Genomic DNA, 45,789 nt, shown 5'->3' on the forward strand with positions numbered 1-45,789 from the left:
ATCGCGTCTCCCGCACCGGGATTCAGAATCACCAGGGCGGGGTCGGCAATCGCGGCGATCTCGATCTCGGACTGTCCGACGCCGACGGTTTCGAGCAGGATCAGCTCGTGGCCGAGCGCGCCGAGCAATCGGATGGCGGCGGGCACCGCGGCCGCGAGACCACCCAGATGACCGCGCGTGGCCACCGACCGGATCAGCACATCGGGATCAGTGATGTGCTGCGCCATCCGAATTCGATCACCCAGCAGCGCGCCACCGCTGTACGGCGAGGACGGATCGACCGCCAGCACCGCCACCCGCAGGCCCTGCTCGCGGTAGGCGGCGACCAGTGCCGCGATCGTGGTCGACTTACCCGCGCCCGGCGGGCCGGTGACTCCGATGACCCGAACCGGGACCACGTCGAGCAGCGCGAGCACCTCGTCGCGCTGCGGCCCCTCGACTGCGCTCAGCAACCGCCCCGCGGCCCGCACCGATCCGGCCCGCGCGGCGGCGATGAGCTCCGCGATGGTACCCACGCGCTACGGAGCCGGGACCTCGATGACGGTGGCCGAACCCATCCCGCCACCCGCGCACAGCGCCGCGATTCCGAAACCGCCACCGCGACGCCGCAATTCGTGCACCAGCGTGACGATCATCCTGGCTCCGGTGGCGGCGACCGGATGGCCCAGCGAGCAACCGCTGCCGCTGAAATTGACCCGATCGGGATCGATATCGAGTGCCTCGGTCGCCGCGATCGGCACCGAGGCGAATGCCTCGTTGATCTCGAACAGACTCACCTCCGACAGCGAAATACCAGCCCTGGCAACGGCCTTGGTGATCGCGTCGATCGGCGCCAGCCCGGTGTCGTGCGGATCGACGCCGACCGAGGCCCACCCGCGGATGATGCCGAGGGCGGGCAATCCGAGCCGGTCGCTCGCGATGGCCAAGGCCGCGGCGCCGTCGTTGGAGCCCGAGGCATTGCCCGCGGTGATGCTGAAGCCCTCGATCTCCGGGTGCAGCACCTTCAATCCGGCCAGCTTTTCCAGACTGGTGTCCCGGCGCGGATGCTCGTCGACCGCGAACAGTCCGTGCGGAGTCTCGATCGGCACGATCTCCTCCTTGAACCGGCCCTCGTCGATGGCGGCAATGGCATTGCGGTGCGAACGCAACGCCCACGCATCCATCTCCGCGCGCGAGATGCCGGACGCCACCGCGGTGTTCCAGCCGACCGTTATCGACATGTCCAGGCAGGGCGCGTCCGGCCGGTCCGGATGGCTCGGCGCGACCCACGGGTCGATCCATTCGTCCGCGCCGACCCGGAAACGCACACGCGGCGCGGTGGATTCGGAATTCACGCCACCGGCGATGACGAGTTCGTCCATTCCCGCCCGGATGCCGGCGGCCGCGGTCTGCACGGCGGCCATGCCCGCGGCACAGTGCCGGTTGTGCGCCACACCGGCGACATTGGTCAGTCCGGCGGTGATCGCCGCATGCCGGGCCAGCACGCCGCCGCCGTAGCGGCCCTCGCCGAGGACGACATCGTCGATACGGGCCGGGTCGAGCCCCTCGGCGGCCGCGGCCACCACATGCTTGGCCAGGTCGAAAGCATTGGTATCGCGCAGCGTGCCCTTGCGGGCGGTTCCGATCGGAGCGCGCAGGGCGGACACGATGACAGCTTCAGGCATTGGTGTTCTCCATTTCGGTGACAAGGTTGCGGCGCAGCAGTTTTCCGGTTTCGGTCTTGGGCAGTTCGCGGCGGAACACGATGGTGTCGGGCGTCTTCGACGACCGCAGCCGCGTGCGGACCCACTGTTTGATCTCGTCCGGCGCGCCTGCGCCGACGAGCACCGCGACCAGTCGCTGCCCCCACTCCGGATCCGGTACCCCGATCACCGCGGCCTCGGTGATGCCCGGATATTCCAGCAGCACGTCCTCGATCTCGGCGGGCGCGATGTTCTCGCCGCCGCGGATGATGGTGTCGTCGGCGCGCCCCTCGACGAACAGATAGCCGTCGGCGTCCAGCCGCCCCAGATCCCGGGTGGGGAACCAGCCTTCGGCATCCAGGGCGCTACGGCCGCCGTATTCACCGGAGATCTGCTCGCCGCGCACGAATACCAGCCCGACCTCCCCCACCCCGGTGGGCTCGCCGGACTCGGCACGGATCTGGATCTCGATCCCGGGCAGTGGCTGCCCCACGGAGCCGAGTCGATCGCGGACGGCCGGATCGCCGGAGGCGAATGCGGCACGGTGATCCTCGGGTCCGAGTACCGCGATCGAGGACGCGGTCTCGGTGAGTCCGTACGCATTGACGAAGCCGGTGTCCGGGAACACCCGCAGCGCGTGCTCCAGCACCGGGCGCGGCGTGCGGGAGCCGCCATAGGCGAGACTGGCGAGCGTCGGCACTCCTGCGTCGAAGCCGTCGACGGCCGCGACGATGCGCGCCAACATGGTCGGCACCAGCATGGCGTGGGTGATCCGTTCGCGCCGAACGGTTTCCAGCCAGCCGGACGCGTCGAACGCCGCCAGGTAAACCACCCGGCGGCCGGAGTAGAGATTCGACAGCAGATTCGTCAGACCCGCGATGTGATAGGGCGGCACCGACACCAGCGCCGCGTCGGCCTCGGCCGCACCGCCGAACTCCACGGTGTTCAGCAAGTAGGCCATCAGATGCCGATGCCGCAGCAACGCCGCCTTGGGTTCGGAGGTGGTGCCGCTGGTGTAGATGATCGCGGCGACCGCATCGCCATCCCACGGCACCTCGAGTTCGGGCGCATCGGCGCCCGCTTCGACCAGGGCGTCGAGATCCTCGGGCCGCAGCACCAGCGCCCCTGGATGGCGATCCAGGAGCGTGGCCAACTGCTGTTCGCCGAGCCGATAGTTCAGCGGCACGAATGGCGCCCCCGCCAGCGCCGCCCCGAAGAGCGCGACCGGATACGCCAGGTGATTCGCGCCCAGATACAGCACGGCGGGATGCCGCTGGAAGCGGACGGCCGCGCGACGCGCATTGCCGAGCAGGGCGGCGGCGGTCAGCGAGCGATCGCCGACCGTGATCACGGTCCGATCGCCCGCCGATGCGGCCATGTCTAGGATCATGCTGATATTCATGAGAACATTATTCTCTCCATAGGAGAGTGTTAGTTGCAAGAGAGGATTGCGATATGCAGATCAGTGGGAGCGCTGCCATCGTCGTCGGCGGCACCGGCGGACTCGGCGAGGCCACCGTGCGTCGCCTGCACGCCGCCGGGGCAAAGGTGGTGGTCGCCGATGTCGCCGACGACAAGGGCAAGGAACTCGAGAAGGAACTCGGCATCCGCTACGTGCACACCGACGCGACCAGTGAGGAGTCGGTGCTCGCGGCCATTGCCGAGGCGGAATCCCTTGGACCGCTGCGCATTTCGGTCGACACCCATGGCGGCCCGGCCACCGGCGGCCGCCTCGTCGGCAAGGACGGCTCGCCACTGACACTCGACGGTTTCCGCACCACCATCGAGTTCTATCTGACCGCCGTATTCAATGTGCTGCGCCTGTCGGCCGCGGCCATCGCCAAGACCGAGGCATTGGATGAGGGCGCCCGCGGTGTGATCGTCAACACCGCCTCGATCGCGGGATACGAGGGCCAGATCGGCCAACTCCCCTATTCGGCGGCCAAGGGCGGCGTCATCGGCATGACCCTGGTGGCGGCCCGCGACCTGTCCCCGCTCGGCATCCGGGTGGTCACCATCGCGCCGGGCACGGTCAACACGCCCGCTTACGGCAAGGCCGCCGACCAGCTGGAGGGCTACTGGGGACCGCAGGTGCCCTTCCCCAAGCGGATGGGCCGCTCGATCGAATACGCGCAGTTGGCCCAGTCCATCATCGAGAACGACTACCTCAACGGCGAGATCATCCGGCTCGACGGCGCGCTGCGCTTCCCACCGAAATGAACGGGCAACCATACCCCGGGTCGGTCGAAACACTCGGCGGCAAGGTCGCATTCGTCGCCGGCGCCAGTCGCGGCATCGGTGCGGCGATAGCCGCCGGGTTGGCCGGAGCGGGTGCGGCAGTGGCCGTCGCCGCGCGCTCGGAAACCGAGGGCAAGCTGCCGGGCACCATCGGTTCGGTCGCCGACCGGATCACCGCCGCGGGCGGAAGGGCATTGCCGGTGGCGTGCGATGTCACCAGCGAGGAGTCGGTCGAAAATGCCGTGGCCACAACGGTTTCGGAATTCGGCGGTATCGATATCCTGGTCGCCAATGCGGGCGTGATGTGGTTGGGCCCGATCGAGACCACACCACTCAAGCGCTGGCAGCTGTGCATGAACGTCAACCTGACCGGCGTCTTCCTCGCGACCAAGGCCGTCATCCCGCATCTGAAAGCCCGCGGCGGCGGCTCGCTCATCGCGATCACCACCACCGGTGTGGATATGATCCGCGGCGCCAACGCGTACTGGGTGTCCAAGGCCGCCGTCGAACGCCTCTACCTCGGTCTGGCCGCGGAACTGAAGGACGACAACATCGCGGTCAACTGCCTGAGCCCGACCCGGGTCGTATTGACCGAAGGCTGGCAGGCCGGTGGCGGTGGCCAGGAAATTCCGCCGAATATGGTCGAGCCGCCGGAAACGATCGCCCGCGCCGCGGTGCTGTTGGCGGGCCAGGATGCCACCGGTATCACCGGCACGGTCCAGCGTTCGGAAGTGTTGATTCCGAGGGGATGATCGCTCGGAACGGATCGGCCTGAGCGCCCATCGAGGAATGGGCGCTCAGGCCACTCCCCCTGTCGCATACGCGCAACTACCTGTGACCGATTCGACCGGAAACGATTGTTCGTCACCAGGATGACGGTCTTCACCGCTAGCACAGATTGGCGACTGACCGCCTGGGCTTGGGGGCCAAAGGGACTCAGCCGGGCGGCTCAACTCGTCGACCGGCTACACCACCAGCGGTGCTGGAGATCTGATCGACGGCGCGGCGGGCACGCATCGCTCGGACGCGCCCGCGGCTTGCACACGATGGGGAGGGGCACCAGCGGCGCCGGCCGACAGGATCGATGAACACACCCCGGCAATCGTGTTCCGGGCAGGCCTTCAGCGCGGCGCGTTGGGCGCCGGTCAGGTAATCGACTGCCTCCCTGGCGATGCGGATGAGCGCATCGGCGGCGGTAGCCGGGGGTTCGCGGCGCAATCGATCAGTAGCGATCAGGTGCACTGGGTCATCGTGTGCGGCGAGGAGTGCGCTCAGTTCGGTGGCCGCATCAGCCGGCGGTGGATTGCCGTCGATGGTGGCCAGTACCAGGACGCGCAGTGTCTCGCGCAGCTGGATCGCCTGGGCTAGCTCCAGGACAGTGGGCTGTCGAGCAGGCAGCAACTCACTGCGGTCGAGCCATTCGGCGAACCGCGTGGGCGTGTCGAGCCGCTCTACCGGGTGTGCGCTGAAACTGCGGCCCTTGGTGGCCAGCAGATTCAGCCAGGTGGCGCCGCAGTCGAACCGGAACGCGTATTTGTCCTCTGTCACCACGAGAAGATTGTAACGCCCTACTCGTTACGCATGCTACGGTCGTAACGCTTCGCCCGTTACAACTATTCGAGGTGTCCGATCGTGACAAACCCCCTTTCGCTATCCCAACAGCTGACTCCAGCCCGGTTCGACCGCGCGGAGGGATACCGGATGCTCGACCTGCTCCAGGACGACGCCACTCAGCAAGCTGCGCTGCCCGGTCTGGAACAGCTGGTGCCCGGCTTCGCCGACTGGGTGGTCACCGCGTTGTTCGGCGGAACCTACCTGCGCGGACAACTGTCGCTACGGGATCGGCAATTGGTGAACCTGGCTGCGCTGACCGCGATCGGCGGCGTCGATCCACAATTGACCGGACATGTGAAAACGTCGCTGCGGGTGGGACTGTCTCGGGCGGAGATCCTCGAGGCCTTCGTACACCTGGCGCCCTACATCGGAGTACCCAAGGCGCTAGCCGGCCTGCGGGTGGCCGCCGCCGCGCTCGCCGAGGCCGTGGAGGACTCCCAGTGACCGGCACGATACGCACCGTGCTCGGCGATATCGAGCCCGAGAGCCTGGGGGTCTGCAATGCGCATGACCATCTGTTCATCAGCTCTCCGCAGCTGCCTGGTCAAGAACTCGACGACGCCGAGGCCGCCCTGCTCGAGTTGAATTCCTTTGCGGCGCTGGGTGGGCAGGCGGTGGTGCAGTGGACGCCGTACGGAATGGGGCAGCGGCTCCTGGACCTGCCCGAGCTGTCGCGGCGATCCGGTGTGCATCTTGTCGCTGCGACCGGCCTACATCAGGCCAAGCACTACGCGGCGGCCGAATTCGCCGGCATCCGCGACGATCTTGCCGAGCTGTTCGTTCACCAGCTGACCGCGGCGCCGGTGCGGGCGGGACTTATCAAGGTAGCCAGTGCTTTTCACCACATCGACGAGCACACCCGACACGTACTGGCCGCCGCGGCCGCCGCTCACCACGCCACCGGCGCACCGATCGGGGTGCACCTCGAGGGCGGTACGGCGGCCTCGGCGGTGCTCGACGAGCTCGCCGGAACCCACGGCGTGCCGCCCCAGCGCGTGATCCTCGGCCATCTGCACCGGTTCCCGGACAGTTCCATTCACCGGCAGGTCGCCGCCGCCGGCGCGTTCGTCGGGTTCGAAGGGCCGTCGCGAGCACACCACACTGTCGACTGGCGCCTGTTCGACAACATCGCGGCCTTGGTCGAAAGCGGGCACACCGATCGGATCCTGCTCGGCGGCGACACCGTCACCGCCTCGGCGCGCTCGACCGCCGACGGGCCCGGGATGGCCTACCTGCTGCACACACTGCGCCCCCGCATCGAACGCGAACTCGGCCTCGAGATCGCCACAGCTGTTTTCACCACGAACCCGGCCCGTGCGTTCAGCACACACTGGCGCAGGTGATACGTACGGGTCGCCCAATTGGCACCATGGATTCCGTTCGAGCGTTGCGACGATCCCGCAAGCCCGGCGACATCGCCTGGTAGGGGTTCTTCGGCCGGCAGACGTCGCGGCACGGCGCGCGGTATCGCTCACTCGTAGTCGACGGTGATGGAATCCGTATCCGGTACCGCCTGGCAGGTGAGGACGTAGCCTTCGGCGAGTTCGTCGTCGGTCAGTGCGTCGTTGCGGCGCAGGGTGGCGTGCCCCTTCGTCACCCTGGCCATGCAGGTGGCGCAATTGCCTGCCTCGCAGGAGAACGGGGGTGTGAGGCCGGCGCGGCGGGCGCTGTCGAGCAGTGTTTCGCCATCCTTGCGCGGGACCGACTTCTTCTTGCCGTTCAGGATGATCGTGACGGTGTTGTCGGTGATCGCGACCGGGGGTGTGGCCGTGGGGGTTTCGACGATCGCGACCGAACTGGTGTCCGTAGCGGTTACGACGGCCGCGGGGGTAGTGGGCAGCGACGGGGCCGGCGCGCCGAATCGTTCGCTGAACACCAGCCCCGGTCCGGGCAGGGCGTTCTCGACCATCTCCATGAAGGCCTCGGGTCCGCAGATATAACTGTCGGCGCCGCCGTCCGCTCCGACGAAATCGCGGATCGCGCCGGGTGTCAGGAAGCCGCCGTCGGCATCGAGGTGGCGGATCACCTGGAGCCGCCCCGGGTAGCGGCCGACCAGTTCCGCGAGTACCGCCTCGAAGATCACCGACTCCCGATCGCGGTCCGCGCACAGCAGCCGCACTTGCCGGGCGGTGCTCGCCAGCGCGCTCTTGGCCAGCGACAGGATCGGCGTGATGCCGCTGCCGCCGCTGAAACCGAGCAGCGGTGCCTCGGTCGGGCGCAGACAGAATCGGCCCGCAGCCCTGGTCAGCTCCAGTTCGTCGCCCTCGACCACGTTGTCGTGCAGCCAGTTCGAGACCTGTCCGCCGGGCACACGCTTGACCGTGGTCATCAGTTCGCGGTCGGTTTCCGGCGCACTCGACATCGAGTAGGAGCGGAACAGGTCCTTGCCGTCGACGTGGACTCGGAACGTGCAGAACTGCCCGGATCGATATGCGATCGGCCCGTCGTGCGGGGCGAGCACATAGGTGCGCGCGTCGGCGCTCTCTTTAACGATCCGCGTTACGGTCGCGCGCTGGAATAACGGGGGTCTCGCCATGAACTGCCTCCTCCTGGTATTAAGATTCTAGTACAAGGAGAATTGTATTCTCTCCGACGAGACGGGATCTTCTCATATGGGGTCTAACGACAGCCGCCGCGGTGCCGCCCCTGCCGCGACCGTGCGCGCCGAACCGGTTGGTGAGGAAGACCACGTGTGCGTGCACGATGAAAACGCGGTGTCTGCCGGTGCGAATGTTCCCATGGTCGTCTATGAACCGTTGGTAGGGTCGGGGTGTGCAGCTTCGGTACAACTTCCGCCTGTATCCCACTGTGGGGCAACAGCGGTCGTTGGCGAAGGCGTTCGGGTGTGCCCGCGTGGTGTTCAACGACGCGTTACGCGCGCGGCGCGAAGCGTTCGAAGCCGGGCAGCGGATCAGCGACGGCCAATTATCGAGGCGACTCACCGAGGCCAAACGCACGCCGGAACGGGAGTGGCTGACCGAAGTGTCGTCGGTCGTTCTGCAACAGGCGCTCGCCGATCTGAACACCGCCTACCGCAACTTCTTCACCTCGGTAACGGGCAAGCGCACAGGTGCCGAGGTCGCTGCGCCGAGGTACCGGTCTCGCAGAGACAGCAGACAGTCGATTCGGTTCACAAAGAACTCCCGGTTCGCGCTCACCCCCGGCTGGAAGCTGCGGTTGCCGAAGATCGGGGACGTATCGGTTCGCTGGTCACGAGAGCTGCCCTCGGCACCGTCGAGCGTGACGGTCGTGAAAGATGCTGCGGGCAGGTATTTCGCGTCGTTCGTGGTGGAAGTCGAGTCCGGGCCGCTGCCGCTGTCGGATTCCGAGGTCGGTATCGACTTGGGGTTGACGTCGTTCGCGGTGTTGTCCAACGGCATCGTGATCGAGAACCCGAGATTCCTGCGCCGTGCCGAACGCAAGCTCCGCAAAGCGCAACAGTCATTGTCACGCAAGCAGAAGGGCTCCAACAACCGAGCCAAGGCGCGACTGAAGGTCGCGAAGGCGCACGCCAAGGTCTCCGACACGCGTCGGGACTGGGCGCACAAACAGTCCACGACGATCATCCGCGACAACCAAGCGGTGTACGTCGAGGACCTGTGCGTCAAAGGTTTGGCGCGCACGAGGTTGGCGAAGTCGGTTCACGATGCCGGGTGGGGCATGTTCACCCGCGTGCTCGAAGCCAAGGCCGCGCGGTATGGGCGACGCTTCGGCAAGGTGGACCGCTGGTTCGCATCCACGCAGCTGTGCTCATCCTGCGGTGCACTGACCGGCCGCAAACCGCTGCATGTCCGCCAGTGGACGTGCACGTGCGGCACCATCCACGATCGGGATGCGAACGCCGCGAAGAACATTCTGGCCGCAGGACGTGCGGACAGCCCAACGCCTGTGGAGCTGGTGTCAGACTTGGCCTCGGCCGAGCGACCGGCATTGAAGCAGGAACCCACCGGAAGCGCGGCATAGCCCGCACAGACCGGAATCCCCCGCCGTCAGACGGGAGAGGATGTCAAAAGCGGCCGCGCCGCGTGGTGTTCGTCCCCGAAATCCCGCGCCTGCCCTCCGGCAAGGTGTTGCGCCGAATTCTCAAGGAGCAGTATGGACGTTCGTCTCACCGGTGAACAGCGACAATTGCGGGACGCCGCCGCGAAACTGGCCGACGACCTCGGCCCCGGCTCGGTGCTCGACCTCGACGACACGGCCCGGGTGACCCGGCTGGCGAAGGCGGTCGACCAGACCGGCTGGCGGGCACTGCGTTCGGACGGCGCTACCGGAGTCGAGGTGGCGATCGTGGCCGAGGAGTTCGGGCGCGGACTGGTCGATGTGCCGTTCCTGGGACCGGTGCTGGCCGACGATCTGCGCGGTCCGGCCGATGATGACCAGCGCTGGACCGTCGCTGTGGCGGCCCGGGCGATCGACGCGCAGGGCGCCGATCGAGCGCTGGTGATCGACGATGGCCGGCTGCTCGTCGGCGGGGTCGGAGCCGAACTCCCCGGTGCGGATCTCACCAGGGTCGATGCGGAGCTCACCGGTCGACCCGACTTCCTCGGCGAACTGTCCGCCGATCAGGTGGCCCAATGGCAGGCCTTGGCGCTGGTGGCCACCACCGCCGATCTGGTCGGTGTCGCCCGCGGCGCGCAGTCCCTCGCCGTCGAATACGCGAAAGTCCGTGCGCAGTACGGCAATACGATCGGCTCGTATCAAGCGGTCGCGCACCTGCTCGCCGAGAGCCAGGCCCTGATCGAGGGATCGATCAGCGTCGCGCGCCACGCGGCCTGGTCGGTCGACGAATTGCCGCATGCCGAGTCGATGCGGGCGGCGCGGATCGCGAAGCTGTACTGCGCGCGGGCCGCGCGGACGGTATGCGAGACCGCGATTCAAGTGCACGGCGGCATCGGCAATACCTGGGAGTGCCTCGCGCACGTGTACCTGCGCCGTGCCCTGACCTCGACCGAATTGTTCCCCGTCAGCCTGGAGGAGATCGACCTTGGACTTTCGTGATGCACCGCAGGAGGCCGAATTCCGGGACCGGCTGCGCGCCTGGCTGGCCGAGGTGGCCGCTACATTTCCGACCTCGGGCGACGAATACTGGGCGCGGCAGGGCGAATGGCATCAGGCGCTCTACGCGGCGGGATTCTTCGGTCTGTCGTGGCCACGAGAATTCGGTGGCCACGACCTTTCACCGGTCTACGACGTCATCCTGGACGAGGAGTTGGCGATCGCAGGTGCGCCGCCACGCCCCAGTCTCGGCTACCTGGTCGCAGGTCTGGGGCGGCACGCGAGCAAGGAACTGCAGCAGCGGTTCCTGCCCGGCATGATCAACGGCACCGAGCGCTGGTGTCAGGGTTTCAGCGAGCCGGGGGCCGGTTCGGATCTGGCCGCGCTGACGACCACCGCGACGCGCGAGGGCGACCACTACGTCATCAATGGCCACAAGATCTGGACCAGCTATTCCGATGTCGCCGACTGGTGCCTGCTCTTGGCGCGCACCGATCCGGATGCGCCACGGCACAAAGGTATTTCGGCATTCATCATCTCGATGAAGCAGCCGGGTGTGCAGCAGCGGCCACTGCGAATGATCAGCGGAGTGACCCGGGAATTCGGTCAGGTGGAATTCGACGGTGCGATCGTGCCCGCGGATCAGCTGGTCGGTGTACCCGGGGAGGGCTGGAAGCTGGCGATGACCGTCGTCGGACACGAACGCGAGCCGTCCACCCTGGGATTCGCGGCTCGATACGGAAAACTGGTGCGCCAGTTGGCCGCTCGCGTCGAGGGCAAGGCGCCCGAGGAACTCGCCTGGGCGGCGGTGCAGACCGAGATGCTGCGCCTGCACGTGCGGCGACGGCTCTCCGAACAGCTCGACGGCGTCACCCACGGGCCCGACGGGTCGCTGGACAAGCTGCTCATGACCTGGGTCGACCAGGCGGTCGGCCATGCGGCGCTGGCTGTCGGCGGCACCCGCGATCCGGAACTGCTCGGGTCCTACTTCTACAGCCGTGCACAGAGCGTCATGGGCGGTACCTCGCAGATACAGAAGAACATCATCGCCGCCCGCATTCTGGGATTGGGAGTTTGAAATGTATGACATGCCAGCCGAAATCGACGTCCGCGCCGAGGGACCGGTCCGGATCATCACGCTGAACCGACCCGATGCTCTCAACGCCGTCAACGATCCGCTGCATGCCGGGCTCGCCCGGCTGTGGCCCCGGCTCAGTGCGGACAGTGGGGCACGGGTAGCTGTGCTGACCGGCGCGGGCCGGGCCTTCTCCGCGGGCGGCGATTTCACCTACCTCGAAGAACTCAGCCGCGATAGCGATCTGCGCGCCAAGACAATTGCTGACGGCCGTGACATCGTGCTCGGCATGGCCCGCTGCCGGATCCCGGTGATAGCCGCGGTCAACGGTCCGGCAGTCGGTCTCGGCTGCAGCCTGGTCGCGTTGAGCGACATGGTCTACATCGCCGAAACCGCGTATCTGGCCGATCCGCACGTGCAGGTCGGTTTGGTCGCCGCCGACGGCGGGCCGCTCACCTGGCCCCTGCACACCAGCATGCTGCTGGCCAAGGAATACGCGATCACCGGCGCGCGGATCCCCGCCGCCAGGGCACGCGAGATGGGTCTGGCCAACCACGTCGTCGAAGATCCGGTCGCCGAGGCGCTGGCCTGTGCCCAACGGATGCTCGAACTTCCACAGCAGGCGGTGGAGAGCACCAAGCGCGTGCTCAACCTGCAACTCGAGCATGCCGTCCTGGCCACACTCGACTACGCCCTGGCAGCCGAGGATCTGACATTCCAGAGCGCGGACTTCCGAGCCAACATCGCCAGGCTCACCGCAAAGCGCTGAGGTTCGCGCAAAGGCCTCGTGTTCAAGCGGTCATCTCCTGGGCGATGGCGGCTGCGAAGGCGTCCACGTCGGCCTCGGTGGTATCGAACGAGCACATCCAACGGACCTCGCCGGTGCGTTCGTCCCAGGTGTGGAAGCGGAACAGTTTCTGCAGCCGCTCGGTGACCTCCCGAGGCAGTACGGCGAAGACAGCGTTGGCCTGGACCGGCCGTACGATCTCGATGCCGGGCACTCGGGCGACGGCCGTGGCCAGCCGGGCCGCCATCGCATTGGCGTGCCGGGCGTTGCGCAGCCACAGGTCGCCCTCCAGCAGTGCGACGAACTGCGCTGACACGTACCGCATCTTGGAAGCCAGCTGCAGCCCGGCCTTACGCAGGTACGTCACGCCGCGCACCGCGTCCGGGTTGAGCACCACGATCGCCTCGCCGAGCATCAGGCCGTTCTTGGTACCGCCGAACGACAGCACATCCACCCCGACGTCAGCGGTGAACGCGCGCAGCGGCAGATCGAGCGCGGCGGCCGCGTTGGCCAGCCGGGCGCCGTCCACATGCAGCAGCATGTGGCGCTCGCGCGCCAGCGCGCCGATGGCCGCGATCTCGTCGGGTGTGTAGAGCGTGCCGAGCTCGGTGCTCTGGGTGATGGAGACAACCTTGGGCTGGGCGTGGTGCTGATCGCCGAAGCCCCACGCGTACCGGTCGAGCAGTTCCGGTGTCAGCTTGCCATCCGGGGTGGGCACCGGGATCAGCTTGAGCCCGGCCACCTTCTCGGGTGCGCCGCACTCGTCCAGATTGATGTGCGCGGACTCCGGGCAGACCACTGCGCTCCACCGGTCGCACATCGCCTGCAGCCCAACCACATTGGCACCGCTGCCGTTGAAGACCGGATAGACATCGGCACGGTCGCCGAAATGGTCCTTGATCAGCTCGCGCAGCCGGGCGGTATGGACGTCCTCGCCATAGGCCGGTTGGTGGCCCTCGTTGGCGGCGGCCAGCGCCCCCATGACGTCCGGGTGCACGGAAGCGTTGTTGTCACTGGCGAAACCGCGTAGCGGCTCGCCCTCGTGGTCAGAGGTGTCGCTCACTGATCCTCTTCTGTCAGCAGTGGGAAGGCGCCGTTCTCGTCGTGGACCTCGCGGCCGGTGAGGGGCGGGTTGAACACGCAGACCGCGCGGAACTCGGTGTGTGCGCGCAGGGTGTGATGCTGGTGTGCGTCGACCAGGTACATCATGCCGGGCTCGAGGCGGCGCTTTTCACCGGTCTCGTCGTCGACCAGTTCGCCCCGGCCCTCGATGACGTAGACGGCCTCGACGTGGTTGGCGTACCACATCTTGATCTCGGTGCGCGCGCCCACCACGGTGTCGTTCAAGGAGAAGCCGACCTTCTCCTTGGCGAGCACCAGGCGACGGCTGGTCCACGTGGGGCCCTTCACTTCGCGCTCGGTGCCGATGATCTCTCTCAGTGAACGGACGATCATGGAGTACGTTCCTTTTGCTTTGTACGTTTCCTGCGAACACTAAGAGCATGGCTGCTGGCGCAGATCACCGAAAGTGGCAGGAATGCCCCCTATCTCTAAGATCCCGCCATGCCTCCCTTGGTATGACCTGCGGGTCTGCTCGTTGGAGCCGCCGCCGAGCCCACAGACTCACCGGACCGCCGAATGCCTTTGCGGCACTAGGCCGGGCAGTTGTGGTAGGCGGTGAGCAGCCAGCGGTTGTTTCGGCGGATCAGGGTCCAGGTGGCGATGACCCAGCGGTCGGCGGGCGGTTCGGTTTCGCCTGCCATGAGGACGGCACCGCGGCTGACCACAATGGCGGTGTCGGGGGCGGGGAAACGGACGAGTTGGGGTTCGTCCAGAGTTTTCGAGCCGCGCAGCGGGCCTTCGAAGCCGGCTGCCATCCGGTCTCGGACGGCGTCGCGACCGGAGTTGAAGACGCCGCGCAGGATGGAGGTGGCGTCGGGATCGTAGTCGGCGACGAAGGCGTCGGCGTCGTTGGCGGCCCAGGCGCGGTAGAGGTTGTTCAGGACGTCGAGGACGGCCTCGCGGTCGGTGTGCACTGCGGTGTCGGTCATGGTTTCCTCCTCAGATCATGGCCGCGGTAGGCGGCTCGCAAGTACCTACCGGCGGGCCGTGCCCAATTCATCGCTCGCGGAGTAGAAAAGTTCGGCAGCGCGGGCGCAGGCCGAGGTATTCCGACCGTCCGACCTGCCACCGCGATTGCCCTGAGCCGCAGTCGGTTTCACCGCGCACCGGCCAGCAGCCGTGCCATGCGAAGAGGCCCCTTATCTATCTCGCATCGAAAATTGCGCTGCGCCCGCTGAACTCGCCGTGCTCGCGGGAAATCATGCGGTGCAGGTCCACCCGTAGCCTGGTCGGCGGGAATGTCGTGGCCAGGTGCGACAGCGCACTACGCGGCTACGAGCGGACGTAGTCCGGCGGTGGCCTACCGAAGCGTCGTCCCTCTCGACACGCTATGTGACACCTATGGCTTGGCCGAGGAGGTGATCGGCGGTCCGGCCGGGGCCCCGGAGTCCGGCACCCCTGCGTAGTCGGGCAGCTCGACGCCGTTGATCGCACGCTCGATCAGCTCGAGGTCCCACTCGACGTCGGGCTCGGTGCCCGGCTCGGCCTCCGGCGCGGGGACGGTGAGGCTATGCGCGTGCAACCGGCCGATCTCCTGGTTGGCCTCGACGAACGAGCGCATCCGCCGCTCGTAGCCGGCGAATCCCGCCTCCGGGTCCCATCCGGCGGCGGCCAGCTCTCCGGCCAGCAGGTAGGCGCCGACCAGGGCCAGCCCGGTGCCCTGCCCGGACATCGGTGACGAGCTGAACGCCGCGTCCCCGAGCAGCCCCACCCGTCCGCTCGACCAGCGGTCCATCACCACCTGGGCGACCTGGTCGAGGTAGAAGTCAGGGGTGTCGTCCAGGTGCGCGAGGATGCTCGGGGTCAACCAACCCATCCCGGCCATCCGCTCGCGCAGCAGGCGCTTCTGGGCCGCGACGTCGCGGTAGTCGACGTCGAAGTCCCCCGAGGCGAAGGAGAACATGGCCATCGCCCGGGTGGCATCCTGGATGGGCCGCAGCCCGGCCGAGCGCCCGGACTCCTGGTAATCGATCAGCCAGCGGTCCAGCCCGAACTCGTTGGGCACACTGTAGAAGGCGAGCACGAGCCCGAGATGGCGGACGAACCGCTCGCGCGGCCCGAAGACCATCGCTCGCAGCGCCGAGTGCAGCCCGTCCGCCCCGATCACCAGGTCGAAGCGCCGCCGGTCGCCGCCTTCGAAGGCCACGTCGACCCCGTCCGCGTCCTGGGTGAGCGCGGCGATCCGATCGCCGAAGATGTACTCGACACCGTCGCGGGTGTCGTCGTAGAGCACCTGGGACAGGTCCCCGCGCAGGATCTCGATATCCGCGATGTACCCGTCGCCGCCGTCGTCGTCCACGCGGAAGGTCTCCAGCACGTTCCCGTCCACGTCCACGGTGTGTGCGCCGGCGGTCTCGGTGCGGGCCGCGCGCACCGCCGCGTCCAGCCCCATCCGCCGGATGACCTCCTTGGTCACCCCGCGCGCGTCCACCGCCTGCCCACCGGGACGCAGCTCGGGGGCCCGCTCCACCACGGTCACCTCGGCCCCTCGCCGGTGCAGCCAGTGGGCCAGTGCGGGCCCCGCGATGCTCGCTCCCGACACCAACACCCTGGGACCGCGCACTGCGCCCACTTGCTCACCTGTCCGGACCGTTTGCTCGTGCGCGGGGTTGTCGACGCTCATCGTTGCCTCCATGTGTTTCTTCCCGCGCTGGAACGGTCCCAGCACAGGCCCACCGCTGTCGGTGTATTCAGCGGTATCGACGACGGATCCACCCAGAATTCATCGGTGCAGCCGAGATCGTGTCCACGCTCCTGCGAACACCCTGAACTCGGCAATATAGTTTCGTTCCCGAACGCGCACAGTTGCATTTCAGCGCGTTGTGGAGGCCGAAGTGTTCTCGGCGCGTTGAACTTCGGGTGTTCCGGGTGCCGCTTCGGACAGCACCATATGCGACAGACTCGGACCTCCTGTGCCGCAGCGGATCTCGTCGGGATCGACCGCCCCATAGGCGGCAACAGCGGTGGCCGGTCAGGCAGGGGTCCGGCGGCGTGGTCCGCTTGCGGAGCGACGCCCGCGAACTGCTCGCCTTGATCGAGCGGCTCGAACACAGGCGATGCCCAGACCCGCGTCGAGTGCTGCTACCAGTACTGATGCCGTTTACCGTCGGTGGCGGTGATGAAGATGACCGCGTCGGCGCCGTCTATATCTGCGGGGGCGAGCGGGATGTGGCCGGGCAGGATCGGTTCGCCGGTGCGGATCGCTGGGGGGAGCGCGGCACGCAGGGCCGGTGCCGGGAACAGGGTGCGGCCGGTGGTCGCCTCGGCCAACATGCCCTGGAGGGTGCCGGGATCGCTGTCGGGGTTGGCGTCGGTTGCCAGGAACGCGTAGCGCTCGCCGAGGGTGAGCGCTACGAGCGCTCCAGCGTTTCCCCAGCTCACCTTGTCCTCGCCAACCGACTGCGTGGGTTGCAGGAGGGCATTGTGCGCGAACACCAGGCTCGGCCCGCGTCGCTGCTCCTGGGCAACGATCGCGAGCAGGTTCTCGGCCATCATCTCGGCGCGCACGCTGAGCAGGGTCGCGATGCGATCGGGTGCGGGGTCGGCCATGGCCGCGTGATAGCGCAGCAAGCCCTTGGCGGTGCGCGCGTGCGCGACGACGTGGGCGTAGCCACTCGGGTCGGCACGGTGCAGGCCGGGTGCCGCGCGGCGGAGTGCGCTGGCGAGGTCATCGGCGACGATGCGCAGGGCACGGGCGCGGTCGGAGTCGCCGATGGAGGCTGCCGGGTCGAACATGGCCGCCGGGTTCGTCCAGTCCGTGTCCTCGCCGAGCAGCGTGTCGAGGTCGCGTACTGATTCGGGCCGCTGTACCGCGGGGAGGTAGTCGTTGACCGAGGACAACGCAAGTCGCGGGCTCGGCGCACCGGAGTACTCCGTCGGCGCATCGAAGCCGTGGAAGCGAACCCGATCCTGCGGCGCGCGGCCGGCATTGTGCGCGCGGAGCCATTCGACGAGTTCGCGGTTGCCCGGCACGGCACCGAACCCGTGGCTGAACCCGGTCGCGAGCACCGTGTCGATCTCCGCCGCGGCTCCGGCCACGTAGTCATCGACCACGGACGCGGCAAAGACATCGGTCTCCAACACGATCGACCGGTACCCCCGTTCGACGAGGTGGCCGAGGATTTCGTTGCGCAGCAACGGGAACGCCTCGATCCCGTGTGTCGGCTCGCCGAGGGCGAGCAGGGTCGGCGGCTCGGTCCGCGCGGCGATCAACTCGTCGAGGGCACGGCCCAGGCCGGCCGGGTCGTCGAGTTGGCGGCCGATCCCACGCAGTGATGCGGCAGTAGACATGAACACCCCTTCCTGAAGGAACTACCCTCGACGGTATCGTTGAAGATTCGGGTGAAACTTCCGAAACTTCTACCTGGAGTCCATAGATAAAAGCCTCAATCGGAGGTACAAGCTGCGCCCGATCGACCTCGCCCGGGAACACGGGTTGTCCGCACAGGCGATCCGCAACTACGACGACGCCGGCATCCTCCCGCCGACCGAGCGCAGCGAGACCGGCTACCGGCGCTACACGCCCCTGCACGCGCAAGCCCTGCGCGCCTTCCTCGCGTTACGCGGCGGCCACGGACACCAACAGGCAATGGAGATCATGCGCGCGACCAACCGGGGCGACACCCAGTCCGCCTACCGGCTCATCGATGCCACGCACGTCGGGCTGCTCGCCGAACGCAACACCCGCACCGAGGTCGCGACGGCACTCGACAGCCTGTCCACTATGACACCGCCGCCTGTCAACGGCCGACCGCTGACCGTGGGCGAACTCGCGCGCCGGCTCGGCGTGCACCCTGCGACGCTGCGCACCTGGGAGACCGAGGGCATCCTGCGCCCCGAACGCGACCGGGCAACGGGCTACCGCGAATACGGACCGGGTTGCGTGCGCGACGCCGAGATCGCACGACAACTGCGCCGAGGCGGGTACCTGCTGCACCAGGTCGCGCAGTTCATCGAGTCGCTGCGCGAGGCGGGCGGGGCGGACGCGCTGAGCGCCTTCCTCGACTCCTGGCAGGACCGGCTCACCACGCGCAGCCGCAACCTTCTCGCCGGCGCGGCCCAGCTCGACGCGTACCTCGCCCTGCTCGATCAGACGTAGTGAGGGCGACCGCCCGCAGTCGGGCCATCGGCTTTGCTCGCTCGAATTACTGGATCGCGGCGTTACGGAATATCCAGGCTTACAGTGCGTCCCGGCTGCCTCGGCGTAAATAGAGTCGTCTCATGATCGAGATCCCGGAGGCCTTCGCTCGGATCAAGTCCGCCGGCGAAGGGGAACGCGGGCGCGCTTGGATCGCCGCCCTGCCCGGCCTGGTGGACGAGCTGCTGCAACGCTGGTCGTGTACACCGACGGGACCGGTGATGCATGGCCAAGTCGGGATCGTTGTGCCGGTGCGGTGCCGTGAACTGCCGCCCGCGGTCATCAAGGTGTCGTTCCCGCACCCCGGCAATGTCCACGAACCGGATGCGTACGCGACCTGGAACGGTCAAGGCGCAGCACATCTATTCGCGCGTGACGACGACAACTTCGCGATGCTGCTGGAAAGGGCGTCGCACTGCACACTTGCCACCGTCACCGACCACGAGCAAGCCCTCACCATCCAGGGCGGACTGTCCCACCGGCTGGCTATCGCCGCACCACCCGGACTACCGAAACTGTCCGACCAGGTCGATCGCTGGGAACACGAGATCCTTTCCACCGCAACGACCTTCGGTCATCCGCTGCCGCGCACGGTCCTCGACGCCGCCGTTGCTACCCTGCGCGAGCTCGGTCCCGACCAACCCGACATCCTCGTGCACGGAGACCTGCACGACGCCAACATCTTGGCCTCCGATCGCGAACCCTGGCTCGCGATCGACCCCAAGACCTTCGTCGGAGACCCGGCGCACGACGCCCTCAATGTGATCCGCAGCCCCCGCTTCGACGACCTGCTCCGCTCCTCGAATATGCGGCCGACGGTGCTCCGTCTCCTCGATATCTATTGCGATGCAGCCCAAATCGACACCGACCGGGTACTTCGCTGGACTCAGGTCGGAGCAGTTCGGGAAGCGATGTGGGGGCGGCGGCACGGCGACCCCGAATGGCTCGTCGACGCCACCGACCAACTCGCCCGAGCGCTCACCTGAATGCCCGATCCCCCGCCGATACACGGTGTGCAGACTCGGTTTCGGCCGTCTCGTTCTATGCCGAGCGATGCTCCTGGACGCGGCGAAGCCATTCGGTGACGAGTGCCTCGACGAGGTCGCCCTGCTCGTGTGGCAGCGCGTGCCCGGCGCGGTCCAGCACCGCGAACGTGGCGCGGGGATAGTGCTCGACGAGATCCCATTGGCCTGCGTATCCCATTGAGGAATCCTGGCGCCCGGCGATGATGAGGGTTGGCCTGGGGTACGGGGGTCCGTCCTCGGGACCAGGGCTCAGCCGCCAGCGTTCGCCGATCCGCGCCATCGCGCCCTGGTCGGCCAGGGGGACGGCGGGGGCCACATAACGCTGGTACCGCTCCTGCATGGCGGGTGTGTGCACGACAAAGTAGTCCTCGAATTCGGTGCGATCGTCCACGCCCAGAACTTCGCCGAGGTCACCTGCGGCGTGCACTACCCGGTGGGCGGGGATGTCACGCGGGTCCTCGATCAGGGGGCAGATGACGGCCAGCCCGCTCACCTGATCACGGCGCCTGTTCGCGACCGCCCTGGCGAAATAGCCGCCTGCGGAATGACCGATAACCAGCAAGTCCCGATCACCGATCACCACGTCGATCAACCCGAGGACGAGCTCGACCACATCGTCGGAGCTGTTGATCGTTTCCGGCGCCGGAGTGCGCCCCATACCCGGGAGATCCAGATAAATGCGCCGATAGTCAGGCATGTCACCGAAGATCGGCTCCATCGCCGCGACCATCTCGCGATGATCCACCCCGGAACCGTGCATCATCAAGATCGGAGTCCCGTTGCCGTGTTCGACGTAATACACGGAAACACCGTCAACGTTGCACTCCATATCGACACCCTAGTCAGCTGGAAGCGGCAGCAGAGCGCGGTCGCGACGAGCCCCAGGGCCGAGCGCCTAGGCGCGGCAGTCAGATTCCGAGATTCGCGATCATCCAGTTGCCGCATCGTGGTCACTCCTAGAGATCTCCCTCGTCGCATACATCGGCTTGCCGACGAAGCGGCGCGAACCCTTGCCCATCTCCAGCCGCACAGTCCACCAGTTCTTCCCGTCCAGACCTGGTCCCTCTACGCGAACCGTCATCGTTTGGTGTCGCCTCCTTCTCAGCGTCATTGCTGCTAGCAGGTTTCTGCCTCGCCTACATCGACAAACCGGAACGGTGCAGGTGGCGCGTACGTTTCCGGTGGTGTCACGGTGTTGATCTCGCACACCCGGACCAGTTCGCCTGGAACATCTCCGCCGAGATGTTCCAGGCTGGGTGTGATCACCGCGTCTACGTCCATCCGCCGCACGACATCGAGCAACCGGCTCACCGGGAAGTCGGTGTGCGCGCCGAACGTCACGGTCTTGGCGAGTTCGTAGCCGAGTCGCTTTGCGCGACTGCGGATCTGGATTTCGTCCCACGCTTGCGAGACACCGGAAACGTCCGTCCGCAGGTATCCGATCGCGGTTGGTCGTTGCCTCATCGGATCACCCCGCTCACAGTGATGTCGTGCCTGCGTACGTAATCCCGGTAAGCAGGCTTCTGGATAATCGCGCGGCCGTGAGTCGTGATCCAGTACGCGGCCGGGGTCCTGCTGGTGCCGGACAACAGACCGTCGTAGGACAGCCGGGTCACGATCGCGCGTGCCCGGGAAGGATTGAGACCCGTTGCGCTGCACAGCTCTCGCACGGTCAGTGCCTCTGCGGGCTTCAACCCTGCGAGTACCCCGAGCACCTTGGCTTGCGGTTCGGTAAGCGGCACCCGTTACCCCCTGGTCGTCGTTGGCAAGCACCCGACACCGGGGTGCTTCACCCGATGCCGCGTGCCTGTACAAGGACGTTAGAGAGCCCCCGGGTGGACTGCGACGAGTGAGCACAACTGTGCTCAGATTCATCTACCAGCCCACAAACTGGACTGAGCCACGGAATTATGTACATAGCACGGGAAACCTCGTGCTTATAAACCAGGAAGGGGGCAGGACGATGCGCTTGCAGTTCCTCGGCAAAGGTGGTTCGGACGTTGGAGGGTGCCCGACGCTGTATGCCACCGACCAAGACTCGTATCTCGTCCAGGGGTGGGAGACAGCCACACCGGAAACCATCGAAATCCCGCACCTGCTAACGGGTTTCGCTCAAGCCGATACATTCATCGGTGCCACCATGACGGACACGGGCAGGGGTACCTTCACCCTCACCGGTCGACCGGTCACCGACCCGGAGACGCTGGCTCAGCTCGACTTTGCCCCCAATGAGATGGCGATCGAAGTTCCGAAGATCAGGAGGACGTTCTACGGTGATCTACCTTCCGCATGATCCGCCGGATTGGGTAACCCTGTTTCGCGGTTGCAAGGCCGAAGCGTTCCATCTCGAAGTACGGGACGCCTACGCCGTGCCGACCGAGTCGGATCGGTTTCGCCGGTTCCTCGCCGGAGAGCCCGCGTTGCCGGATGAGCACAAGGACCGATGGAACGATCTCATTCGGGAGACGATTGGCCGGGGTGTGACGGTGAGCCGGGTACGTGTGGTCACGGTCCCACACACTGATTATCACCGTTGGCTGCTCTCGGTGACCGACACCAACACCGAAGCGGGCGAGGATATCCGTTACGTGCCTCGGCATCTCGCCGCGGAAGTACCCCCGGATGACTGGTGGCTTATCGACAACGAGCGGGTTGTCTACAACCTCGTAAACGAGCAAGGGAAGCCAGCGGGTTTGGCTGTGACCACCGATCCGGGAATCGTCGGCTACTCCCGAAGTGTGAAAGAACGACTGTGGGGGCTGGCGACCCCGTACGCGGAGTATGTCAACCAGTGACGAGCAGCGTTCACGACGCGCGGGAAGCTCTCGGGGCACGTCTTCGGGAGCTTCGCCGCACAGCTGGACTCACCAATCGGAAGCTCGCCCAGTTGTCCGGCTGGCACGAGTCGAAGGTGTCCAAGATCGAATACGGCCGGATCAAACCGTCCGATGAGGACCTACGGGCCTACTGCCAGCACGCCAATGCCAGTGACCAACTTCCCGACCTGTTGGCCACGCTGCACAACATCGAGGTTGCATACCTCGAATGGCGGAAGATCCTCGGAACCGGGCTGAAGCGTCGGCAACAGAAGTCGCTGAAGCTCGAAGCGGAAACAACTCACATCCGCGACTATCAACCGCAGATCATTCCCGGCCTTTTGCAGACGGCCGGGTACGCCGAGGCCAAGCTACGCCGGGGTATCGAGTTCCACCAGGTACCCGATGACGTCGACGAAGCTGTATCGAAGCGAATGGAACGGCAACGGATCCTGTACCAGCGCAACCACCTGTTCCACTTCCTGATTGCTGAGCAAGCGCTCTACACCACCGTCGGCACCGATACCGTCATGATCGGCCAACTCGACCGGCTAGCCTCCATCCTCGGAATGCCCAGGGTCATTATCGGCATCGTTCCGGCCACGGCCGAGGCCCTGGTGGTTTCCACCAACTTCGCCATGTTCGACAACCGAATGGTCATGGTGGAAGGGACAGCCGCAGAGCTGACCATCACGCAGCCGCGCGAGATAGCGACCTACGGCCGCGCATTCAAAACCCTTGCCGGACAGTCTGTTACCGGTGAGGCCGCACGAAAGTTGATCGCGGCGGCACTCAACGAACGATGCAGACGGCCACCGGAATGACGAAAGCGCCGCTGCCAGTTCGCACAGGACAAGACCCTAGCGTTTGGGTTGCGGGCTGATGAGTTCGGCGGCGAAGGAGTCGAAGTGTTCCCGGCCAGGTACGAGCATTGCGATCCCGAGCGCCTACCTCTCGTGCTCGCCGAGCCCGGGCTGCGGTCAACGGCGGCAGGGTCAGCGCGATGACTCGGCGGCCGAGCCGGAGGCGATGTCGTCGGCCAGCGGGGCAATAGCCCCGATGATCTGTTCCACCAGCGCCGTCGGCACCCCGGCTGCGGTCAGCGCATCGGTCAGATGTCCGGCGACGAGGTTGAAATGGTGCATCGCGATGCCACGGCCCTGATGGACCTGCTTCATCGGGGCGCCGGTGTAGGGGCCGGGGCCACCGAGCGCAGCGGAGAAGAACTCGACCTGACGCCCCTGCAACCGAGACATGTTCGTACCGGTGAAGAACGGCGCCAACTGGTCGTCGGCAAGGACGCGGACGTAGAAGTCCTCGACTACCGCCTCGAGCGCCTCCTGTCCCCCGATCTGCTCGTAGATCGTGTCGGGCTCGGCGACCGTGGCCGCCCCGGACTTGGACTTGAACCATGACTTGATATCCATGCATTCAGGACAGCACCGGTCGGTTTCCGTCCCGTTAGTCGGCTGTCGCAGCCCGTTTTCCTTTCGTGGCCAATATATTTCACGGAACTCACACCAGGCTGCCGCACCTGTGAGCAATATTTCGAACCTGACTCGTCCTGCGGAAACCGTACAAACTCTGCGTGCCAACTCCGGCACCGCCAGCCCAGCGGCACGCCTACACCTCGTGCTCGCCGAGCACCGGCGGCGGACCGTATTGCGGCTGGTATCCGGCGATCCGGATCGGACTGCCGATCAGCCGGTAATCGCCTACGGTGACGATGGTTTCGGGGGTGGCGGCAAGCGCCTCGGGCAGAGTGCGGACTGCGGCCGCCGGGATGCCGAGTGGGCGCAGGCGAGATTCCCAGCCGGCAGCGGTATCGGTGGCCAGGGCGGCGGTTACCGCGGCGAGTACGTCGTCGCGGTGCGCGGCCCGCTCGGCCATCGTCTGGAATCCGTCGACACCGGCCTCGGCGGCGAAAACCTTCCAGAATCCGTCGTGGGTGATGAACAGTGCCAGATGGCCATCCGCCGTCGGAAAGAGCTGTGCTGGAACGTAATACGAATGTGCGCCGAACTTTCGGCGTTGCGGCTGTTTGCCGTCGTTGAGATAGGCCGACGCATGGTAGTTCAGCTGCGAGAGCATCACCTCGTACAGCGAGACGTCCACCTGCCCGCCGCGGCCGGAGACGATCTGGGCGAGCAGGCCGAGCGCGGCGGTGAGGCCGGTCGAGTTGTCCGCCGACGAATATCCCGGCAAGGTGGGCGGCCCCAGCGGATCGCCCGTCATCGCGGCGATGCCCGTCGCCGCCTGGATCACATAGTCGAAGGCGGGGTCGTCACCGCCGTCCAAGCCGAAGCCCGTGATCGCCACACACACGATCCGCTCGTTGAATTGCCGCAGCGACTCGTAGGTCAGGCCGAGCCGCCGGATCGCCGACGGCTTCAAATTCACCAGCAGCGCATGCGATTCCGCGACGAGTTCGGCCAGCCGACGCTGTCCGGCGGGGCTGGTCAATTCGAGTCGGATACTGCGCTTGCCGCGATTGAGGCTGGCGAAATAGGAGTCGCCGACCTGCCGCGAGATCTCCCCGTTCGACGGTTCGATCTTGGTCACCTCGGCACCGAGATCGGCGAGCATCATCGTGGCGTAGGGACCGGCGAGCATGGTGCCGACCTCGAGTACCCGGATCCCCGCCAGCGGCCCCGCGGACCCGCCGGAAACCGGTCGGCTCACGACTGCGCCTCGCTGACACTCGGCTTCGTCGTGCGCGATTGCGCGCTGTGTTGATGGTTCACTCGCTGACGCTCGCTCACGACTGCGCCTCGCTGACACCCGGCTCCGTCATGCGCCATTGCGCGCTGTGTTGATGGTTCACTCGCTGACGCTCGCTCACGACTGCGCCTCGCTGACACCCGGCTCCGTCATGCGCCATTGCGCGCTGTATTGATGGTTCACTCGCTCACCGCAATTCCTTCGCCAGTTCGGCGATCATCTCCCGGGTGCGGCGCTTGGAGGCGATGAGTTCGTCGCGAGTGTCGCCGATGGGCAGCAGCCGCACCGACAGATCCGTGGCGCCGGCGTCGGCGAAGCGGCGCAGTCCCGCCGCGATCGCCCGCTCGTCGCCCGCGACGCAGATATCCCCGATATCGCGGGCCGAACCCTGTTCCAGCAGTCGCTGATAGTTGGGCGAGACCTCGGCCTCGCCCAGAATCCGGTTGGCCCGCGCCTTGGCCTCGTCGACCTCCGACGGCGAGCACAGGCACACCGGTAGCCCGGCGATGATGCGTGGTGCGGGCCGCCCGGCAGCGGCGGCGGCCTTGGTGATTTTCGGGACGACATGGTCGGCCACCGCGCGCTCGTCGGCCATCCACAAAATGGTGCCGTCGGCCTGTTCCCCGGCGATGCGCAACATGACCGGTCCGAGTGCGGCGATCAGCACCGGCACCGGCGCTACCGGGCCGAGGTCGAGCGGATTGTGCACGGTGAAGGTGTCGTTTTCGATATCGACCTGGCCGGGCCCGCGCAGACCGGCATTCAATACGTCCAGGTAGTCGCGGGTGTAGGCCGCCGGTTTCGTATAGGGCAGCCCGAGCATGTCCTGCACGATCCAGTGATGCGAGGGGCCGACACCGAGTGCGAGCCGCCCACCGGCCGCAGCCTGCGCCGAAAGCGCTTGGCGGGCAAGGGCGATCGGATGCTGTGCCTGCAATGGCACGACCGCGGTGCCCAATTCGATGCGGGTGGTCTTCATACCCATCAGCGCGATGGTGATCAGCGCGTCGAAATCGGTGGGTATCTGTGGAATCCAGGCGGTGTCCAGTCCCGCGGATTCGGCCCATTCGATATCGTCGAGCATCCTGCTGAGCTTGCGCGCGGAGTCCCCCTTCTCCGGCCCGATCATCACTCCGATTCGCACGAATTCCTCCAGTTTCCAAGCTCTTTCAGATGACTGCGGCCGCTCAGGATCACGACGGCGTCGAGGTTTCGGTCTCGGGGACGGCAGGCGGCGGAGCCGACGGGGTGGGTGTGGTCAGCGCGCGGATCTCGGTGACCAGCGTCTCCAGCGCGGTACCGGTCGGAAAGACCGCCGCCGCACCGGCTTCCAGCAGTCGCGGCACATCCGCCTGCGGGATGGTGCCGCCGACCACCACCGCGATATCCCCGGCGCCGGCGGCCCGTAGCGCGTCCACGACGCGCGTCGTCATCGACACGTGTGCGCCGGACAGGATGCTCAAACCGACCACGGCGACGTCTTCCTGCAACGCGATCGACACGATGTCCTCCACGCGCTGACGGATGCCGGTGTAGATGACCTCGAACCCGGCATCGCGCAGGGTGCGGGCGACGATCTTGGCGCCGCGGTCGTGACCGTCCAACCCCGGCTTGGCGACGAGTACGCGTGCCGGCATCAGAACACCACCGGCTGCTGGAATTCGCCCCACACCGATTTCAGTGCGGCGGTCATCTCGCCGACCGTGCAGTACGCGTTGGCGCAGTCGATCAGATTGTGCATCAGGTTTTCGTCTCCTTCGGCGGCATGCGACAAAGCGGTGAGACAGGCACGCACCGCAGCGGGATCTCGTTCGGCCTTCACCCGAGCCAGGCGCTCGAGCTGCAATTCCCGCCCCGTGGCATCGAGTTCGTAGGTGCCGATATCGGGTGCGGGCTCGTCGGAGACGAATCGATTCACCCCGACCACCGGACGCGAACCCGACTCCACCTCCTGATGCAGCCGATAGGCCTCGTCGGCGATCAGCCCCTGCAGATATCCGTCCTCGATGCAGCGCACCATGCCGCCGTGCTGTTCCAGATCGGTCATGATCTCGACGATGCGGGCCTCGGTGGCGTCGGTGAGCGCCTCGACGAAGTAGGACCCGCCGAGCGGATCGGCCACCCGCGTCACACCGGTCTCGTAGGCGAGGATCTGCTGGGTGCGCAGCGCCAGCGTCGCCGACTCCTCGCTCGGCAGCGCGAACGGTTCGTCCCACGCCGCGGTGAACATCGACTGCACCCCGCCGAGCACCGAAGCCATCGATTCGTAGGCGACTCGCACCAGATTGTTCTGGGCCTGCGGCGCGTAGAGCGACGCGCCGCCGGCGACACAGCCGAACCGGAACATCGCCGCCTTATCCGTGCTCGCGCCGTAGCGCTCGCGCACCAGGGTGGCCCAACGACGCCGACCCGCACGGTATTTCGCGATCTCCTCGAAAAAGTCGCCGTGGGTGTAGAAGAAAAACGAGATCTGCGGCGCGAATTGATCGATCGTCATCCGGCCGCGTTCCACCACGGTGTCGCAGTAGGTCACGCCGTCGGCGAGGGTGAAGGCCATCTCCTGCACCGCCGTCGCCCCGGCGTCGCGGAAGTGCGCACCCGCCACCGAGATCGCATTGAACCGCGGCACCTCGGCCGCGCAGAACTCGATGGTGTCGGCGATCAACCGCAGCGACGGTTCCGGCGGCCAGATCCAGGTGCCACGCGAGGCGTATTCCTTGAGGATGTCGTTCTGGATGGTGCCCGTGAGCTTTTCCCGCGGCACGCCCTTTTTCTCGGCGGCGGCCACATAGAACGCCAACAGGATCGCGGCGGTGCCGTTGATGGTGAAGCTGGTGCTGATCTTGTCGAGCGGGATGCCGTCGAAGAGCACCTCGGCGTCGGCGAGCGTGTCGACGGCGACGCCGACCCGGCCGACTTCCTCGCTCACCTCGGGATCGTCGGAGTCGTAGCCGCACTGCGTCGGCAGATCCAATGCCACCGACAATCCGGTGCCGCCCTGGTCGAGCAGATACCGGTAGCGCCGGTTGGATTCCTCCGCGGTGCCGAAGCCCGAGTACTGCCGGAACGTCCACAACCGACCCCGGTAGCCGGAGGCGAAGTTGCCACGCGTGAACGGATACGCGCCCGGCTGGGGCGGATCGGCACGCCGGTCTTCCGGTCCGTAGACCGGCTCGAGCGGGATACCGGACGAGGTCTGCACTTGGTCGTTCATCAGTGAATACGCTACTTGCCAAAAAAGAGAATGCCAATACCATCTGAAGCGAGTGAGTTCTCACAATCCGTTTCCCCGAGGAGCACGATGCCCGAGCAGCACCGACCGTTGACCGACCGCACGATGGTTATTTCCGGCGCCAGCCGCGGTATCGGACTGGCCATCGCGGTCGCCGCCGCCCGCCGGGGCGCCAACGTGGTGCTGCTGGCCAAGACGGCCGAACCGCATCCACGGCTGCCCGGCACCGTTTACACCGCGGCCGCCGAAATCGAGGCCGCGGGCGGCAAGGCGGCCGCTGTGGTGGGTGATGTGCGCCGCGAGGAGGATGTGCAGCGGGTCGTGGGCACCGCGCTGGAACGCTTCGGCGGCATCGATATCTGCGTCAACAATGCCAGCGCCATCGCGACCGAGCCGACCGAGCGGTTGTCGCCCAAGAAGTTCGATCTGATGATGGACATCAATATCCGCGGCGCCTTCCTACTGACCCAGTCCTGCGTGCCACACCTACGCAATTCGGCCAACCCGCATGTGCTGACCATCGCACCGCCGGTGAATATGAACCCGCGCTGGCTCGGCGCGCATCCGGTCTACACGCTCTCGAAGTACGGAATGACACTGCTGTCGCAGGGCTGGGCCGTCGAATACGCCGAGGCCGCAATTGCATTCAACTGCCTGTGGCCCGAGACCTTCATCGCCACCTCCGCGGTGGCCAACCTCGACGACGGCACGAATCAGCTCGCGGCCGCGCGCAGTCCGGAGATCATGGCCGATGCCGCGATCGAGATCGTGTCCCAGCCCACGCGGGAGGTCACCGGCAACTGCTTCATCGATGCCGAGGCGTTGGCGCGATTCGGCGGCGTCGAGGACCTGTCCCGCTACGGCGGCGGCGCGCACCCGACACCGGACCTGTTCCTCGACTGATCGCCGAAAGGATTGCCGGATATGACAATCGATCCCGACCAACGGGCGCGCTACGAGGCCGGATTACAGGTCCGCCGCGAGGTCGTCGGCGCCGACTACGTCGACCGGGCGCTGGCCGCCGCCACCGACTTCTCCGAGCCGCTGCAGGATCTGGTCACCGAATACTGTTGGGGTGCGGTGTGGACCCGCCCCGGCCTGGACCGCCGGGCCCGGTCGATGATCACCCTGGCAATGCTGACTTCGCTCAACCGCTCCGCGGAATTCGCCACGCACGTGCGCGCCGCATTGACCAATGGCGTCACCCCGGACGAGATCCGGGAGGTGCTGTTGCACGCGACGGTCTACGCCGGTGTCCCGGCCGGAGTCGAAGCCTTCCGAATCGCCGGACCGATCCTGCAGGAGCACGCCGATGCCTGAACGCCCCACCGAGCACATCGCCTTCCTCGGCCTCGGCACCATGGGCGCGCGCATGTCGCGGCGGTTGGTGGCGGCCGGTTTCGACGTCGTCGGATTCGACCCGTCCGAGAACGCCCGCGCAGACTTGGCCGCGGTCGGCGGACGAGTCGCGACCAGCGCAGCCGCAGCCGCCGCCGGAGCCACCCACCTGATTCTCATGCTGCCCAGTTCCGCCGTCGTCGAATCGGTACTCGGTGACGAGCAGGTCCTGGCCGCCTTGGGCTCGGACGCGATCGTGGTCGATATGAGCTCATCGGAACCGGAGTCGACGCGACGGCTGGCCACGGCATTGGCCGAGCGTCGGATCACGCTGGTCGACGCACCGGTGTCCGGCGGCGTGCGCGGGGCGGCGGACGGTACCCTGACGATCATGGTCGGGGGCCCGGAAGACACTGTCGCCCAAATTGATTCGGTGCTGGCGCCGCTGGGCAAGGTACGGCGTATAGGTGCATCGGGTGCCGGTCATGCCGTCAAGGCGATCAATAATCTGCTCGCCGCGGTCAACCTGCTCGCCGCCGCCGAAGGGGTCGCGGCCGGACGCCGGTTCGGCCTGGACCCCGCCGTGATCGTCGAGACCATCAATGCCGCCAGCGGCCGCAGTGCCGCAACCGAACTCAAGTTCCCGCAGGCGATTCTGCCGGAAACCTTCGACTCCGGATTCGCGCTCGCACTCATGCTCAAGGACATGCGCATCGCCACCGACCTGGCGGCCTCGCTCGGCATTCCGGCCGCACTCGGCGAACGCGCCGTCGAGCTGTGGACGCGCGCCGCGGCCGACCTCGGTCCGAGCGCCGACCAAACCGATATCGCGCGCTGGGCGGACGCGCAGTCCGCAGAACATTGAGGCCAACACCATGAATACGCCCATCCGATTCTCGGTCGTCGACGTGCTCCATTACTTCGGCAAGTGCCCGCGCTGCGGTTATTCCGCCACCGCCGCGGCGATGATCCGGACCTTCGCCGACGGCGCCAGCGAATCACAACTCGTCGCCACCTGCGGGCAGCCGTGCGGGTGGAGCGGCCCGGTCGCGCTGACCACGATGACCGACGCCCGGTCCGATTGACTCGGATTCACCACCGTCATACGGCGGTCGGCGCGGCAATGCCCGCGTTCTCCACGGCCAGCACCGCCGTCGGGATCACGACGGTGGCGCGAACTCCGCCGTAGTCGGATTCGGTCAGGCGCACCGAGATGCCGTGCCGAGTCCCCAACCGGGCCACCACAAAGAGCCCGAGCCGCGAATCCGACGATAGTGTCGCGACGCTGAAATCCGGTGGGTCGGCGAGCACTTCGTTGGCCCGCTCCAGTTCCGAATCCGACATGCCCATGCCCTGATCGCTGATCACCACCACAACTCCCGTGCCGACCGGATTGCCGGTGACGTCCACGCGCGACTGCGGTGGCGAGAACGCGGTCGCATTGTCGACCAGTTCGGCAAGTAGATGGATGAGATCGGCCACCACCGCACCGTTGACGAATACCGACGGCAGTCCGGCGCCGGTGAACACCCGCGCGTATTGAACGGTTTCCGCGATCGCACCCCGGACGAGCTCCCCGAGCGGAACCGGACGTCGCCACTGTCGACCCGGGCGGCCCCCGCCGAGGATGATCAGATTCTCGGCATTGCGGCGCCCGCGGGTGGCGAGATGGTCGAGCTGGAACAGCGTTTCCAGCAGTGCCGGATCCTCCTGTCGCCGTTCGGCCGCGTCGAGAATCTCCAACTGCCGGTGCACGACGATCTGGCTGCGGTGGGCGATATTGCTGAATACCGCGCGCACACCCTCGCGGGTATTCGCCTCGGTGACCGCGGCCGCGACCGCCGCGCCGTGCGCCCGATTGAAAGCCTGGGCGACCTGACCTATCTCGTCGGTGCCGAAATCCAATTGTGCGGCTTCGGTTTCCGGGTCGATCCGCACCCCTTCGTTCAGGCGCCGCAACGTCTGCGGCAACCGAACCTCGGCCACCGCAAGCGTTTCCGAGCGCAACCGTTTCAGCCGTCCGATCAATTGGTTGGCCAGCCACAGCGACAACAGGAACGCCAGCACGGCAACCGCACCCAAAACACCCGCGGCCAGCAGCGAGTTGCGCGCGTGCCGGGCACCCGCATCGGCGGAGTGCCGTTCGCCCTGCTGCATATGCCCCACCCACAATGCCACCAACTGCTGGCCCACCTCGTCCGCGGCCACCCGCCACTGCGCAACACTCATCGGCAACTGCGGCGCACTTGCGGGCCGCACCTGCATGATGGCGCTCTCCATGGCGCTGACCTGCTGCCAGGCCGCGGAAGCGGTGAGATCCTTTATGCGCTGTGCGTTGGCGGTGTCGAGTTCGGTTGCCAATCGGGCGATCTCGACGTGGTAGTAGCTGACCAGGTTGCGGTATTCGACGAACAGGGTCGGCGACCCACTCGGTGAGTTGACTACCGCCATGGTCAGCGCGCTGGCGCGCGCCATGGATTCGAGCACACGCATCAGCCCGAGATTGCGGGTCAGTTCGGAGCCGGAGGACGCGTCCGGGGCAGACTGTCCGATCGTTGCCGAACCCTGGTCCATGCCGTCCAATAGTCGGCTGTAGAAGTCGTAGGCGTCGGCGATCGGCAGCCGACCGGCATCGATCGCACTGCGCAACTCCGGTAACCGGGCCTTCAACTGGTCGAAGGCCGCCACCGTGTTCCCCATCGCGCTGCCGCCCACGCGCTGGAACTCGGCCTCGGTGGCGGCCAGCGACTTCAGCACGGTGTCGAACCGCATCCGCGCGGCGACCAGCGCACCGGGATCGATGGCCTCGCCCGCAAGCCGGGAAACCGACAGCAACCGCTCCTGTTGCACAGCCAGCACCAATTCGCGAGTGGGGGCGAGGTGACTGTCCAGCGTGCGCGCGTAGTCCTCAGCGTGGCGGCCGTCGTTGAACAGGTAGATCGACGTACCCACCCCGACGCAGATCAGTAGCAGGCTGGGTACCAGCGCAATGACAAGAATCCGTGTCCGGATCCCACGGAATCGAGCCTTCAGCATCGCGATAATATAACTTACACATTCGAGAATGGCATTCTTGAGAGGCCTGCCGACCCAGGCACAGGGAGGACCCGATGCGATTTATCCTGCATTACCCCGAGACCACCGGCTACGACGGTGACATGCTCGATGTCGGCGCACTGCACGACGTGGCGATCGCGGCCGAACGATCCGGATTCGACGGACTGTCACTGAGCGAGCACCCCGTTCCGGGCGCCCGATGGCTGGCCTCCGGTGGACATCAGACGCTCGATCCGTTCGTCGCACTCGGCTATGTCGCCGGTGTGACCGAACGTCTGCGGCTGATCACCTATCTCGCGGTCCTGCCCTACCGAAATCCGTTCCTGCTGGCGAAGGCGGCGGCAACGCTGGACAAACTGTCGGGTGGGCGCGCGATCGTCGGCCTGGGCACGGGTTATCAGAAGAGCGAATTCCACGCTCTCGGAGTCGATTTCGATGAGCGCAACGAACTGTTCGACGAGGCGCTGGAGGTGCTGCCGCTGCATTGGAGCGGCGAGCCCTTCAGCTATCAGGGCCGCCATTTCAGCGCTCGCGATGTGATCGCCCGGCCGCGGCCGGTGCAGAATCCGATCCCGATCTGGATCGGCGGCAATTCGAAACTCAGCCGCCGCCGGGTCGCCGCGCGGGCACAGGGCTGGATCCCGATGACCGGCGGCGCCGAGCTGAGCACCTCCGCCCGCACACCCGAACTCGGCACGCTCGACCAGCTCGCCGCGAAGATGGCCGAGGTGCGATCGGCGTCCCAGGACGCGGACCGCACCGAACATATCGACCTGGTGTACTCCTACCCGGACACGAGCATCATCACCCCGGCGGTGGATGCCGACCGGCATCGCGAAGCCTTCGCCGCGTTGGAAAAGGCCGGTGTCGACTGGATCGTCGTCTCCTGTCGCACACGCGAGCCCGGGGCGATCTTCGACTTCATCTCGGAATTCGGCGCGACCTACCTGATCGCGCCCGGATCCTAGGCTTTGCCGCCGATCATCGCGGCCGACTGAGCACCTTATCCGCCGCGGCCCAGTGCTCGTCCGAAACCCAAAGCTGCGCAAAGGCGTTCACCGCTTCCGCCGGGGAAACCCCGGACAGCACCCGCTTGATCTCACCGGCGGACGCGTTGGCCAGCGAGCGAGCCAGTGCCAGCCAACCTTCCTCGAACGACGCACGGGGCAGCACCCGGTCCACCAGGCCGACGCGTTCGGCCTCGGCGGCGTCGAGCACGGTTCCCGAACCCGCGAGCAGCAGTGCTCGGCTTCGACCGACCAGCGCGCCGAGCCGCTCGGCACCGCCCCAGGCCGGCATGATCGCCAGCGCGACCTGATTGAACGCGATCTTGATGTCGTCGGCGGCGACTCGGATGTCCGCGGCGACCGCGACTTCGGCGCCACCACCGAAGGCGTGGCCGTTCATCGCGGCGATCACCGGAGCGGGAAATTCCGCGAGGCGATCGCAGATGCCACGCATCCGCCAAGCCATCTCCTCGGCGGCCTCGAGGGTACGAATCGCGCTGAGCTGCTTGAGATCTCCCCCCGAGACGAACGCCTTGTCCCCCGCGCCACGGATCACCAGCGCCCGAGCCCCCTCGGCCGCATCGAGCGCCTTCTCGAGCTGGTCCATCGTCTCCGGCGCGATGGCATTGCGCGCCTGCGGGCGATCGATGGTGACGACCGCAAGCCCGTCGCTCAGCTCGAGTTCCACCATGTCAGTTCTCCGATCAAGATATTGGCATTCTACTTTCAGGAGAATATTATATTCGGAGCGGCAGCCACCGACACTCATCCCATAACCACCCGACCGCGCCGCGGGTGTGGCCGACTCGTGCCCGCGCGCCGGGTACTTGGAGTCCATATGCGCACAATCCCCGCCGAACTGGTCAAACGGTACGAAGACGAAGGATGGTGGACCCGCGATTCGCTCGGCGATCTGCTGGCCCGCGGTCTGGCCGCCGCACCCGATGCCCGGTTCCGCGTGCACTCGGCCGTCCGGCCCTATACCGGAACCTTCCGTGACGTCGAACTGGTCGCCCGCCGATTGGCCGAGGGCTTGCACAAGCGGGGTGTCGGTCCCGGTGATGCGGTGGCCTTCCAACTGCCCAACTGGATGGAGGCCGCCGCGACCTTCTGGGCCGCAACCTTTCTCGGTGCGACCGTGGTTCCGATCGTGCACATCTACGGTCCTCGGGAGGTCGGCTACATTCTGGGCGCGGTGCGTCCGCGCGTCTTCGTCACCACCGACCGATTCGGTTCGATCGAGTACGACCCGGCCGCCTACGCGGATGTGCCGATCGTCGGCGTCGTCGGCCGCACCTTCGACGATCTGCTCGATGCCGAGCCGTTCACCGGGGTCGTCGAGGTCGACCCGACCGGACCCGCGCTGATCGCCTTCACCTCGGGCACCACCCGCGCACCCAAGGGCGTGATCCACAGCCATCAGACCCTCGGCTGCGAGACCCGCCAGTTGGCCGAGCACTACCCGGCCGACCTCGGTCCGCAGATCACCGCCGCGCCGGTCGGCCATTTCATCGGCATGCTCAACGCCTTCCTCATCCCGATCCGCGACGGCATCGCGGTCAATCTCGTCGACACCTGGAATCCGGCACAGATCCTGACCCTGATGACCGACTACGGCATCACCGTCGCGGGCGGCGTGCCCTACTACCTGACCAGCCTGGTCGACCATCCCGACTTCACCGCCGAACATCTGCTGCATATGAAGTACGCGGGCATGGGCGGCGCCTCGGTGCCGAGTTCGGTCACCGAGCGGCTGACCGAACTCGGCCTCATCGTCTACCGGTCCTACGGCAGCACCGAACACCCCTCGATCACCGCCTCCGACTGCACCGCCCCGGAGGGCAAACGGCTCTATACCGACGGCGATCCGCAGCCCGGCATCGAAATCCGGCTCAGCGAGGACGGCGAAATCCTCAGCCGCGGACCGGATCTGTGTCTCGGCTACACCGACGAGGCGCTCACCGCGAAGGTTTTCGACGACGAGGGCTGGTATCACACCGGCGATATCGGCGTACTCGACGAGGACGGGTTCCTCACCATTACCGACCGCACCTCCGACCTGATCATCCGCGGCGGCGAGAACATCAGCGCGCTGGAGGTCGAGGAGGTTCTGCTGACCATGTCGGCGGTCGCCGAGGCCGTTGCCGTCGCCGCGCCCGATGCTCGACTCGGCGAGCATGTGGCCGCGGTGGTGCGACTGCACCCGGGTTCGGATGCCCCGACGCTCGCGGATCTGCAAGCGCATTTCGCGGAGGCGGGCCTGACCAAGCAGAAATGGCCGGAGCAGCTCGTGGTGGTCGAGGACTTTCCGCGCACCCCGAGCGGCAAGGTGCAGAAGTACCGGATCCGGCAGAGCCTGCGCGAGGCGTGATCAGTGGCTGATGGTGGAATGCCGCGGCCACGGACGGCCGTGGTAGCGCTCGATATCGGTGTTGAAGCGTTCGAGATAGGCGGCGAAGGCGGCGACATCGTCGGGCGTCCAGTCGGCCATGATGGTGTCCAGATCGCGAACGCTCTGCATGCGGTCGGATTCGAGTCGGCTACTTCCCTCGGGGGTGATGCGGAAGAGTCGAGCCATGCCGCCCTCGGGGTCCGGAATCCGTTCGATCAGCCCCGCACGCATCATCGCGGCGGTTTGCCGACGCAGCGTGGACGCCTCCAATCCCAGTGCGTCGCTGAGCTGACCGATGGACATCGGCCCTTCCCCGTGCAGTCGGTTGAGCAGGGTGTACGCGCTGCGGTCCATGCGACTTGCACCACGCCGAGACGCGAGGCTGTACCGCCCGAGCAGCATGGTCTCGAATTCGATCAAATGCGTGGGCTTGTCCATCCCGACCCTTCTGCCGATGCGCGCGTCGCCGATGACGCATTGTGTATCACACAGGGCGTACACCCCATCCATGCATATTACACGTAGCGTGTATTATACACGCCCAGTGTTCGCTGGGCTCCATACAGCCGGTTCAGCGAAGGGTGGGCGGCAGGCCACGACTTATGCGTGATCGAGAACGCAGCTGCGGCTTGCGCGGTCGCCCGCCAGAGTGCGGGAAGCCGGAAGGCGCGCCTGCTCAGGGCAGGCGCGCCTTCGGTCGGGGCGAGTCAGGAGGTGGGCCGGCTCAGGTCGTAGACCGTCGTGCCGCCGACCGTGATGGCGGTGTAGTGCGCCTTGACCCATGCGGTGATTTCGCTTGCGCTGCTGTCGGATCCGCCGCCGGGTCCACCGCCCATGCCACCGCCCGCGATGAAGTAGGCGATATCGCCGTCGGCGACGTACTGCTGGAATTGCGTCAGCGTCGGTGAATTGTCGCTGCCCGTGAAACCGCCGATCGCCATAATCGAAGCACCGGTGGACAATTCGAGGCCGCTCACCGACTGCGAGCCCACCGCCGCTGCGGCCCAACGGGTGTCGGTGTTGCGCACCAACTGCTGCAGTTCGGTGTTGGACGAATTCGAGCCGCCCGGTCCGCCGCCGTCACGGTTGGCGGTCGCGTCGGTTCCGGTCGGTCCGGCGTTCGCTTGTCCGGGTGCCGCGCCGTCGAACGACGGTGCGCCGGTTCCTGATTCGCCGGAACCATCGGGGGCCGCTCCCCCGCCGCCACCCGGTCCGCCCATGCCCATGCCCTTCCCCGCGACAGCCGGGCCGGAGGTCGGAATGGGACCGGAATGCGCGGTCGCCGCAGTCTCGATCGCGTACGCGGTGGTTCCCGCGAGGCCGAACAGTAGTCCGGCGATGGCGACGACGGCGGTGAACCTGCCGAGCTGGTGCGCGCCGACGGCGACGACGGCCGCGACCACGATCGAACCGATCAGCACGATCCAGCGCAGCGCCGGGTACCAGTCGGGTGTGCGATCGAGCAGGATGAAGTTCCAGATACCAGTCGAGGCGGACATGGCCGCGAGTGCGATACGCGCCGTGCCGAATTGGCGGCCGCGCCACAATTCGACCACCGCGATACCGATCAGCGCCGCGATCGCCGGGGCGAGGGCGACGGTGTAGTACGGGTGCATGGTGCCCTGCATGTAGCTGAATACGACACCGGTGACGAGTAGCCAACCGCCCCACAGCAGCAGCCCCGCGCGAGTGCGTCCGGTCCGCGGTGTGCGCCGGGTGAACCACAGACCAGCCACCAGGCCGATCAATGCCGCAGGCAGCAGCCAGGAGATTTCGGTGCCCATCGAATCGCCGAACAACCGGGTGATCCCGGTGCTGCCGCCGAAGCCGGTGTTGCCACCGCCGCCACCACCGCCGCCGTTGCCTTCGCCGCCGAGGACACGGCCGAGACCGTTGTAGCCGAGCGCGAGGTCGAGCAGGCTGTTGTCGGTCGAGCCGCCGATGTACGGGCGCGAATCAGCGGGCCACAGGCTGACCAGCGCAACGAACCAGCCGCCCGAGATCACCATTGCGACGAAAGCGCCGAGCAGCTTGGCGATGCGACGCCAGAAACCGATCGGTGCGGCGACCAGGAACACCAGTCCGAGCGCGGGCAGGACCAGGAAGGCCTGCATCATCTTGGTGAGGAAGCCGAATCCCACTGCCACACCGGCCAATGCGAGCCAGCGGCCGCTGCCGCGCTCGGTGGCGCGGACGGTGCAGTAGGCCGCGACGACGAGCAGCAGCACCAGCAGTGCGTCCGGGTTGTTGAACCGGAACATCAGTGCCGCAACGGGAGTCACGGCCAGAGCCACACCCGCAAGCAATCCGGCCGCTGGGCCGCTGCACCGGCGCACCGCGGCATACACCAAACCGACCGAAGCCACCCCCATCAGTGCCTGCGGCAGCAGCATGGAGAACGAACTGAAACCGAGCAGCCTGCCGGACAAGCCCATCACCCACAGCGATGCGGGCGGCTTGTCCACGGTGATGGCGTTACCCGAATCCAGCGAACCGAACAGCAGCGCCTTCCAGCTCTGCGTGCCCGCCTGGACCGCGGCCGCATAGAAGTCGTTGGCCCAACCGGATTTACTGAGTCCCCACAGGTAGAGGACGGCGGTGGCCGCGAGCAAGGTCCACAATCCGGGGCGCGCCCACCGCGGCTGATCGGGCGGGCCGAACACCCAGCGAGTCGATCGTTTCCGGTGCGCGTCCGCGTGCCGCGGACCCGCCGGTTCGGCGTGCCGCACGGGCGGTGCTTCGGTCATGGTCATATCGAGTCCCTCTCGTGTATTCAAGGTGGTCAGTGGGTGGCGGTGAGGTCGTAGACCGTGACGCCGTCGATCGTCTGGGCGGTGAAGTTGGCCTCGACCCAAGCCGCGATTTCGCTGGCGGCCTGGCTGCCGCCGCTCCCGGATCCGCGCATCCCGCCCATGATCTGGGCGCTGATGAAGTAGTGGATCTTGTGTTGGGCCACATAGTCTTCGAACTCCGACAGCGTGGGTGCCGGGTCGGTGCCGTTGAAGCCGCCGAGGGCCATGACCGGATCACCGGTGGCCAGTTGGTATCCGGCGGCATTGCTGGAGCCGACGACCGCGGCGGCCCAGGTGTAGTTGCCGGCGTCGGCGCTCAGTGCCGCGGCGAGATTCGCGCCGGGCGTGATACCGCCGAACATCCCACCCATCGGTGCGCCGCCACCAACTCCACCGCGGGTGCCGCCCGACGCACCCGCGCCAGTGCCAGTCGACGCACCCGCGCCACCGCCTTGCGCACCCGCAGTGCCGCCCGACGCACCCGCGCTGCCGCCGATGCCGCCCGGCGCAGCCACGCCGCCGTTGGCGCCACCCGACGCACCCGGACCACCGTCTGTGCCGGTTGGTCGTCCGCCGCCCGGGAAGGACCGGCCCGCACCGGCTGGTCCTGCGGACGGAATCGCACCGCTGTGTGTAGTCGCCGCAGTGGCAAGTGAATAAGCACCGGGTGCGGCCGAGCCGACGGCCACAGCGACCGCCAGGACACCAGTCGCAACGGCCTTCGGCAACCGACCGACTACCAGCAGCAATGCCGCCGCTCCGACACCGGCGATCGCGACCACCGGTCCCAGCCACGGCAGCCAGTCGCGCGTCCGCGCGAGCAGGACACAGGCCAGCACGACGGTCACCACCAGCGCACCGGACAGTACTGCCGTCGCCCGAATATCGTTGCGGCGCTGCCACAACAGGCTCGCGCCGACCCCGATTGCGCCCGCGATCGCCGGCGCCAGCGCCACCGTGTAGTAGGGGTGCAGGATGCCGTTGGCGTAGCTGAACACCACCGCGGTGACGATCAGCCAGCCCAGCCACAGCAATAATGCCGCCCTGGTCGGATCGGTGCGCGGGGCCCGACGGGTGAGCCACAGTCCGGCAACGCCGAGTATCAATGCGGCGGGCAGCAACCAGGCGATCTGGCCGCCCATTTCCGAGCCGAACAAACGGGCCCAGCCGACATCGAAATTCAGGTTCCCGAGGCCGCCGGTCTCGTTACCGGTCAACCGGCCGAAACCGTTATAGCCCAATGCGAGTTCGAGCACGCTGTTGTGCTGGGATCCGCCGATATACGGCCGCGACGACGCGGGCCACAGCGTGACAAGCGCGAGATACCAGCCCGCGGACACCACCAGCGCGAGTACCGCCGCGACCGATCGAACGATCCGGGTGCGCAGCGGCGCATGCGCGGCGAGCAGATACACCAGCGCGAAGGCGGGCAGCACCAGGAACGCCTGCATCATCTTCGCCAGGAAGCCGAAGCCGACCGCGACACCGGCCAACGGCAACCACCAAGCGCCACTGTCCTTTTCGATCGCCCGCAGCACGCAGTAGGCCGCGGCGGATAGCAGCAGCACCAGCAGTGCGTCCGGATTGTCGAACCGGAACATCAGCGTCGCCGCCGGTGTCAGCGCCAGCACCGCGCCGGCCAGCATCCCGGCCCAGTGACCGCTGACGCGGCGCACCGCCGCGTACAGCACCGCGACCGCCGCAACGCCCTCGAGCGCCTGCGGCACAAGCAGACTCCAGGAGTTGAAGCCGAACAGCCGCGCCGAAATATCCGTCACCCAAAGCGCCGCGGGGGTCTTGTCGACGGTGATCGCATTGGCCGCATCGCTGGAACCGAACAGCATCGCCTTCCAGCTCTGCGATCCAGCCTGCACCGCGGCGGCGTAGAAGTCGTTGGCCCAGCCGCTGGCACCGAGATTCCACAGATACAGCAGTGCTGTCGCGATGAGCAGCACCGCGAGCGATACCCGCCGCCACAGCGGGCCGCGCCCGGACGGCCGCGCATCCGATGGCTCGACCGCCGCGGCGGCAGGAGCTCCCAGCAATGTTGTCGTCATGCTTCGATCGTCGCGGCCCGACGTAGTTGCAAGCTCTGCCGTAACTGTGAGTTCGCTGTGTGGCGCGGCGCTCAGTTCCCGGCGGTGGCACCGGGCAGACGCACAGTGAATTCGGTTCGGCCGGGCGCACTGTCCACGGAGATATCGCCGCCGTGCGCCTTGACGACGGCCGCGACGATCGCCAGCCCGAGACCGGTGCTGCCCGCCCGCCGCGAGCGCGACGAGTCACCGCGCGCAAAACGCTGAAAAACCATCGGCTGCAAGCCTTCCGGGATGCCGGGACCGTCGTCGGTCACCCGCCACACCGCTCCCCCGTCGCTGTCGACTTCCAGCGACGTGAGCACCGTGGTGCCGGGACTGGTGTGGACACGCGCGTTGGTGAGCAGATTGGCGAGCACCTGATGCAGCCGGGCCGCGTCACCGGTGGTCACCACCGGCTCGTCGGGCAGCTCCAGATCCCAGCGGTGTTCGGGACCGGCGATATGCGCGTCGCTCACCGCGTCCACCGTCAGCTGGGTCAGATCCACCGGCTCGTGCTCGAGTCCACGTCCGGAATCCAACCGCGCGAGCAACAGCATGTCCTCGACCAAACCCGTCATCCGCCGGGATTCGGAGTCCACCCGGCCCATCGCATAGGCCACCTCGCCGGGCACCTCGGCCCGTTTGCGTTGCGCCAGTTCGGCATAGCCGCGAATGGCGGCCAGCGGGGTGCGCAGTTCGTGACTGGCATCGGCGAGGAATTGCCGGACCCGGGTCTCGCTGTCGTGGCGCGCCGACAACGCGCTGGTGATGTGATCGAGCATCCGGTTCACCGCCGAACCGAGCTGCCCGACCTCGGTGCGCGGATCGGCGTCAGCTGCCGGAACCCGAACGGGCAGTACGACTTCGCCGCGATCGAGTTCCAGATCGGCCACCCGCGCGGCCGTCGCCGCGACTCGATCCAAGGGTGCGAGCGCCTGCCGGATGAGCCAGATGCCAACCGTTATCGCGATAATCGACACGATCGCGGTGACGATCCCCAAGATCAGCAGGACACGCAGCAGCGTGGCGTCGACGGTGGTCAACGGCATACCGGTGACCACGATCTCGCCCGACCATGTCGTATCCGCGACCACTCGATAGCGGCCCTGACCGTCGAGCGCGACAGTGACCGGCTTACCGTTGGCCGGTACCGCGGCGAGCTGCTGTTGTGCGGCATGGGAGAGCGAACGCTGCGTGCCGTCGCCAGCGATTCGGCCCGCCTTGGTGACGCTCCCCTCGTGGACGATGGCGCCGATCGTGTCGGGCTGGATGCCACGCCGGTCCAGGAAATCCGGTCCCGGACCGGAACCCGATGGCGGCGGAGGTGGCGGGGGCGGCATCGACGGCTGGCCGCTGGGTCGTGGCCCGAGGCTCGGACCACCGCCGACATCACCGAGTGAACGTTTCTGCACATCGACCAGTTCGGTATCGAGCTGATGCACCAGGAACTGCTGCAATGCGAATTCGGTCGCGGCGCCGATACCGACGACGACGATCACCAGCAACAGCACCTGCCCGACCAACAGGCGAGCTCGCAGCGACCAGCGCCGCGGCTTCAGCACCCGGCGCGCCACCTCAGTTTGCGGGCTTGAGGACATATCCGGCGCCGCGCAGGGTGTGGATCATCGGTGCCCGTCCACTGTCGATCTTCTTGCGCAGATACGAGACATACAGCTCGACGATGTTGGAACGGCCGCCGAAGTCGTAACTCCACACCCGATCCAGGATCTGCGCCTTGCTCAGCACCCGCTTGGGATTGCGCATGAAGAACCGCAGCAATTCGAATTCGGTGGAGGTCAGCACGATCAGCTCACCGGCCCGGGTGACCTCGTGACTGTCCTCGTCGAGCACCAGATCGCCGACCACCAGCTGCGCGCCGCTGTCCTCGGTGGCAACGCCGGTGCGGCGCAGCAGGGAACGCAGCCGCAGCACCACCTCTTCGATGCTGAAGGGTTTGGTGACATAGTCGTCGCCGCCCGCGGTCAGTCCGGCGATGCGGTCCTCGACCGAATCCTTTGCGGTCAGCAAGAGCACCGGCAGGTACGGCAGCTGTGCGCGCAGCTTGCGCAGCACCTCGAGCCCGGTCATATCCGGCAGCATCACATCGAGCACCACCACATCCGGGCGGACCTCGCGCGCCTTCGCGACGGCAGTTCGGCCATCGCCCGCGGTGCTGACTTCCCACCCCTCGTACCGCAGGGCCATCGACATCATGTCGGCCAGCACGGGCTCGTCGTCGACGACCAGCACGGTGATGGCGCTGCCGTCGGCGCGGCGCATGACAACTCGTTCGGCCGGGCCGTTCCCGGCGCTCATCGCGGACATCGTCCTACCCTGACTGCGAACGCTGGGGGGTAGCTGTGCCGAATCTATGTGTCAGCTGTGAACGCACACCCAGCCGATCCAGAACTAGCGCACAGCCGACGCCAAGGTAGGCGGTCCAAGGTCGGATCCGAGCACTTATCCGGTCCGCACCGCAAGGAGCACCATGAGCCACCCCACTCAGCAGCCGCCATCGGAACCCGACACGGTCTGGGGCGCACCACAGCCCGCCCAGGCGGGCACCTGGTCCACCAAGAAGACCCTGGCCGCGGTCGGGATCGCCGGAGCGATCGCCGCGGCGGGCGGCGGTGCCATCTATGCGGCATCGTCGTCCGATTCGAACAGCAACCATGGTCCGGGTGGTCCCGGTGGCGTCGGGATGTCGATGAACGGCGCATCGGGGCGGTCCGGTCAAACGGGCGGCCCCGGTTCCGGCACCATGATTCCCGCGGCGCTCCACGGGGAGTTCGTCGTCGCGGACGGCAATGGCGGTTATACCACCGAGCTCACCCAGACCGGCACCGTCACCGCCGTGAGCGCGACCTCCATCACGGCCACCAGCAGCGACAACTACACCCAGAGCTACACCATCGCCGGCACGACCAGTGCGTCGACAGTGAAAGCCGGGGATACGGTGAGCATTCGCGCTACCAAGACCGACGGCACCGCCACCGTGACCTCGATCACCGCAGGCAATGCGACCGCACCGGGCGGTATGGGTGGCGGTCCGGGTGCGATGAACGGCGGGCCGGGGCAGATGAGCGGCGGACCCGGCCAGGCGGGCGGCGGCCCCGGCCAGCTGGGCGACGGCACGTCCGGGGCCGGCAGGGGCGGTGGGCAGAGCCGAACCGGCAACTGATCGGTTCATAGCTGGCACTTAACTTCCGCCAACGAGGAACAAATGTTGGGGCTCAACGATTCTCAGGGTCGGCCCGGAGAAGCGGCCGACGGTTTCGGATCTGATCCGACAACAGGAGGAACGCAGATGAGTTTCACATCGAAGCTGGCAGTGACCGCGGCGGCCGGTGCCGTCGCGCTCGGCATGCTCGGCATCGGAGCCGGTGCGGCGAGCGCCGACGGACCCCAGGGACCGGTGCCCGGACAGCAGTGCCAGCCTCCTGGCGATCACCCGCAGGGCCCGCCGCCCGGTGACCACCCGGATGGTCCGCCGCCCGGCGACCACCAGGGGCCGCCGCCGGGCGACCACCCGGACGGCCCGCCGCCCGGCGACCACCCGCAGGGCCCGCCGCCGCAGTGCCAGCCCGGTCAGTAACCCATTGCAGCCCAACACATCCCGATAAACGACCGCGCGGCGGTGGACTCGACAATCCACCGCCGCATCCGCAGCGGCAGCCCCTGATCAAGATCAGGTGGAAGTGAGGGCGGTAGCTACTCGACCGATGCCGCCATAGATTCCACCTGATCTTGATCAGGGCTGAATGCATTGCGAAACAAGACATTTCGAATCACGCAAATTGAAGTATGATGGCTCGGGCTGTTGCTTGGGGTACCGAGTGGCTGTCTCGAATCTTGTGCCAATCGACCGAGGTGGCGGATATGGGTCTGAGTGGTAAGCGGTTCCTGGATGTGGCCGGGAGCAGGGATGCGGCCGTGACGGTGCTGGCATCGATCACCGCGTTGTACTACCTGATCGTCGCGGTCACCAACTGTATCGACACCGATACCAACCGGCGCGGCGTGCAGGCGGTGCTGTCGATGCAGGCCACGATCCACCACTCCGGTACCGACTGGCATGCCATCACCAACAGCACGGTCATCCTTATCGCCTACATCCTTATCGTGACCTGGGAGTATCTGACCGGCTTCGTGCTGCTCGCGGGTGCAGCGACCGGCTGGTGGGCACTGTTCGGCTGGAACTCCGCCAGGACCGCGCTGGCCGCGAAGTTGTCGAGCCTCGGCTGGACCATGGCGGTGCTGCTGTTCGCGGGCGGTTTCCTCACCATCGGCGGCGAGTGGTTCCGGATGTGGGCGAACAAACAAGTGAACGCCACGTCGGCGGCGCTGCAGAACTTCCTCCTCGCGGCCGTGGGACTCATCCTCGTGCACATGTCGACCCGCTCCGAAGCCCGAGTCGGCGAGCCGAGCGTGGAGGATACGCCCAGCGCAGAAGGCGATACGCCAAGCGCGGAAGCCGATACTCCCACCACGGAAAGCAACGCACCCAGCGCAGAAGGCGACGTGCCCAGTACGGAAGCCGATACTCCCACCACGGAAAGCAACGCACCCAGCACAGAAGGCGACCTGCCCAGTACGGAAGCCGATACTCCCACCACGGAAAGCAACGCACCCAGCACAGAAGGCGACCTGCCCAGTACGGAAGCCGATACTCCCACCACGG

General features: G+C 66.9%; 47 protein-coding genes (1 of these 47 cut by a window edge). 22 read left to right on the forward strand and 25 right to left on the reverse strand.

The genetic code is table 11. The features are described 5' to 3' along the window. The 3 genes in view from ACIBW7_RS21315 to ACIBW7_RS21325 are tightly spaced (at most 3 nt apart) and all read right to left on the reverse strand, a layout consistent with a single transcriptional unit that may run on beyond the window. Positions 1-515 carry the 5' portion of an ArgK/MeaB family GTPase gene (locus ACIBW7_RS21315; protein WP_397048763.1) on the reverse strand. 400 nt of this gene lie to the left of the window's left edge, so only the first 515 of its 915 coding nucleotides appear in the window; the start codon lies at positions 513-515; its stop codon lies beyond the left edge, outside the window. 3 nt (positions 516-518) lie between these two features. Next, positions 519-1,664 (reverse strand): thiolase family protein, encoded by a 1,146-nt coding sequence (locus ACIBW7_RS21320; protein ID WP_397048765.1) that lies wholly within the window; start codon positions 1,662-1,664, stop codon positions 519-521. Beyond that, on the reverse strand, positions 1,657-3,084 hold the full coding sequence (locus ACIBW7_RS21325; protein WP_397048767.1) for a class I adenylate-forming enzyme family protein: 1,428 nt from the start codon (positions 3,082-3,084) through the stop codon (positions 1,657-1,659). The genes ACIBW7_RS21320 and ACIBW7_RS21325 overlap by 8 nt, the downstream gene beginning before the upstream one ends. Before the next feature lie 53 nt (positions 3,085-3,137). Between ACIBW7_RS21325 and ACIBW7_RS21330 the strand changes: the two genes are divergently transcribed. Next, positions 3,138-3,902, forward strand: coding sequence for an SDR family NAD(P)-dependent oxidoreductase (locus ACIBW7_RS21330; protein WP_397048769.1), 765 nt, complete (start codon positions 3,138-3,140; stop codon positions 3,900-3,902). Further along, entirely contained in the window at positions 3,899-4,672 is a 774-nt protein-coding gene (locus tag ACIBW7_RS21335; protein WP_397048771.1) for an SDR family NAD(P)-dependent oxidoreductase, read from the forward strand. Before ACIBW7_RS21330 ends, ACIBW7_RS21335 begins: the two co-directional genes overlap by 4 nt. Positions 4,673-4,856: 184 nt before the next feature. Here the strand turns inward: ACIBW7_RS21335 and ACIBW7_RS21340 are convergent, their stop codons facing one another. Beyond that, a complete protein-coding gene (locus tag ACIBW7_RS21340) occupies positions 4,857-5,471 on the reverse strand; it encodes a CGNR zinc finger domain-containing protein (RefSeq protein WP_397048773.1) in 615 nt (204 codons plus the stop codon). 81 nt (positions 5,472-5,552) lie between these two features. On the opposite strand from ACIBW7_RS21340, the gene ACIBW7_RS21345 reads away from it, so the two are divergent. Together ACIBW7_RS21345 and ACIBW7_RS21350 are read left to right on the forward strand one after the other, a co-directional pair. Beyond that, on the forward strand, positions 5,553-5,978 hold the full coding sequence (locus ACIBW7_RS21345) for a carboxymuconolactone decarboxylase family protein (RefSeq protein WP_397048775.1): 426 nt from the start codon (positions 5,553-5,555) through the stop codon (positions 5,976-5,978). Further along, the gene (locus ACIBW7_RS21350; RefSeq protein ID WP_397048777.1) at positions 5,975-6,877 is read left to right on the forward strand and encodes a phosphotriesterase; all 903 of its coding nucleotides are present in this window, start codon (positions 5,975-5,977) and stop codon (positions 6,875-6,877) included. The genes ACIBW7_RS21345 and ACIBW7_RS21350 overlap by 4 nt, the downstream gene beginning before the upstream one ends. Positions 6,878-7,005: 128 nt before the next feature. Here the strand turns inward: ACIBW7_RS21350 and ACIBW7_RS21355 are convergent, their stop codons facing one another. Beyond that, positions 7,006-8,070, reverse strand: coding sequence for a 2Fe-2S iron-sulfur cluster-binding protein (locus tag ACIBW7_RS21355; protein ID WP_397048779.1), 1,065 nt, complete (start codon positions 8,068-8,070; stop codon positions 7,006-7,008). A gap of 236 nt (positions 8,071-8,306) precedes the next feature. On the opposite strand from ACIBW7_RS21355, the gene ACIBW7_RS21360 reads away from it, so the two are divergent. The 4 genes from ACIBW7_RS21360 (at position 8,307) to ACIBW7_RS21375 (ending at position 12,373) form a co-directional block, all read left to right on the forward strand. After that, positions 8,307-9,497, forward strand: a complete 1,191-nt coding sequence (locus ACIBW7_RS21360; protein WP_397048781.1) for an RNA-guided endonuclease InsQ/TnpB family protein — start codon at positions 8,307-8,309, stop codon at positions 9,495-9,497. A gap of 132 nt (positions 9,498-9,629) precedes the next feature. Continuing rightward, complete coding sequence (locus tag ACIBW7_RS21365; RefSeq protein WP_397048783.1) at positions 9,630-10,532, forward strand: acyl-CoA dehydrogenase family protein; 903 nt, start codon at positions 9,630-9,632, stop codon at positions 10,530-10,532. Further along, on the forward strand, positions 10,519-11,607 hold the full coding sequence (locus tag ACIBW7_RS21370) for an acyl-CoA dehydrogenase family protein (protein WP_397048785.1): 1,089 nt from the start codon (positions 10,519-10,521) through the stop codon (positions 11,605-11,607). Before ACIBW7_RS21365 ends, ACIBW7_RS21370 begins: the two co-directional genes overlap by 14 nt. 1 nt (position 11,608) lies before the next feature. Beyond that, positions 11,609-12,373, forward strand: coding sequence for an enoyl-CoA hydratase/isomerase family protein (locus tag ACIBW7_RS21375; RefSeq protein ID WP_397048787.1), 765 nt, complete (start codon positions 11,609-11,611; stop codon positions 12,371-12,373). Positions 12,374-12,395: 22 nt separating this feature from the next. On the opposite strand, the gene ACIBW7_RS21380 is transcribed toward ACIBW7_RS21375, so the two are convergent. The 5 genes from ACIBW7_RS21380 to ACIBW7_RS21400 form a co-directional block, all read right to left on the reverse strand. Continuing rightward, positions 12,396-13,454 carry a threonine aldolase family protein gene (locus ACIBW7_RS21380; protein ID WP_397048790.1) on the reverse strand — a complete coding sequence of 353 codons (1,059 nt, stop codon included), beginning with the start codon at positions 13,452-13,454 and terminating at the stop codon, positions 12,396-12,398. Beyond that, complete coding sequence (locus tag ACIBW7_RS21385) at positions 13,451-13,846, reverse strand: ectoine synthase (protein WP_397048792.1); 396 nt, start codon at positions 13,844-13,846, stop codon at positions 13,451-13,453. Before ACIBW7_RS21385 ends, ACIBW7_RS21380 begins: the two co-directional genes overlap by 4 nt. 197 nt (positions 13,847-14,043) lie before the next feature. Beyond that, positions 14,044-14,442: an SgcJ/EcaC family oxidoreductase gene (locus ACIBW7_RS21390; RefSeq protein ID WP_397048794.1), complete on the reverse strand. Its 399-nt coding sequence runs from the start codon at positions 14,440-14,442 to the stop codon at positions 14,044-14,046. Positions 14,443-14,852: 410 nt separating this feature from the next. Then, entirely contained in the window at positions 14,853-16,136 is a 1,284-nt protein-coding gene (locus ACIBW7_RS21395) for an FAD-dependent monooxygenase (RefSeq protein WP_397048796.1), read from the reverse strand. A 458-nt stretch (positions 16,137-16,594) separates the two neighbouring features. Continuing rightward, positions 16,595-17,803, reverse strand: a complete 1,209-nt coding sequence (locus ACIBW7_RS21400) for an erythromycin esterase family protein (protein WP_397048798.1) — start codon at positions 17,801-17,803, stop codon at positions 16,595-16,597. A gap of 112 nt (positions 17,804-17,915) precedes the next feature. On the opposite strand from ACIBW7_RS21400, the gene ACIBW7_RS21405 reads away from it, so the two are divergent. After that, the gene (locus ACIBW7_RS21405; protein WP_397049077.1) at positions 17,916-18,611 is read left to right on the forward strand and encodes a TioE family transcriptional regulator; all 696 of its coding nucleotides are present in this window, start codon (positions 17,916-17,918) and stop codon (positions 18,609-18,611) included. Between the two features lie 122 nt (positions 18,612-18,733). After that, the gene (locus tag ACIBW7_RS21410) at positions 18,734-19,636 is read left to right on the forward strand and encodes an aminoglycoside phosphotransferase family protein (protein WP_397048800.1); all 903 of its coding nucleotides are present in this window, start codon (positions 18,734-18,736) and stop codon (positions 19,634-19,636) included. Between the two features lie 55 nt (positions 19,637-19,691). On the opposite strand, the gene ACIBW7_RS21415 is transcribed toward ACIBW7_RS21410, so the two are convergent. The 3 genes from ACIBW7_RS21415 to ACIBW7_RS21425 form a co-directional block, all read right to left on the reverse strand. Then, positions 19,692-20,504, reverse strand: a complete 813-nt coding sequence (locus tag ACIBW7_RS21415) for an alpha/beta fold hydrolase (RefSeq protein WP_397048802.1) — start codon at positions 20,502-20,504, stop codon at positions 19,692-19,694. Between the two features lie 287 nt (positions 20,505-20,791). Further along, on the reverse strand, positions 20,792-21,139 hold the full coding sequence (locus ACIBW7_RS21420; protein ID WP_397048804.1) for a hypothetical protein: 348 nt from the start codon (positions 21,137-21,139) through the stop codon (positions 20,792-20,794). Next, complete coding sequence (locus ACIBW7_RS21425; protein ID WP_397048806.1) at positions 21,136-21,417, reverse strand: hypothetical protein; 282 nt, start codon at positions 21,415-21,417, stop codon at positions 21,136-21,138. The genes ACIBW7_RS21420 and ACIBW7_RS21425 overlap by 4 nt, the downstream gene beginning before the upstream one ends. A gap of 221 nt (positions 21,418-21,638) precedes the next feature. Between ACIBW7_RS21425 and ACIBW7_RS21430 the strand changes: the two genes are divergently transcribed. The 3 genes from ACIBW7_RS21430 to ACIBW7_RS21440 are packed head-to-tail and all read left to right on the forward strand — an operon-like array spanning position 21,639 to position 23,315. Continuing rightward, positions 21,639-21,968: a hypothetical protein gene (locus ACIBW7_RS21430; protein ID WP_397048808.1), complete on the forward strand. Its 330-nt coding sequence runs from the start codon at positions 21,639-21,641 to the stop codon at positions 21,966-21,968. Next, on the forward strand, positions 21,949-22,470 hold the full coding sequence (locus ACIBW7_RS21435; RefSeq protein WP_397048810.1) for a DUF6879 family protein: 522 nt from the start codon (positions 21,949-21,951) through the stop codon (positions 22,468-22,470). The genes ACIBW7_RS21430 and ACIBW7_RS21435 overlap by 20 nt, the downstream gene beginning before the upstream one ends. Then, positions 22,467-23,315: a helix-turn-helix domain-containing protein gene (locus ACIBW7_RS21440; RefSeq protein ID WP_397048812.1), complete on the forward strand. Its 849-nt coding sequence runs from the start codon at positions 22,467-22,469 to the stop codon at positions 23,313-23,315. Before ACIBW7_RS21435 ends, ACIBW7_RS21440 begins: the two co-directional genes overlap by 4 nt. A 171-nt stretch (positions 23,316-23,486) precedes the next feature. Here ACIBW7_RS21440 and ACIBW7_RS21445 read toward each other — a convergent pair whose 3' ends face one another. From ACIBW7_RS21445 to ACIBW7_RS21465, 5 genes are all read right to left on the reverse strand, one after another. Further along, positions 23,487-23,918 carry a group 1 truncated hemoglobin gene (locus tag ACIBW7_RS21445; protein WP_397048814.1) on the reverse strand — a complete coding sequence of 144 codons (432 nt, stop codon included), beginning with the start codon at positions 23,916-23,918 and terminating at the stop codon, positions 23,487-23,489. 196 nt (positions 23,919-24,114) lie between these two features. Then, positions 24,115-25,173, reverse strand: a complete 1,059-nt coding sequence (locus ACIBW7_RS21450; RefSeq protein WP_397048816.1) for a CaiB/BaiF CoA transferase family protein — start codon at positions 25,171-25,173, stop codon at positions 24,115-24,117. A 226-nt stretch (positions 25,174-25,399) separates the two neighbouring features. Next, positions 25,400-26,356, reverse strand: a complete 957-nt coding sequence (locus ACIBW7_RS21455; RefSeq protein WP_397048818.1) for a TIGR03564 family F420-dependent LLM class oxidoreductase — start codon at positions 26,354-26,356, stop codon at positions 25,400-25,402. Positions 26,357-26,405: 49 nt separating this feature from the next. Then, positions 26,406-26,849, reverse strand: a complete 444-nt coding sequence (locus ACIBW7_RS21460) for a cobalamin B12-binding domain-containing protein (RefSeq protein WP_397048820.1) — start codon at positions 26,847-26,849, stop codon at positions 26,406-26,408. Next, positions 26,849-28,426: a methylmalonyl-CoA mutase family protein gene (locus tag ACIBW7_RS21465; RefSeq protein ID WP_397048822.1), complete on the reverse strand. Its 1,578-nt coding sequence runs from the start codon at positions 28,424-28,426 to the stop codon at positions 26,849-26,851. Before ACIBW7_RS21465 ends, ACIBW7_RS21460 begins: the two co-directional genes overlap by 1 nt. An 87-nt stretch (positions 28,427-28,513) precedes the next feature. Here ACIBW7_RS21465 and ACIBW7_RS21470 point away from each other — a divergent pair, with 87 nt between their 5' ends. From ACIBW7_RS21470 to ACIBW7_RS21485, 4 genes are read left to right on the forward strand one after another with little or no spacing between them, the layout of a single operon-like run. After that, entirely contained in the window at positions 28,514-29,347 is an 834-nt protein-coding gene (locus ACIBW7_RS21470; RefSeq protein ID WP_397048824.1) for an SDR family oxidoreductase, read from the forward strand. A gap of 21 nt (positions 29,348-29,368) precedes the next feature. Beyond that, positions 29,369-29,764, forward strand: a complete 396-nt coding sequence (gene pcaC / locus ACIBW7_RS21475) for a 4-carboxymuconolactone decarboxylase (RefSeq protein ID WP_397048826.1) — start codon at positions 29,369-29,371, stop codon at positions 29,762-29,764. Further along, complete coding sequence (locus ACIBW7_RS21480) at positions 29,757-30,647, forward strand: NAD(P)-dependent oxidoreductase (RefSeq protein WP_397048828.1); 891 nt, start codon at positions 29,757-29,759, stop codon at positions 30,645-30,647. The genes pcaC and ACIBW7_RS21480 overlap by 8 nt, the downstream gene beginning before the upstream one ends. 10 nt (positions 30,648-30,657) lie before the next feature. Next, complete coding sequence (locus tag ACIBW7_RS21485) at positions 30,658-30,867, forward strand: hypothetical protein (protein ID WP_397048830.1); 210 nt, start codon at positions 30,658-30,660, stop codon at positions 30,865-30,867. A 16-nt stretch (positions 30,868-30,883) separates the two neighbouring features. Here the strand turns inward: ACIBW7_RS21485 and ACIBW7_RS21490 are convergent, their stop codons facing one another. Then, positions 30,884-32,818: a nitrate- and nitrite sensing domain-containing protein gene (locus ACIBW7_RS21490; protein WP_397048832.1), complete on the reverse strand. Its 1,935-nt coding sequence runs from the start codon at positions 32,816-32,818 to the stop codon at positions 30,884-30,886. Positions 32,819-32,892: 74 nt separating this feature from the next. Between ACIBW7_RS21490 and ACIBW7_RS21495 the strand changes: the two genes are divergently transcribed. After that, positions 32,893-33,807 carry an LLM class F420-dependent oxidoreductase gene (locus ACIBW7_RS21495; protein ID WP_397048834.1) on the forward strand — a complete coding sequence of 305 codons (915 nt, stop codon included), beginning with the start codon at positions 32,893-32,895 and terminating at the stop codon, positions 33,805-33,807. Between the two features lie 13 nt (positions 33,808-33,820). Here ACIBW7_RS21495 and ACIBW7_RS21500 read toward each other — a convergent pair whose 3' ends face one another. After that, complete coding sequence (locus tag ACIBW7_RS21500; RefSeq protein WP_397048836.1) at positions 33,821-34,537, reverse strand: enoyl-CoA hydratase/isomerase family protein; 717 nt, start codon at positions 34,535-34,537, stop codon at positions 33,821-33,823. Positions 34,538-34,684: 147 nt separating this feature from the next. On the opposite strand from ACIBW7_RS21500, the gene ACIBW7_RS21505 reads away from it, so the two are divergent. Continuing rightward, positions 34,685-36,217 carry an AMP-binding protein gene (locus ACIBW7_RS21505; RefSeq protein WP_397048839.1) on the forward strand — a complete coding sequence of 511 codons (1,533 nt, stop codon included), beginning with the start codon at positions 34,685-34,687 and terminating at the stop codon, positions 36,215-36,217. Here the strand turns inward: ACIBW7_RS21505 and ACIBW7_RS21510 are convergent, their stop codons facing one another. The 5 genes from ACIBW7_RS21510 to ACIBW7_RS21530 all read right to left on the reverse strand — a co-directional run bounded on the left by ACIBW7_RS21510 (position 36,218) and on the right by ACIBW7_RS21530 (position 43,424). After that, entirely contained in the window at positions 36,218-36,676 is a 459-nt protein-coding gene (locus tag ACIBW7_RS21510) for a MarR family transcriptional regulator (RefSeq protein ID WP_364478519.1), read from the reverse strand. Between the two features lie 269 nt (positions 36,677-36,945). Further along, positions 36,946-38,991 carry an ArnT family glycosyltransferase gene (locus ACIBW7_RS21515; RefSeq protein ID WP_397048842.1) on the reverse strand — a complete coding sequence of 682 codons (2,046 nt, stop codon included), beginning with the start codon at positions 38,989-38,991 and terminating at the stop codon, positions 36,946-36,948. A gap of 29 nt (positions 38,992-39,020) precedes the next feature. Then, positions 39,021-41,087: an ArnT family glycosyltransferase gene (locus ACIBW7_RS21520; RefSeq protein WP_397048844.1), complete on the reverse strand. Its 2,067-nt coding sequence runs from the start codon at positions 41,085-41,087 to the stop codon at positions 39,021-39,023. A 71-nt stretch (positions 41,088-41,158) separates the two neighbouring features. Then, entirely contained in the window at positions 41,159-42,706 is a 1,548-nt protein-coding gene (locus ACIBW7_RS21525) for a sensor histidine kinase (protein ID WP_397048846.1), read from the reverse strand. Then, on the reverse strand, positions 42,684-43,424 hold the full coding sequence (locus ACIBW7_RS21530; protein WP_397048848.1) for a response regulator transcription factor: 741 nt from the start codon (positions 43,422-43,424) through the stop codon (positions 42,684-42,686). The genes ACIBW7_RS21525 and ACIBW7_RS21530 overlap by 23 nt, the downstream gene beginning before the upstream one ends. A gap of 172 nt (positions 43,425-43,596) precedes the next feature. Here ACIBW7_RS21530 and ACIBW7_RS21535 point away from each other — a divergent pair, with 172 nt between their 5' ends. The 3 genes from ACIBW7_RS21535 to ACIBW7_RS21545 all read left to right on the forward strand — a co-directional run. After that, positions 43,597-44,289 carry a hypothetical protein gene (locus tag ACIBW7_RS21535; RefSeq protein WP_397048851.1) on the forward strand — a complete coding sequence of 231 codons (693 nt, stop codon included), beginning with the start codon at positions 43,597-43,599 and terminating at the stop codon, positions 44,287-44,289. 126 nt (positions 44,290-44,415) lie between these two features. Beyond that, a complete protein-coding gene (locus ACIBW7_RS21540) occupies positions 44,416-44,703 on the forward strand; it encodes a hypothetical protein (protein WP_327100760.1) in 288 nt (95 codons plus the stop codon). 338 nt (positions 44,704-45,041) lie between these two features. Continuing rightward, a partial coding sequence (locus tag ACIBW7_RS21545; RefSeq protein WP_397048853.1) for a DUF2165 family protein occupies positions 45,042-45,789 on the forward strand: 748 nt, incomplete at its 3' end.

The sequence above is a fragment of the Nocardia sp. NPDC049526 genome (genome assembly GCF_044465765.1).
Classification (GTDB): domain Bacteria; phylum Actinomycetota; class Actinomycetes; order Mycobacteriales; family Mycobacteriaceae; genus Nocardia.

Excerpts from the sequence above, each read along its gene's own strand:
- pcaC (WP_397048826.1), top strand. The coding sequence starts at position 29,369 with ATGACAATCGATCCCGACCAACGGGCGCGCTACGAGGCCGGATTACAG.
- ACIBW7_RS21500 (WP_397048836.1), bottom strand. The coding sequence starts at position 34,537 with ATGGTGGAACTCGAGCTGAGCGACGGGCTTGCGGTCGTCACCATCGAT.
- ACIBW7_RS21375 (WP_397048787.1), top strand. The coding sequence starts at position 11,609 with ATGTATGACATGCCAGCCGAAATCGACGTCCGCGCCGAGGGACCGGTC.
- ACIBW7_RS21465 (WP_397048822.1), bottom strand. The coding sequence starts at position 28,426 with ATGAACGACCAAGTGCAGACCTCGTCCGGTATCCCGCTCGAGCCGGTC.
- ACIBW7_RS21520 (WP_397048844.1), bottom strand. The coding sequence starts at position 41,087 with ATGACGACAACATTGCTGGGAGCTCCTGCCGCCGCGGCGGTCGAGCCA.
- ACIBW7_RS21540 (WP_327100760.1), top strand. The coding sequence starts at position 44,416 with ATGAGTTTCACATCGAAGCTGGCAGTGACCGCGGCGGCCGGTGCCGTC.
- ACIBW7_RS21495 (WP_397048834.1), top strand. The coding sequence starts at position 32,893 with ATGCGATTTATCCTGCATTACCCCGAGACCACCGGCTACGACGGTGAC.
- ACIBW7_RS21490 (WP_397048832.1), bottom strand. The coding sequence starts at position 32,818 with ATGCTGAAGGCTCGATTCCGTGGGATCCGGACACGGATTCTTGTCATT.
- ACIBW7_RS21330 (WP_397048769.1), top strand. The coding sequence starts at position 3,138 with ATGCAGATCAGTGGGAGCGCTGCCATCGTCGTCGGCGGCACCGGCGGA.
- ACIBW7_RS21390 (WP_397048794.1), bottom strand. The coding sequence starts at position 14,442 with ATGACCGACACCGCAGTGCACACCGACCGCGAGGCCGTCCTCGACGTC.
- ACIBW7_RS21365 (WP_397048783.1), top strand. The coding sequence starts at position 9,630 with ATGGACGTTCGTCTCACCGGTGAACAGCGACAATTGCGGGACGCCGCC.
- ACIBW7_RS21445 (WP_397048814.1), bottom strand. The coding sequence starts at position 23,918 with ATGGATATCAAGTCATGGTTCAAGTCCAAGTCCGGGGCGGCCACGGTC.
- ACIBW7_RS21415 (WP_397048802.1), bottom strand. The coding sequence starts at position 20,504 with ATGGAGTGCAACGTTGACGGTGTTTCCGTGTATTACGTCGAACACGGC.
- ACIBW7_RS21505 (WP_397048839.1), top strand. The coding sequence starts at position 34,685 with ATGCGCACAATCCCCGCCGAACTGGTCAAACGGTACGAAGACGAAGGA.
- ACIBW7_RS21385 (WP_397048792.1), bottom strand. The coding sequence starts at position 13,846 with ATGATCGTCCGTTCACTGAGAGAGATCATCGGCACCGAGCGCGAAGTG.
- ACIBW7_RS21460 (WP_397048820.1), bottom strand. The coding sequence starts at position 26,849 with ATGCCGGCACGCGTACTCGTCGCCAAGCCGGGGTTGGACGGTCACGAC.
- ACIBW7_RS21530 (WP_397048848.1), bottom strand. The coding sequence starts at position 43,424 with ATGAGCGCCGGGAACGGCCCGGCCGAACGAGTTGTCATGCGCCGCGCC.
- ACIBW7_RS21515 (WP_397048842.1), bottom strand. The coding sequence starts at position 38,991 with ATGACCATGACCGAAGCACCGCCCGTGCGGCACGCCGAACCGGCGGGT.
- ACIBW7_RS21485 (WP_397048830.1), top strand. The coding sequence starts at position 30,658 with ATGAATACGCCCATCCGATTCTCGGTCGTCGACGTGCTCCATTACTTC.
- ACIBW7_RS21510 (WP_364478519.1), bottom strand. The coding sequence starts at position 36,676 with ATGGACAAGCCCACGCATTTGATCGAATTCGAGACCATGCTGCTCGGG.
- ACIBW7_RS21470 (WP_397048824.1), top strand. The coding sequence starts at position 28,514 with ATGCCCGAGCAGCACCGACCGTTGACCGACCGCACGATGGTTATTTCC.
- ACIBW7_RS21320 (WP_397048765.1), bottom strand. The coding sequence starts at position 1,664 with ATGCCTGAAGCTGTCATCGTGTCCGCCCTGCGCGCTCCGATCGGAACC.
- ACIBW7_RS21420 (WP_397048804.1), bottom strand. The coding sequence starts at position 21,139 with ATGAGGCAACGACCAACCGCGATCGGATACCTGCGGACGGACGTTTCC.
- ACIBW7_RS21480 (WP_397048828.1), top strand. The coding sequence starts at position 29,757 with ATGCCTGAACGCCCCACCGAGCACATCGCCTTCCTCGGCCTCGGCACC.
- ACIBW7_RS21325 (WP_397048767.1), bottom strand. The coding sequence starts at position 3,084 with ATGAATATCAGCATGATCCTAGACATGGCCGCATCGGCGGGCGATCGG.
- ACIBW7_RS21355 (WP_397048779.1), bottom strand. The coding sequence starts at position 8,070 with ATGGCGAGACCCCCGTTATTCCAGCGCGCGACCGTAACGCGGATCGTT.
- ACIBW7_RS21410 (WP_397048800.1), top strand. The coding sequence starts at position 18,734 with ATGATCGAGATCCCGGAGGCCTTCGCTCGGATCAAGTCCGCCGGCGAA.
- ACIBW7_RS21400 (WP_397048798.1), bottom strand. The coding sequence starts at position 17,803 with ATGTCTACTGCCGCATCACTGCGTGGGATCGGCCGCCAACTCGACGAC.
- ACIBW7_RS21335 (WP_397048771.1), top strand. The coding sequence starts at position 3,899 with ATGAACGGGCAACCATACCCCGGGTCGGTCGAAACACTCGGCGGCAAG.
- ACIBW7_RS21430 (WP_397048808.1), top strand. The coding sequence starts at position 21,639 with ATGCGCTTGCAGTTCCTCGGCAAAGGTGGTTCGGACGTTGGAGGGTGC.
- ACIBW7_RS21535 (WP_397048851.1), top strand. The coding sequence starts at position 43,597 with ATGAGCCACCCCACTCAGCAGCCGCCATCGGAACCCGACACGGTCTGG.
- ACIBW7_RS21525 (WP_397048846.1), bottom strand. The coding sequence starts at position 42,706 with ATGTCCTCAAGCCCGCAAACTGAGGTGGCGCGCCGGGTGCTGAAGCCG.
- ACIBW7_RS21395 (WP_397048796.1), bottom strand. The coding sequence starts at position 16,136 with ATGAGCGTCGACAACCCCGCGCACGAGCAAACGGTCCGGACAGGTGAG.